The organism is Vibrio sp. qd031, assembly GCF_002100145.1.
In the GTDB taxonomy this organism is placed as follows: domain Bacteria; phylum Pseudomonadota; class Gammaproteobacteria; order Enterobacterales; family Vibrionaceae; genus Vibrio.
Genome location: NZ_JXQD01000024.1, coordinates 516602 through 574272 on the forward strand (window position 1 = coordinate 516602; position 57671 = coordinate 574272).

Genomic DNA, 57671 nt, shown 5'->3' on the forward strand with positions numbered 1-57671 from the left:
ACTTCACTACCGTTACATCCGCGCGGGGCGCAAATGGGACGGTAGTGAGCGGGCTATACCGTGCGATTTGAGCGCCAGCTTAAATCTCATGGTAGAGCTTGTGGGAAAAGCCCTTCTCCGTAGCTTCACTACCGTTACATCCGCGCGGGGCGCAAATGGGACGGTAGTGAGCGGGCTATACCGTGCGATTTGAGCGCCAGCTTAAATCTCACGGTAGAGCTTGTGGGAAAAGCCCTTCTCCGCGAGATTCACTACCGTTACATCCGCGCGGGGCGCGAATGGGACGGTAGTGAACGGGCTATACCGTGCGATTTGAGCGCTAGCTTAAATCTCATGGTAGAGCTTATGGGAAAAGCCCTTCTCCGTAACTTCACTACCGTTACATCCGCGCGGGGCGCAAATGGGACGGTAGTGAGGTCGCTATAGGGAAAGTTTCATCCAAAAACAACAAAGCCTCCACAAGGGAGGCTTTAACCGCTTTATTGAAAAAGGATTGTTATGCTGGTAGCTCAACACCTGCTAGGTCAGCGTCCTGAGGAATCTTCTTCATCTCGCCTGCAATGATTTCTGCAAGTGGGCCAAGAATGATTTGAACGTTGTTAGAGCCTAGCTTAACCACACCCATAGCGCCCAAGTCTTTTAGAACTTTTTCGCTAATCACGCTTGAATCTTTGAGCGTTAGGCGTAGTCGAGTGATACAAGCGTCGATGTTGGTTACGTTGTCGTGACCACCTATCGCTTTAAGGTACTGCTTAGCAAGTTCAGCAGAGTTGCTTGAGCCAGCAACTTCATTAGTAGACGCTTCTTCATCTTCACGACCTGGTGTTTTAAGACCAAACTTAATGATAGCTGTGCGGAAGATGACGTAGTAAAGACCGAAGAACACGAAGCCTTGAACAATCAGCATGTACCATTTGTTTGCAAGTGGGTTTTTCGCCGAAAGAGCCATATCCACCAGACCGGCAGAGAAACCAAAGCCTGCTGTCCAGTTCATCATGTCTGCAAAGAACAGTGAGAAACCAGTAAGTGCTGCGTGCAAAACAAATAGTAATGGTGCTAGGAACATGAATGAGAATTCTAGAGGCTCCGTTACACCGGTGAAGAATGACGCAAAGCCAGCCGCAATCATGATAGATGCTACTTTAGCTTTGTTTTCTGGTTTTGCGGTGTGGTACATAGCAAGAGCCGCACCAGGAAGACCAAACATCATTACAGGGAAGAAGCCTGCCATGTAACGGCCTGTTTCGCCTACAACGCCTACACCTGTTTCGATTGCATTTGGTGTCCACCAGTTGCCAAGGTCGTTAATGCCAGCCATGTCGAACCAGAACACAGAGTTTAGTGCGTGGTGAAGACCCACTGGGATCAGTAGACGGTTAAAGAAGCCATATAAACCAGAACCTACTTCACCTAAGCCTACAATGCTTTCGCCAAAGTGAATCAGACCAGAGAAGATCATTGGCCATAGGTACATAAGAACAAATGACAGCACGATACCTGCAAAAGAGGTTAGGATAGGAACAAGTCGCTTCCCTGAGAAGAACGCAAGTGCCGTTGGCAACTCTACTTGGTAGTAGCGGTTATAAAGCTCAGCCGCAACAATACCTGAAAGAATACCGATAAACTGGTTGTTCACTTTTGCAAATGCTAGCTTGCTTTCTGGGTCGTCAACCATAACAAGGCCGATTTGTTCCACAGCACCAGGGCTGAGTAGCGTAGTGATAACCGTGAAGCAGACAAAACCGGCAAGCGCGGCCGCACCGTCTTTATCTTTAGACATACCGTAAGCCACACCAATGGCAAACAGAAGTGACATGTTGTCTATAATGGCTGAACCTGCTTTGATTAGGAAGGCGGCTAATGCGCTATTGCCCCCCCAACCGGTTGGGTCAATCCAATAACCGATACCCATGAGTATCGCCGCTGCGGGTAGTGTGGCTACAGGCACCATTAGCGCCTTACCTACCTTTTGAAAGTATCCTAGAATGTTCACCGTGTGTTCCCCCCTATAGGAATTTATAATTCTTTCGTCGAGACTTAATTCGCCTCTACAATTTAGTCCTGTTCAGTGTAAGACTATAAATTCGCATCGCAAATTAAATCCCCCAAAATTGTGACAATTATCGCTCAAAACCGCTCTATGGGCGTAGAAATGTTAGCCAGATCATAAAACTTATTTTATAATGCAAATTAACGAGCAATTTGCTTTATGATGAACGCAATAGAGTAACGTTTATTGGACCAAGCATAGACGTTCAGAATTGATTCGTCACGGTTGCCTGTAGCCTTTATGGCCTCACAATAACGCGCTTTCTTTACTCACTAAATGAAGTGAGCAATTTATAGGCTAGAATCAATAATTCCAGGCAGTGACAACCTAATTACCGATGACACGCACTCCTTTTGAGTGTTAGATTGATTAAAATTTTTGGAGTGGCTCATGTACGCACTGACTAACTGCATTATCTATACTGGCCGAGACGTTCTTAGGCAACACGCTGTGCTAATCAACAATGAACGTATTGACGCTATCGTCTCAGTGGATGAACTGCCATCAACCGTCGAACAAATCGATCTTGGTGGTGCGAATCTCACTGCCGGTTTTATCGATTTGCAACTAAACGGTTGTGGCGGAGTCATGCTGAATGACGAAATCAGCGCCCACACGATGAAAGTCATGCATGACACCAACTTAAAATCGGGCTGTACTAGTTTTCTTCCAACACTGATCACCTCGTCGGATACCGATATGCAAACCGCCATTGAAGCGGCTAAGCAGTTTCATTCCAAGTATCGTAATCAGTCACTAGGATTGCACCTCGAAGGACCGTACTTGAATGTCGCCAAAAAAGGCATTCACCAAGAAGACCATATTCGACCTTCCGACAACGACATGATTGACCTAATCTGCCAAAACAGTGATGTTATTTCAAAAGTGACGATGGCTCCAGAGCACAACGATCCCGCGCATATCCAAAAACTGAAGCAAGCGGGTATTGTCGTTTCTATTGGGCACAGTAACGCCACCTATCAGCAGGCCGTCGAGAGCTTTGACAACGGCATTACATTTGCCACTCACCTTTTCAATGCAATGACCCCAATGACAGGGCGTGAACCTGGGATTGTAGGAGCGATATTCGACTCTCCAGAGGTTTATACAGGGATCATCGTTGACGGGTTCCATGTAGACTACGCCAATGTTCGCCTAGCACATAAACTGAAAGGAAATAAGCTGGTATTAGTGACCGACGCCACAGCTCCAGCAGGCGCAGAGATGGATCACTTTATTTTTGTAGGGAAGAAAGTATATTACCGTGATGGAAAATGTGTGGGTGAAGATGGTACATTAGGTGGTTCGGCACTTACCATGATTGAAGCTGTACAAAACAGCGTCGAACATGCGGGTATCGCCCTTGATGAAGCGCTACGAATGGCCTCTCTCTACCCAGCACAAGCAATCGGCATGGATCACTCGCTAGGGCGCATTCGCTCTGGCCATGTGGCAAACTTAGCCATCTTTGATGCGCAGTTCAACGTTACCGCAACTGTCGTCAATGGAGAATACCACAAAGGATAATTATGATTGGCGGTCAAATTGGCAACGTAGACTTAGTAAAACAGATAAATGGTGCCGCAGTTTATAGGCTCATTGATCAACAAGGTCCCATTTCGCGTATTCAAGTCGCCGAAGTCAGTCAACTCGCTCCAGCAAGCGTGACCAAAATTACTCGCCAACTGCTCGAAAAGGGGTTGATAAAAGAAGTAGCGCAGCAGGCGTCTACAGGAGGCCGACGTGCTATTTCTCTCACTACCGAAGTCAACCCATTCCATTGTATTTGCATCAGTGTCGGTCGAGATTCGATCCACACCAGTCTGATTAACCTGGGTGGTGAAGTCTTGGTGCAGAAAGACCAAAGCTTTAGTTACCGAGATCAAGAGCAGCTAAAATCGCAACTGATTAACCATATTCGACTGTTTATCGCTCAGCAACAATCCAAGATTGAGCAATTAGTGGCCATCGGCATTACTGTTCCTGGGCTGGTTGACCCTGAAAAAGGCGTGATTCACTACATGCCCAATACCGATATTGCTAACTATCCTATTGGCAGTTTAATCTCCGAAGAGTTTAATCTCCCTTGTTATATCGGTAACGAAGTGCGTGGCATGGCACTTGCTGAACATTACTTTGGCTCAACCAAAGACTGCTTAGACTCCATTTTCATTCGCGTACATAACGGGACTGGTTCAGGGATTATTGTCGGTGGACAAGTCTTTTTAGGCAGTAATCGAAATGTGGGTGAAATTGGCCATATCCAAGTCGATCCACTGGGCGAACAGTGCCAGTGTGGCAACTTTGGCTGCCTAGAAACTATCGCATCCAATCCATCAATTCTTAATAGGATCCAAGCTAGAATCTCACAAGGCTACGCATCCAGCCTGTCGACGTTATCTCCAATGACGATTGAGGATGTCTGCCAACACGCCTTGCAAGGTGATGAGTTGGCGCGTCAAAGCTTGGTTCAAGTGGGTGATCAGTTAGGCAAAGCGGTCGCTATCATGATCAACTTGTTTAACCCACAAAAAGTCGTGTTGGCCGGCGAAATTACCGAAGCCAAAGAACTACTCTTTCCTGCGATTGCACGCAATGTTCAAAGCCAATCTCTAAGCAGCTTTAATCAAGGGTTGCCTATCGAAGCGTCAACATTAAGCGATAAACACACCTACGCTGCGTTCGCTATTATTAAACGAGCAATGCTCAATGGCAGCTTGTTACAAAAAATCCTTGAAGATTAGCCTATTTCTCACTTACTGTAGCCCTCAAGGATAACTAGGGCTACTAAACGCAACGTCGTTTGCCTTCCACATAAGAAATACGGTCTAAAATGGAATTACTGTTTGTCACCTTCGCGTTTATCTCTGGACTGGTTGCTCAGAAATTAAAACTTCCACCTTTGGTGGGCTTTCTAGCTGCGGGCTTCATTCTTAGTATCAATGGCTTTGAAAGTAACGAATTGTTGGTGACGCTCGCAGACCTAGGGGTAACACTGCTGCTGTTTACCATTGGTCTAAAGCTCAATGTTCGCACCTTAACAAGAAAAGAGATCTGGCTAGGCTCAACCCTCCATAACCTTGCGGCCACGTTAGTGTTTGTTTTAGCACTCGGGGTTTTTAAGTTACTGGGCATCTCCTCGTTGGCTGATTTAGGCATTAATCAACTGATATTACTTGGTTTTGCACTCTCATTTTCCAGTACCGTGTTTGCGATTAAAGCGTTACAAGATAACGGTGAAATGAACGCCACATATGGCACCATGGCAATTGGTATCTTGATCATGCAAGATATTTTTGCGGTGGTTTTTCTCACTGCATCGACGGGCAAGTTCCCAGAGTGGTATGCCATTTTCCTATTCGCGCTGCCCTTTGTACGCCCAGTGTTATATCGCTTGCTCGACTCCGTAGGTCACGGCGAAATGCTGGTATTGTTTGGTATGGTGGCTGCACTGGTTTTCGGCGCTGCGCTGTTTGAACTGGTGGGCATGAAAGGCGATTTAGGCGCATTGGTAATGGGTATGCTGCTGGCGGGACACAGTAAAGCGTCCGAGCTATCCAAAACGTTGTTTAACCTTAAAGAATTGTTCCTCGTCTGCTTTTTCCTCAACATCGGTTTGTCAGAACAACCTACCACGACTGGGTTTATGCTGGCCATAGTATTCATGTTGCTATTGCCACTAAAGGGCATTTTATACTTCCTTATTATCAACGGATTTAAGTTCCGTGCTCGAACCTCTTTTTTAGCCTCACTGACGCTATTTAACTACTCTGAATTTGGGCTCATTGTCGGCGGTTTGGCCTACAAAATGGGTTGGATGTCTGGCGAGATTTTAGTGGGCTTGGCAATCGCCGTCGCGCTATCGTTTGTGGTCTCGGCACCGCTCAATCGATTTGGTCATGCCTTATATCGCCGCAGTTCCAAGTGGCTTCGAGAGCATGCTGAAGACAAGCTGCATCATCAAGATCGTCCCATTCGACCAGGCAGCGCTCAAGTGCTTATCTTAGGAATGGGTCGAGTGGGTACTGGTGCCTATGATGAACTGACTAGCCGTCATGGTCCTATCTGTATGGGCGTAGAAATGCGTGAAGAGACCGCAGACCATCATCAGCGCCACAACCGAAACGTGATCACTGGCGATGCGACCGACTCCGATTTTTGGGAACGCATCCTCGACACCGGTAAAGTGCAAATGGTGTTGCTTGCTATGCCGCATAACAAAGGTAACCAGATCGCACTCGATCAACTTCGCAGCCGCAACTACCAAGGTAAAATCGCTGCAATAGCCGAGTATCAAGATCAGGTCGACGGATTTATTGAGCAGGGTGTTGACGCGGCATTTGATATTTATCGCGAAGCTGGCAGCGGTTTTGCAAAACACGTCTGCGAGCAGCTTACCCCACACTTTGAGCCGCCACCGCGACCATAATAGCGACCAGAAACAGAGAAATATAAGGCATCATAGCATTACTGTTATTGGTGCCTTTTTATTATGTGATGCTTTTTTCGCCATCTTTTAACGAATCATCAGTATTTGGGTGTTTAATTAGAATATATCTAATCATGTACCGATTGATTGATGTTTTTTATTGATTAGGGTTGTTTTTTTTAATCAAAATGGCAAATTAGCCCTAACAGACAAGATAATAATTAATTTTTTAAACAAGGATGAAGTTGCCCTATGTGTTCAGTATTTGGGATTTTGGATATTAAGAGTGACGCAGCTGTATTGCGTCCCGTGGCACTAGAAATGTCGAAGACACTTCGACACCGTGGTCCTGACTGGTCAGGGATCTATTCATCAGAGCGTGCCATTTTAGCGCACGAGCGTTTAGCCATCGTAGGCTTGAACAGCGGTGCTCAACCTCTATACAGCCCAGATAAGAAGCTTATCCTTGCGGTGAACGGTGAAATCTACAACCATAAAGAAATCCGTGCGCGCTACGAAGACAAATACGATTTTCAAACCGACTCTGACTGTGAAGTCATTCTAGCGCTGTATCAAGATATGGGTGAAGCGCTGCTTGAAGAGCTCAACGGTATTTTTGCGTTTATTCTTTACGATGAAGAAAAAGACACATACTTAGTTGGTCGTGACCACATCGGGATTATTCCGCTGTATCAAGGCTACGACGAACACGGTAACTACTACGTCGCGTCAGAGATGAAGGCGCTGGTGCCGGTGGTTAAAACCGTCAGCGAATTCCCTCCTGGTAGCCACTATGGATCAGGCGATGCAGAGCCTGTTCGCTACTACATCCGCGACTGGAACGAGTATGCAGCTGTTCAAGGTAACACCACCAGCAAAGAAGAACTGACTCAAGCTCTAGAAGATGCGGTTAAACGTCAGCTAATGACCGATGTTCCTTACGGGGTTTTGCTATCCGGTGGACTTGACTCGTCTATCACATCAGCAGTGGCTAAAAAGTTTGCCGCAATGCGTATCGAAGACGATGAAAAGTCGGCGGCATGGTGGCCACAGCTTCACTCCTTTGCCATCGGCCTAGAAGGTGCACCAGATCTAAAAGCGGCCCGTGAAGTTGCCGAACAGATTGGCACTGTCCACCACGAAATGACCTACACCATTCAAGAAGGTCTAGACGCCATTCGTGATGTGATTTACCACATTGAAACCTACGATGTCACCACCATTCGCGCGTCTACACCCATGTTTCTATTGGGTCGTAAGATCAAAGCAATGGGCATCAAAATGGTATTGTCTGGTGAAGGTGCTGATGAAATATTTGGCGGCTACCTATACTTCCACAAAGCGCCAAACGCACAAGAGTTCCACGAGGAAACAGTACGCAAACTGCTGGCTCTAAACATGTTTGACTGTGCACGTGCTAACAAGTCTTTGGCAGCATGGGGCGTAGAAGGCCGCGTACCATTCCTAGACAAAGAGTTTATCGACGTCGCCATGCGTCTAAACCCTGAAGATAAGATGTGTGGCAACGGTAAGATGGAGAAGCACATTTTACGTGAATGTTTCGAACACTACTTACCAGAAGCGATCGCATGGCGCCAAAAAGAGCAGTTCTCGGACGGTGTAGGCTATAGCTGGATTGATACACTTAAAGAAGTGGCGGAGCAAAAAGTGACTGACCAACAAATGGAAACCGCGCAATTTAGATTCCCATATAACACGCCAGCCACCAAAGAAGGTTACGTGTACCGTGAAATCTTTGAAGAACTCTTCCCATTGGCGTCTGCCGCAGAATGTGTCCCTGGCGGCCCTTCTGTAGCCTGTTCATCGGCTAAAGCCGTTGAGTGGGATGAGACGTTCAAAAACATGGTTGACCCATCAGGTCGCGCTGTACAGTCAGTACACAACGACTCTTACTAATAGAAAAACGAAAAGGGCCAATTAAATTGGCCCTTTTTAATGCTTGTCGTTCTGATGTCTTTGTTAGCCTTGCGACAGAGTCAAAGCTCTATGTCGCTATTTGGAACAGACAACTTCACCGGTTGACTGATCAAATTCAGCATTAGGTAGGAACGTTTCTCGCCATCTGCTTCATGATAGATCGCTTCTAGACCGCCAAACTGCCCTGAGGCTATACGCACTTTATCCCCTTTTTGAGGCAGTTCACTTTCTACTTCATCGGCATGATTCTGCTCATAGACGCGCATATCATCAATGATCTCCCATGCGACTTCTTTAGGCGTACTGCCAAAGGAAACAAATTTCGACACGCCACGAGTGGACTGAACCGTCGTAAAGCTGGGGCCTTGCTCAAAATCGAAATGAACAAACAAGTACCCAGGAAACATCGGCTCATCGAGCCGCTGCATCTTACTTCTGACAATTTTTTCCACTTGCATCATGGGTTGATAACACCCCACACCTTGCCGCTCTAGGTGAGCCACCGCTCGCTTTATTTCTCCACGTTTGCAGTAGAGAAGATACCAACGTTTCATTGAATTTCCTCGACAGCCTCCTGCACCAGCTGGGCCATCATTTTTATATGTAATGTATTATCGTTAAGGCAAGGGATGTATCTAAACTCGACCCCCCCAGCCTCAACGAAAATATCTTTACACTCCTCGGATAATTCTTCAAGGGTTTCTAAGCAATCACTTGCAAAGGCTGGCGCCATTATATCGATGCGATTTTTCCCTTTTTGCGGTAATCCTTTTAAAGTTTCATCGGTATAGGGCATTAACCAAGGCTCTCGTCCAAATCGAGACTGGTAACTCATCCCCATTTGGCTGTCATCGAGACCAAGGTGCTGTAACAGTGCATTGGTCGTAGATTCACAGTGCGTTGGGTAAGGGTCTCCGTTATCGGCAAATCGTTGTGGAATACCATGATAAGAACACAACAAATAGTCCGATTGACCGTGTTGCTGCCAGTGCTGCGTTACCGAGTCCGCGAGAGCCTCAATGTAGGCAGTATGGTCATGGTAGTCTTGAATAACCTTCAAAGTTGGCAATGAACTTGAATCTAACCTTGCGATGGCATCTGTCACGGCCGAGGTGGTGGTGTGTGAAAACTGCGGATACAACGGTAATACAATAACCTGTTCACAGCCTTGCTGCTTAAGGGACTGAAGGCCGCTTTCTATACTCGGCGTGCCGTAAGTCATTCCTACCTCAACCGGCAAAGAGAGCTGTGATGAGAGCGCTTTTGCTTGACGTTGTGTGTGTACCAGAAGCGGCGAGCCCTGCTCCATCCACACCGATTGATACAGCTTCGCCACTTTGGGGCTGCGTACTGGCAAAATCACACCGTGTAAAATGGGGCACCACAACCAGCGCGTCATATCGACGACTCGTTTATCGTGAAGAAATTGACTGAGGTATTTCCTAACGGCCTTTGGGGTTGGCGCTTCCGGTGTGCCTAGATTAACGAGTAACACGCCGAGTTGCGTCGAGCTCTTGTCCATGTATTTGATTCCTGCAGAGACTGAATGACTGTTTGAGTTTGTACGCCAAGTACTTGAAAATAGATTAAAAAAAGGGCAGCGAAATTCGCTGCCCTTACTATATCAAATTTTCGCTGTCGGCTCGATTAGCCTAGTGCTTTTTCGATATCTGCACTCACGTCAGACACTTGCTTAGTACCGTCAAATTTCAAGTACTTAGTGTTGCCTGCTTCTGCTTCTTTACCGTAGTAAGAGATGAGAGGTGCCGTTTGATTGTGATATACGCCAAGGCGAGCACGTACGGTCTCTTCTTTATCGTCTTCACGGATCACTAGGTCTTCGCCTGTTACATCGTCTTTGCCTTCCACTTTAGGTGGGTTGTACACCAAGTGGTAAGTACGGCCAGACGCAATATGTGCACGACGACCCGCCATACGCTCTACAATCACATCGTCTGCAACGTCAAATTCGATCACGTAATCTACTTCTACACCGAGCTCTTTAAGGCCGTCGGCTTGAGGAATAGTGCGTGGGAATCCGTCTAGTAAAAACCCTTTTTCGCAGTCATCTTGAGCGATGCGCTCTTTGATCAGACCAAGAATGATCTCGTCAGAAACCAATTGGCCTGCATCAATAACAGCTTTGGCTTGCTTACCCATCTCGGTGCCGGCTTTGATTGCAGCACGAAGCATGTCACCAGTCGAGATTTGTGGGATGCCATACTTTTCCATAATGAATTGAGCTTGGGTACCTTTACCAGCACCAGGAGCACCTAAAAGAATGATGCGCATGATAATTCCTCTTGATTTTTAGTCATACCGAAGCTCTCTTCGCCCGAATGGCATGGAGAGATTCGGTATAAGTTTACAATGTTGTGGGAAACTACAAAGCCCAGAAGTCTATCATAAATTCTGGGCTTTGCGGGGCTATTAGACTAAAGATAGGTCTACTATCTACTATTTCACCAACAGTGAATTGATCGCAGTCACAAATGAGGTTGGATCTTCCATTGAACCGCGCTCAGCCAACATAGCTTGACCTAGCAGAACTTCAACCCAACGACCAAATGCTTCTTCGTCGGCTTCATCGGCCATGCGTTGAACCATGTCATGCTCTGGATTGATTTCAAGAATATAGTTAACCGCAGGCGCTTCTTGACCAGCCGCTTCTAGAAGCTTAGCCATCTGTGTGCCCATCTCGAAATCATCAGTAACAACAACCGCTGGAGTTGTCGCGAGCTTAAAGGTAGTACGTACTTCTTTGACGCGATCGCCAAGGTAGGTTTTGGTGCGCTCGACTACCGATTTAAACTCTTCTTCGGTCTCTTTTTGTTTTTCTTTCTCTGCTTCATCTTCGAATTGGCTCAGATCAAGACCCGATTTAGTGATCGACTGGAACTGCTTACCGTCAAACTCTGTCAGGTAGTTCATCAACCACTCATCAATGCGGTCATACATCAACACCACTTCAATACCTTTCGCTTTAAATTGCTCTAGGTGTGGGCTGTTCTTAGCCGCTGCGTAGCTGTCCGCGGTTAAGTAGTAAATTTTGTCTTGGCCTTCTTTCATACGCTCAACGTACTTCGCCAGCGACACGGTTTGATCCGCAGAGTCAACCTCAGTTGATGCAAAACGCATAAGACCTGCAATTTTCTCTTTATTTGCCATGTCTTCTGCTGGTCCCTCTTTCATGACCAAGCCAAACTCTTTCCAGAACGAGATGTACTTCTCTTCGTCATTTTTGGCCATGCGTTCAAGTAAGGTCAATACACGTTTTGTGCAGGCACTGCGAAGAGACTGAGTCACCTTATTGTCTTGCAGAATTTCACGAGAGACGTTTAGCGGCAAATCGTTAGAGTCAATTAAGCCTTTAACAAAACGCAGGTATGACGGCATAAACTGCTCAGCGTCATCCATAATAAACACGCGTTGAACGTACAATTTCAAACCACTCTTGTGATCACGATTCATCATGTCCCAAGGCGCTTTCGAAGGAATGTAAAGCAGACTGGTATAGTCATTTTTACCTTCTACACGGTTATGACTCCACACCAGCGGATCGGCAAAGTCGTGCGAAACATGCTTGTAGAATTCTTGGTATTCTTCTTCGCTGATGTCCGATTTATTGCGAGTCCAAAGGGCTTGAGCTTTGTTGATTTGCTGCCATTCAGTTTCGTCGGTTTCGTTCCCTTCCTCATCACGCTTCTTGGTTAGAATAGACACTGGAATGCCGATGTGATCAGAGTATTTGCTGATCACTTCACGCAAACGCCACTCTGCCAAAAACTCTTTGCCGTCTTCACGCATGTGCAGCACGATGTCAGTACCACGAGTTTCTTTTGAAATATTTTCTATGGTGTACTCGCCTTCACCGCTCGAGTGCCATTGAACCGCTTGGTCCGCATCAAGGCCGGCTGCACGAGTGCGAACGGTTACCGCGTCAGCAACAATAAATGCCGAATAAAAACCTACGCCAAACTGGCCAATCAGTTGTGAGTCTTTGCTCTCTTCGCTAGATAACTTTTGAAAGAAATCTGCGGTACCCGACTTAGCGATTGTCCCAAGGTGCTCAATCACATCCTCGCGGCTCATACCAATACCATTATCAGAAATGGTTAGCGTGTCATTGGTTTCGTCAAAAGTTAACTTAACGCCAAGATCAGCATCGCCTGCATACAGTTCAGGGTTAGACAGCGCTTTGAAACGTAGCTTATCCGACGCATCCGAAGCATTCGAAATCAACTCACGTAAAAAAATCTCTTTATTTGAATACAAAGAGTGGATCATAAGATGAAGAAGCTGTTTTACTTCTGACTGGAAACCACGTGTTTCCTTAGCTTGAGATACCGTGTCGCTCATATTGACTCCATTAGTGTTACTCATATGTCGTAAGAAAGAATCGCCCTTCTAACGGCAATTAAACTCATTCTGTTGACGATGAAATATGGGTTCCCAAAACAAATTCAAGGTAAGAGGCGACAAAAAAGATGTATTTTTGACAAAAATTTATTATATTTACGCAGCTTATCTAAGCTAAAAAAAGATAGCTCACGTTTTTAGAAGGATTAAAATGTGATTCCAAGGAGAGATTGACGCTAATAACGAAGACGAGATAATGAGCAATATTGGCACTAAGTTTATACTTGCACAAACCTACACCTTCGATCCAAACAGCAATTCTCTGACTCCACTCGATAATGAAAACGAAATCATTCGACTTGGTAGTAATGAAAGCCGCATTCTCCTAATGCTTTCTGAACGCCCTAATGAAGTGATCACTCGTGACGAGTTGCATGAGTTTGTCTGGCGCGATCAAGGTTTTCAAGTCGATGACTCCAGCTTGACCCAAGCTATTTCTACGTTAAGAAAACAATTAAACGACTCAACCAAATCCCCTCAGTTCGTTAAAACTGTGCCAAAGCGCGGTTATCAATTGATCTCAAGTGTTGAGGCTAAAAGTACTGAAGACATCGCTGAGCCGATTATTGCTGAATCTGCAGCAGCGACACAAAACGCTCCAGCAACAGAACCCCAAACCAATCAAAGCACTGCAAAAGCACCCTCTTTTTGGTCAAAAATGGACACCGCAACCAAAGTCATTTTGCTGGTTGCACTTCTGCTGCCGTTTGGCGGATTGTTCACTCCCAACTCGACACCTTCACAGTTTAGAGAAGTGGTAGTAGTCGATTCAGTTCCAGTTAAGACAACTATGGGCCATCCAAGTTTGGATACTTGGATCCCGAGCATCGAGCTTTGTGTTAGCGCTTACCTTGAGAGCTACACCGACAATGAACAAGACGCTATAGAAGTGTATGCAACCGCAGGTCAAAATGGACAGCTTTACCTTAGTTACATTCATCCACCAGAATTCACGTCAGAAAACAGCACGGTTCGTCTGATTGCTGAACAATCTGATTTGAAGAATATTTGTAACTAAAGGGCATACTCATGAATAAACGCGTAGCACTCATCATTCTATTTGCGTCGGCGATCATTAGTAGCTGGATCTACTGGGGAAGTGACGTAAAGGTGGAGCAAGTACTCACATCACGTGAATGGCAGACTCACCTAATTACCCATATCCATGCTGACCTCTCCGAGACCGAGCTTGGTCAATTGAGTAAAGTAAGCATCAACTCCAACGTCAAATACTTACCGACTGGGCAGTACTTGCGTGTATCGCGAATGGAGTTAATGAACGAGGAGTCTGAACAACCGACCATCATCGAAATTTCAGAGTCCGGGTTATGGCAACTGTCTGACAACTATTTATTGGTCGACCCGCAGGACTTTAAAGATTCGTCCAGTGTCGATAATCGCCAGTTTACCGATAAACAATTAACATTGATTAAACAGATCTTTGTTACTGACGCGGAGCAAAGCCGTCGAGTTGATATCATCAGCGACAACGCAATCTTGTTGACTAGCCTAGGTCACGGCTCCCAAGTTCTGGTATCAAACTAGACCTTTACTGTCCGACCAGTCAACCTCAAAACACTATACCCACTGCCACCATTTGGTTGCAGTGGGTATTTTTTTTATATTGATAGAGTCGCGATGATTTGTTGCGACTCGAGGGTTTTCACTTCAATAACACCGTCTTTCCATGTGGCGAAACTTGCTTCATGCCCACCTTTAGGTATGGTCACTGACCCCGGGTTGACGACGATAATATCCCCTTCCCACTGGGCTTGAGGCAAATGCGTGTGGCCGTGCACCATAATGTCGCCCTGTTTTAATACAGACGCTTTGTCCTTGTTGTATAAATGCCCGTGAGTGAGGAACACTCGCTGCCCAGAAGGCAGTGGCAACCAGTTAAAATCATTCATGATTGGAAACTCAAGCAGCATCTGATCCACTTCGCTGTCGCAGTTACCACGAACTGCGATGATGGAACCTTTATATTGGTTTAGCAGCTCGGCAACCTTTGTCGGGTTGTAAAAAGTAGGAACAGGGTTTCGTGGGCCATGGTTAATTAAATCACCCAGTAATATCAGGTGATTGGCATCACTTTGTTCAAATCGCTCTAAGGTTAGTTGGGTGGCTCGCTCGCAGCCGTGTATGTCGGAGGCAATAAATAGATTCATGGAAAGTCCCTTGTTACTTTGGGTTAATTCTATCATGTAAATGCTCAACGTAACCTTCACCGCTACAACCCGAGACACATTTTTGGGGGCGATAGTATGAGCCTATTGCCCTACGTTAGTATCTTTCTTTACGCCTTACAAAGCTAAACCGGCATTTCCATATTCTCGGCTTGTGCGCCGCATTCTCTGCATGAGCAGACAATCCAGGCCCATGCTGCCCCCCAGCTAAAACGCTGGTAGCTGCGACGACGCCGATAGGTCTAACTGCGTTCTAAAAGCAACGTCCTCTAGGCTGGAGGGTTTGATCTACGAGTGTACAAACTACCGAATATCGATCATGCCGTTGATCACGATATTGTTATAGCTCACCATCCCTATGATCTGGCCATTTTCGACCACCGGGGCGCGGCTGATCCCAAAACGCTCAAACAGTCTGGCACAGTATTTAACGTTCATTTCTGGATCGACACTCAAAGCGGGTTTGGTCATGATCTCGTAGATATTAGTCCGGTGCTGTGAACGATTCTGGGCCAGCACCTTTTTGGCAATATCATTCATCAAAACTAAGCCATATTCATCATCGGCATGGCGTTTATCCACCACCAGAGCTTTTACCACGTGCTCTCTGGCCAATCGAATACCCTCATCAACAGTGACCAACCCATCTACAACCACATAGGTATTGGCCATCACATCTCTGACTCGTACCAATTTATGTCCGGTCATAGTTCATCCTCCACTACTTTGGTTAACGTTTCTACTTGGTGCGCGACACCAACCGCATCTTCAATATCTATTTGAATAGCTATGCCTTGCCCAGATTGCTGGTCAAACTCACCCGCCTCACAGATCGTCTCCAATATGTGCCTGGCAAGGTGCTCTTCAACCATAAATAGGATCACATCTTTCTGAACTTCTAACGTAAGTCCAAAAAAGGTGGTTTTCTGGTTAAGTCCTTCGCCGCGAGCGTTATTGATGACAGTCGCGCCTGTTGCACCAGCTTCTCTGGCCGCGGTGAGAACTGCATCTGATTTTGCGTCTTCGACAAAAGCGACAATCAATTTAAATCTCATGATTTAGCATCCTTGTGCTGTTGATTACGGGCATTGAGCCATTGGGTAATTTGCGCGTAAGCCATCACCGAAATAATCGGGAACAAACTTGCAAACGCAATCAGTCCAAAGCCATCTATCATTGGGTTTCTACCGGGTACGGTCGTTGATAACCCTAGTCCCAGAGCCGTAACCAGTGGAACGGTTACTGTTGATGTAGTAACACCGCCTGAATCATAAGCAAGCGGTATAATAATTTTGGGGGCAAAGTAGGTTTGGATAACCACCAGCACATAACCAGCAATAATATAATAGTGAATCGGATCACCAACCACGATGCGATAGCACCCTAAGGTGATGCCAACCGCGACTCCAATTGCAACGGCAAAACGTAATCCATTGACGCTGATACTCCCACCAGAAACTTGATTCGCTTTAATGGCTACTGCAATCAGAGACGGCTCTGCGATGGTGGTACTTAAACCGATACAAAAGGCAAAGAGGTAGACCCAGTAATAGTCTTCCCAACCCAAATGAACCTCACCACCAAGCTTAAACTGTTGCAAAAAAGCCGGCTCTGTCAATTGCAGTGCCATGGTTTCGCCAAGTGGGAATAGCGCCATTTCTAACCCCATTAAGAACAGCGCCAAACCAACAATCACATAGACAAAACCCAAAACTACTTTTGATAAGTGAACGACAGGCTGCCTTAACACCGCCAACTGAAATCCAAAAAGAATGGTGACAATGGGGATAACATCCAAAATGGTCGAATACAACGTGGTCAAAAAGGTCTGAATCATCCGGCCACCCACATTCCATAAAGCATCACAAACATAATAGGCAGCAAAGAAGCAAACGCGATCAACCCAAATCCATCTATCATCGGGTTTCGCCCTTTGATCGATGACGCCAGTCCAACACCTAGTGCGGTGACCAAAGGCACAGTAATGGTCGATGTAGTCACCCCCCCAGAATCATAGGCAACCCCAATTATAGATTCTGGTGCAAAGGCCGTGAGCACCACAATAATTGCGTAACCACCAATAATAATGACATGTATTGGCCAGCCCTTAAGAATGCGTACCACCCCTAAAACTATGGCAACCCCTACCGATAGAGCAACAGAAAGCCTAAGACCCAGTGCATAGTCTTTCATACTGTCGAGACTATTAGTGATCATGCCCCCTTCCGCTGCAACTGCTGCGGCTTCGTAGGCAACGGCCGTCAGCGCAGGCTCTGCGATAGTGGTTCCAAACCCCAAACAAAAGGCAAATAAGACCAACCAAAAGACGCTCCCCTTGCGTGCAAAAGCTTGCGCCATCGATTCACCAATGGGGAATAAACCCATTTCCAGACCAAACACAAACAGTGTTAGTCCAAATACGACTAAAGCAAGGCCAATAAGAATGGAATGAAAATTGGGAAGCGGTTGGTCAAGCACTAAGAATTGAAATGCAGCAATCACTAGGATAATAGGCAGCAGGTCGCGCAAGCTCGCGAGCAAGGAGTGAAAAAGTGCTCGAAGTGGTTCCATCCAACCTCCTAAACTTTTATCAAAGGCAAACGTCGATCGCCCATAACCTTAATTTTAGTGTGCCTTAAACACACGCACAATGGGACTCACCTTTAGTCGAATAGAGTAAAAAGTGTGAGCTGAAAAGTATTACATTTCACACTCTTAACATTCAATTCTATTAAATTCGGTCGCTTTACGGTGTGCTTACGTAGCAATTACTATACTTAAATTAAACGGCTACACATTGAGGAGATTCAACATGGTACTGTTAGTCACTGGTGGAACCGGCTTTATCGGCCGTGAACTGCTAAAATCGATGCGTGCCAACAGTATTATATTGCTCACTCGCGATCCCGAGCAGGCAAAGCAAACCCTACAGCACGTCGACCATGGACAAATCGACTACATCACCAGTTTGGATACCTTGACCAACCTAAATCACGTCGATGCGGTGATCAATTTAGCTGGAGAGCCGATTGCTAACAAGCGATGGACTCGCGCTCAGAAGAAACTCATCTGCGATAGTCGTTGGACCGTCACTCAACATCTTGTAGATTTAATCGAGGCAAGCGAAGCGCCACCACACACATTTATTAGTGGCTCTGCCGTCGGATATTATGGTGATCAACAAACGCACTCTTTGGATGAATCCTTTAATCAAACCGACTCATTAAAAAATCAATTTTCTCACCAAGTGTGCCAGCGATGGGAAGATATTGCGATGCAAGCTCACAGCCAAAAAACCCGTGTATGTGTGGTCCGCACAGGCGTTGTCTTGGGCAAAGATGGCGGCGCACTGCCCAAAATGAGTCTGCCATTTAAGTTAGGTGTGGGCGGTAAGATTGGACATGGTCAGCAATTTTTGCCCTGGATCCATCTTCACGACATGGTTCAAGGGATACTATTTTTGCTCGACACGCCAAGTGCGCAAGGCGCTTTTAATTTTAACGCGCCTCACCCCGTAACCAATGCTGAATTCAGCCAGCACTTGGCACGTCGCTTACGCCGCCCAAATCTGTTTTTTGTCCCCGCTTGGGCAATGAAGGTTATTATGGGTGAGTCTTCAGCGCTAGTGTTAGACAGCTGCTGTTCACGCCCTAAAAAACTAACCGAACTTGGCTTTAACTTTACTTACTCTCGCTTAGAGCCAGCATTAAAACAGATCTATTCGCTTTAACGTCCCACTCATTTGCCTCTAATCACCCTGCGTCAAAAAAAGTGCACTTTATTGCAAAATGTAATATAGGCGTCACATAGGCAAGGCATAATTCCCGGACTATATGGTTATTTAGAGTTATCACATGAGTTTAAACCAACTAAATTGGTTGGGTGTCTGTGTAACGCTGATGGTGTTGATCTTGTTATAAAGCTTGAGCACCGTCTGTGTACTCAGCTCCCTTCCATTGCAGTACTTAAACAAGTTTTGAAGCCTTCTCGGCTAAATACTTCTGGTGTCGCTTTTTTTAAGTTAAAGACTTGAAAATCTGCTATCTGACAAGATATTAGTAGCATCTCATACGCTGTTTAGGATCCAACATGCAATCGCCTTATATTACTGCCATTGACACCACCAACATTCAACAAGTCATTGAGATGTCAATGCAAACTCCGGTACTGATCCATTTCTGGGCTTCTATGAGCCAAGAGAGCGTAGATCTGCTGACACCACTCAATCAGTTAGTGAATGAGTATCAAGGGGCATTCCATCTCGCCACCCTAGACTGTGAAAAAGAACAAGCGATCGCTGGGCAGTTTGGTGTGCAAGCACTGCCTACACTTGCGCTATTTGTGAATGGCCAGCCTGTCGATGGAATGGGGGGGCCCCAGCCTATTGAAGCCATCAAACAGATGTTAGCCAAACACCTACCAAGCAAAGATGAACTTGCGCTTAAAGAAGCACTCACGCTTATGACCTCGGGCGAACACGCTAAAGCGTTGACCGTCATGCAATCTTTGGATGCCGAACTGCAACAAAAAGGCGAAGTGAAAGTAGCAATGACAGAATGCTTGATAGAGACTCAACAAATCGAACAAGCAAAAGCGCTGCTAGAAACCGTCCCAATGCAGTTCCATGACAATCACTATAAAGGCTTACAAGCGAAGCTCGAACTGTTCGAACAAGCGGCGAACAGCCCAGAACTACAAGCACTTGAACAGCAGCAACAAGCAACGCCTGATGATCTTGCCTTGTGTATTGAGCTTGCCGCGCAATATCATCAAGTGAATAGAAGTGAAGACGCGCTTGAGCTACTTTGGCAAGTTTTGGTGAAAGATTTGGGTGCTCACGACGGCGAAATTAAAAAGTCGTTCATGGATATTATGTCAGCACTTGGGCAAGAGAGTAGTGTGGCGAAAGCGTATCGAAGAAAGCTATATTCCATCCTATACTAAAGCGTAACCTTGCTCGCAAATCTCACAACTATAGGCTGATTTTCAGCCTATTTTCGTTTTTAAGATCATAAAGTTAGCGAGCATTTGCTATAGTAAGATCAATTTAACTTAGCGAGGAAAAACCATGGGCTTGGATGCACTCATTGCCATTGGCGTATTTATATTTGTGGTCGTGGCATTTTTAGCGGCCGGCATTAAAACCGTACCACAAGGATACAATTGGACGGTGGAGCGTTTTGGACGTTATACCCAAACCTTGCACCCAGGCCTAAACTTGATCGTGCCTTTTATCGACAAGGTGGGGAATAAGATCAATATGATGGAACGTGTGCTAGACATTCCTGCACAAGAAGTCATCTCTAAAGATAACGCTAACGTCGTAATTGACGCAGTCTGTTTTGTGCAAGTGATCGATGCACCTAAAGCGGCGTACGAAGTAACGGAATTGGAACATGCAATCCGTAACCTAACGCTCACCAACTTCCGTACAGTGTTAGGCTCAATGGAACTGGATGAAATGCTCAGCCAGCGCGACTCAATCAATACTCGTCTGCTCTCTATTGTCGACGAAGCAACTAACCCTTGGGGCGTTAAAGTCACGCGTATTGAAATCAAAGATGTTCAGCCGCCGGCAGATCTGACTGCCGCGATGAACGCGCAAATGAAAGCCGAGCGTAATAAGCGTGCCGAAGTATTAGAAGCTGAAGGTGTTCGTCAGGCCGAAATTTTAAAAGCCGAAGGTCACAAGCAATCTGAAATTCTCCGCGCAGAGGGTGAAAAACAAGCGGCTATTTTGCAGGCCGAAGCGCGTGAGAGACAAGCTGAAGCAGAAGCGAAAGCGACGAAGATGGTCTCTGAAGCCATTGCCGCAGGTGATATGCAAGCGGTCAACTACTTCATCGCGCAAGGCTATACTGATGCACTGAAGAGCATTGGGCAGGCTGAGAACGGCAAAATCATCATGTTGCCGTTGGAAGCAACCGGCCTAATGGGCTCGATTGCTGGCATCTCTGAGATGTTTCAGCAAAGCAAAACGGATAAGTAACCCGAAAGAGTTGTAAGGAGAGCGCCTATGATTACGTTACTCGAACAGATGAACCATTGGCACTGGTTAGCCTTTGGCTTGCTGCTGCTTGCGGGAGAGTTACTAGGCACGGCAGGCTACTTTCTTTGGCTGGGATTGTCTGCGCTATTAGTGGCGGCCATTCTTTTGGTATTGCCCATTGGTTGGGAAATGCAATGGGTCTGCTTTGCGGTATTTTCACTGGTCACGACGTGGCAGTGGTGGCGTTACCAGCACAACAAAGACACTCAATCCGACGCAAGACGTAACCTTAACCAGAAAGAGAAACAACTGATTGGCAAAACTACGCGTCTTACCGAGAGCGTTCAGCGAGGTCATTTTCGTCTGAGGCTGGGCGATTCGACCTGGCGCGCTAGCTGTGACCAAGATTTGGAGCAAGGCACATTGGTCAAAGTGACTGATGTAGACGGTATTACGTTGTTTGTGACCAAAGCAGAGTAAATAGTACCTAAGAGTTATTTCCTACAACAAAGAAGTCATTATATGAGCCTCGGACGTTCACTCAACTCCGAGGCTCTTTTCATAATTGAACTCAATCTTTCCTTGGAAACGGTTCATCTCTTAGCGGCTGTAACAATTCATGACTAGGCAGTTTTTCCAACAAAAAGTCCCACAACGCTTTTATTTTTGCTGAGGTTCTCATCTCTTGATGAGTGAGTAGCCACAACTCGGCCCCCAGCTCTTCTGGAAGTTTGTAGATCTCTCTTAGCGACGTGTCCATTTTCGATGGAAGTAACGCAACGCCCATCCCTACCTCCGCAAAGCCACGACCATTCTCAAGCCCACTACAAACGACTGTTTTAGTCACGTCTTTAAAGGTCTCGGCATGCCATTTACCGGCCGGGTTATTAAAGTGAGAATAGCCAATCAGCGGAAGAGCCTTTACTTCTTCGATACTCATTAATCTTCCTTGATACAATTCATCGCTGACGTATAACGACCAACTGCTTTTCCCAATACAACGTCCTATAAGGTTGTCAGGGACTTTGTGAGTTCCTCGAATGGCAATGTCCGCTTCTCTTTTCTCGATGTCTAATTCAGCGTTATCCAGAAGCATTTCAAAGCGAATTTGAGGATAAAGTGCTTGAAACTCTTTTAGGACACTTGGCAAGAATGTGTTGGTCGCATGGACGGGTGCAGTTAGTCTGATCACACCTGCTAGATCGGTTTTGTCCCCAGAAACTATCCGCTCAATTGACTCCATATTATCTGCCACTGTTTGTGCATGATGGATGATCTTTTTGCCTACATCGGTTAATTGATGCCCTTGCCGGTCACCTATAAACAATTGAGCGCCAATGTTTTTTTCAAGCGCCTGCAAACGTCGCCAAACGGTCGTGTGATTCACTTTTAACGCCTCTGCAGCCTGCTGCAGGGTACCGTGCTCAGCGACCGCCAAAACAATACGAACATCACTCCAATTCACCCACTACCTCTCATAATTCGCTCCCCCGTTATATCGCACCTCGCACGCCGAAGTATTGGAAAACTGCAAAATTGCAAAGAATCTTTGCAATTTGGTCTATATATTTGCGATAAAGCAATCAATACAATCACCATAATTCAAATTGGTGGGGAATACCATGAACAAAACGGACTACTTAATCATTGGCGGTGGGTTTGCAGGCGCAACACTCGCGCAGCGTTTGGCTAAGCAAGGCATCGATACATTGCTTGTGGATCAAAAAGACTATTTTGAAGTTACTTACGCCACGCTACGCAACGCGGCGGCACCTGATTCAATGCCCACATCCCCACGAAAGCGATACAGTGACTTTTTAAACAGTACCTTTATCCAAGCATCTGTTGAGTCAATGGCTCAAAACCATGCAGTTTTGGATAATGGTCAAACCATCGCATTTGAACACGCCGTTATTGCAACAGGTAGCCGATACCCAAGCTTGCCACTGGCTAAAAGCAACGATGCGCGCTCTAAACAAGCTCGTGAAAAAGAGTTGCAAAACATTCATGGCGAGTTAACCGCAGCCAAAGACGTTCTCATTCTTGGTGGTGGTATTGTGGGCGTCGAGCTCGCAGGTGAACTTGCTCATGCACACCCGTGTGCAAAAATCACCCTGGCGCATAATAAAAGCTCCTTGCTCGATACTATGAAGCCAAAAGCACAACAACTCGCGCATCAGCAGTTGACCGCATTAGGCGTCACGATTAAAACCAACAGCACCTATATCGCAGAAGATCGGCACTACATAGACACGACCAGCGGTGATATTGCAAAGCCTGATTTAGTGCTATCGGCTACAGGGACGATCCCCAACAGTGAGTTTATGCGCACCAATCTGTCCGCTGCACTCGATGACAAAGGCTATGTAAAAGTGAATGAGCAGTTGCAAGTAGACGGTTTTGAGCACATTTATGCTCTGGGCGATGTTGCAAACACCGGCAGCTTCAAGCTTGGCTATATCGCTGGTATGCAGGCTGAGTTTGTCGCTAAAAACATTGCCGCCCAACTCAAGAATCGCCCGTTAAAGGCTTACAAGCCTATGACAAAATTAATGGCTCTGATTCCTACTGGCCCTAAAACTGGCTTAGTACAATTACCCTTTGCGGTCACCAAGGCAAAATGGTTGGTCAATATGAAACAGAAAGACCTATTTATTGCAAAAACCTTCAGTGGGCTAGAAACTAAACCAGACGCAATAGATGGTAATGAGTTGAGCGAAGCGGTGCCGACATAGTTACTTGCTATGTTCTAATAAGAAAAGCGCCTCCCATGGAGCGTGAAAAAAGGGCTGCAGAGAATACTCGCAGCCCTTTTATTATTTCTATTTAGCCTAAATTTAGCCCTTAACTGAACTATGCATTAAATTGAGCCATCAAATCGACAAGTGCTTGCTCGTCTCGAACTTCGACGTCTAAGTCTTGAGCCTTGGCAAGCTTAGAGCCCGCGTTGGCCCCGGCAAATAAGATGTCGGTTTTCTTGGATACCGAGCCCGTTACCTTCGCCCCAAGCGCTTGTAACGCTTCTTTCGCTTCACTGCGAGTAAGCTGAGATAGGCTTCCGGTTAAGACCACCACTTTCCCGTCAAGTGGCAATTCTCCGGTTGCACCGCGCTCTTCTATCGCTGGCCAATGAATACCAGCCGCAATCAACTCTTCAATCACTTGCTGGTTTAAGGGCTGAGCAAAGAAATGAACAATGTGTTTTGCCACAATATCACCCACATCCTGCACTTCGATAAGTTGCTCGACAGAGGCGCTTTGAATCGCCTCCAAAGTGTAAAAGTGCTGAGCCAAATTGGCTGCGGTGGCTTCGCCCACTTCTCGGATCCCCAACGAATATAAAAATCGCGCTAAGGTGGTTTGCTTTGACGCGTTAAGTGCATTTACGACGTTTTGTGCCGATTTGGGTCCCATTCGATCCAGCATCGTTAATAACCCAGCCGACAAGCCAAACAGTTGCGCGGGATTTTCGATGAGCTCCCTATCCACCAACTGCTCAACAACCTTGTCACCAAGTCCATCCACATCCAGCGCTTTTCGCGACACAAAGTGCTTAATTGCTTGTTTGCGCTGCGCTTGACATACCAAGCCACCAGTGCAACGAGTGACCGCTTCACCGTCCAATCGCTCTGCTTCAGAGCCACATACAGGGCAATGAGTAGGGTACTTTATTGCTTTGGCACTGTCTGGACGTCTATCGACTACCACATTGGTGATCTGCGGAATGACATCTCCGGCACGGCGGATTATAACGGTATCACCAATCATCACACCGAGGCGCTCAATTTCATCGGCGTTATGCAGTGTGGCATTACTCACGGTAACGCCACCAACAAATACCGGCTCGAGTTTGGCTACTGGCGTGATGGCTCCCGTGCGGCCAACTTGAAACTCGACATCATTGAGTACCGTAATTTCTTCTTGTGCAGGAAATTTGAAGGCGATGGCCCAACGAGGCGCGCGTGCCACAAAGCCAAGTTGCAGCTGCAAGTCGATGTCGTCGACTTTAATCACCACACCGTCAATTTCGTAATCGAGGTTGTCGCGCTGCTCAAGAATCTGACGATGGTACGCTAATACTGCCTTCATCGAGTCGACGCGCTGAGTCAATGGGCATACTGGCATGCCCCATTTTTTGATCTGCATAAAGCGCTCGTAATGGCTGTCTGGCAGAGTCATCCCCTGCACAATGCCTACTGCATACGCATAGAAACTGAGCGGTCTAGACGCGGTGATCTTAGAATCCAATTGTCTAAGGCTGCCTGCCGCTGCGTTACGAGGATTGGCAAAGGCTTTCTCCCCTCTCGCAAGCGCCCGCTGATTCATCGCATCAAATCCCGCTTTAGGCATAAACACCTCACCACGAATTTCAATACGCTCGGGAAAGTCATCACCTTGTAACTTGAGGGGGATTGCTGCGATGGTTCGAACATTTTGGGTAATATTTTCGCCTGTTGCACCATCTCCGCGAGTCGCCGCTTGGACTAAAACGCCATTTTCATACAGCAAACTTACTGCAAGACCGTCGAGTTTTGGCTCGCAGCAAAATGCACCGACTTTAGACACTGAGGCTCTATCGAGAATGCGTTTTTCAAAACTGACTAGGTCGTCATCGCTAAAGGCATTGTCCAATGACAGCATTGGCTGCTCATGTTGAACTTGAGTAAACTTGTCGAGCGCCGCTCCCCCCACTCGTTGACTCGGCGAGTCAATGGTCACCAATTGAGGGTTTTCGGCTTCTAGCGCCAGCAATTGCTGCATTAAACGGTCATATTCCGCATCAGGGATCTCTGGTGTGTCATCCACATAATACTTTTGCGCGTGGTAATGAAGCTGCTGAGACAGCGTTTGGTGGGCGTTTTTTATTGATTCGCTCATGGTGTTCACTTTTATTCGCAGTTAAAAAAATGGCCCCAACTGGGACCACTTTAAAAGGGGATTGATTAGCTGGCTGTGCTTTGCTGTGCATCAAATTCTTGCACTTGTTTTCGATAGCGCTTAAGTCTGTCCGGTGTGGTCATATTTCGCTGCTCATCCAACACGTTACCACCCAAATCATTAGCAATTTTTTGGGCTGTCGTTAGCATTATCTTGAAGGTTTGTTCCGCTTCACCATAACATGGTAGCGTCATAAAGAACGAAATACCCTTAGTCGTAAAGGTTGCAGGATCATCGTGCGCTAATGTTCCTGGCTGCATCATGTTCGCGACACTAAACAGGACAGGCCCAGTACCTGACATATCGACATGGCGGTGGAAGATATCCATTTCGCCATAGCGCAATCCATTGTTTTCCATACTGGTGAATAGCTCAGTACCCACAAATCGCTCATCACCAAGTGCATGAACATGTAACACGATAACCTGCATTTCTGGCTCTTCAGCGACTACCGGCTCTGATGCGTTATCCAATTCGTCGCTTGGGCTGTCGTCTCGGGTAAAGTTTGTTGACGTTGAAGACACACTCCGAGGTGTACTGATTTCAAAATCATCATCAAATGCGTCTTTATCAATGGTGATCGATGGCAGTGGTTCGTCATCATCATGATGAATGATTTCATCGAATGTTTTTTCAATCGAATCGTCAATAATAACCGCCGAGTCATGCTCATCGTTGAGTAAAGGATCGGAAATTTTATGTTGGTCTAAACCAAATGATGGTTCTTTTTTACTTGGCTTAGTGACCAGCTTGACATCTTCGTCATCTGGTAAAGGCACTTCGGGCTTTTTAGGCGTTTTGAGTTTGCCAAGTGGCTTATCAGAAAACTTCGCCTTGCCTTCCTTCTTACTGGTCCAAATTCCATGTAAAAGCAATGCACCTATAGCAAGTACACCGACAATGATTAATACAAATCGCAATTCCTGCATTCTGAACTCTCAACTGGTTTAGCGGTAAACACGGTTACCTTATCCAAAACTACTTTAGCAAACATTGTAACCTGTTTTGAATCATAATCTTCGGTAACAGCCTTAAGTGGTGTGATTTTCTGCACGCTTTTCTTTGATGCTAAACCGTTTACAATAACATTTTTACTCAGAAACAAGGATTTACTATGTCACGTTCGGGTTTTGGCTATTTTCTATATGGCATGGAGCTCACGACCAAACCGGGTATTAGGCACTTTGTACTGCTGCCCTTATTGGCCAATATCGTGATAGTGGGTATGGCGCTTTATCTGCTGTTTTCTAATCTAGGGACATGGATAGATAGCTGGTTAGCGTACTTACCACAGTGGCTCATATGGCTTGAATATGTGCTTTGGCCATTATTAGTGATCACTATCGTTGGGCTGTTTTCCTATTTCTTTAGCACACTGGCTAACTTCATCGCCGCGCCGCTCAATGGCTTACTCGCCGAAAAAGTAGAAAATTACCTTACCGGGCGACAAGATAACTCTACAGTGCTTGATGTCATTAAAGACCTGCCGCGGGTATTTAAACGCGAATGGCAAAAGTTGTGGTATACCACCCCTAAAGCCATCGGCTTGTTTTTGCTCATGCTGATCCCTGCGCTTGGTCAAACAGTGGCTCCCGTTCTATGGTTCTTGTTCACAGCTTGGATGCTGGCGGTGCAATATTGTGACTATCCGTTCGACAATCACAAAGTACCTTTTGCGACAATGAGACAAGAGCTTAAGCAAAATCAAGGCAGCGCATACAGTTTTGGGGGGTTGGTGAGTTTATTTACGACTATCCCATTACTGAATCTTGTGGTTATGCCAATAGCAGTGTGCGGTGCGACAGCTATGTGGGTCGATAAGTATCAACACACCTCGGCGCTGCCACGATAATCATACGCTAACCTCATATCATATAACCTTTTATTACTTTGCCTTTTCGCTATTGAACGATATTCTGGCTCCATAGTGAATGGAGCCAATTCCTTCACCTCATAATGCGATTTCCAGATAAAGGACTATACGATGAGCAAGATTTTTGAAGACAACACCCTAACTATTGGTAACTCACCTCTCGTTCGCCTAAACCGTGTTTCAAAAGGCAATGTACTGGCCAAAGTAGAAGCACGTAACCCTAGCTTCAGCGTTAAAGACCGTATCGGTGCCAACATGATCTGGGAAGCAGAAAAAGCAGGCACACTCAAAGAAGGCATTGAAATTGTTGAGCCGACCAGTGGTAACACCGGTATCGCTCTTGCGTTTGTTGCTGCTGCACGAGGATACAAACTGACTCTAACCATGCCTGAGTCAATGAGTCTTGAACGTCGTAAGCTACTTAAGGCACTGGGCGCAAACCTTGAGCTAACTGAAGCCGCTAAAGGTATGAAAGGCGCTATCGCTAAAGCTGAAGAAATTGTTGCCTCTAACCCAAGCAAATACTTGCTGCTACAGCAATTCAGCAACCCTGCTAACCCAGACATTCACGAAAAAACCACAGGGCCAGAAATTTGGGATGCGACCGACGGTGACGTTGATGTTATTGTTGCAGGTGTTGGTACAGGTGGTACAATCACTGGAACAACTCGTTACATCAAAGGCACACAAGGCAAAGCAATCACCTCTGTGGCTGTTGAACCAGCAGAGTCTCCAGTGATTGCACAAGTGCTTGCTGGCGAAGAAGTAAAACCTGCACCACACAAAATTCAAGGCATTGGTGCGGGCTTTATTCCCGAAAACTTGGATCTTGAGCTTCTAGACCGTGTTGAGTCTGTAACATCTGATGAAGCGATCGAAATGGCGCGTCGCCTCATGGAAGAAGAAGGTATTCTAGCCGGTATCTCATCGGGTGCGGCAGTTGTTGCAGCAAACCGAATTGCTGAACTACCTGAATTTGCTGGAAAAACTATTGTAACCGTACTACCTAGCTCGGGTGAGCGTTACCTAAGCACTGCACTATTTGCGGGTATTTTTAGCGATAAAGAGAACCAACAGTAAGCACCCCTAAGTACGATTTAAATCAATTTTTCGGTCGAAAAAGCCCCTTTTGGGGCTTTTTTTTATTGACCCAATAACCCTGTTTGTTAATATCAGCTTGTTTTATTTTTTGCTTCAAAATAAAAACCGAAGCAAACAATCTCGCAAAAGGAGACACATAAGCTCCTGCGAAAAAACCACGATACAGGTTTGCATGAACATTCTACGGTTCAATTAAGGCGAAAAACTGGCAACGAACCAGATCCCTTATTAAGCTAACTTAAATCGAATACAACAAAACAAATCAAATGGGGTAAATCACATGTACGAGAAGCAAGTTGAAATCACAGCAGAAAACGGCCTACACACTCGCCCAGCTGCACAATTTGTAAAAGAAGCAAAATCTTTCGATGCAGACATCACTGTGACTTCTAACGGCAAAAGCGCAAGTGCTAAAAGCTTGTTCAAGCTACAGACTCTAGGTCTAGTAAAAGGCACTATGGTGACTATCTCTGCTGAAGGTGCTCAAGCTCAAGCAGCTGTAGACCACCTAGTTGCTCTAATGGATGAGCTACACTAATCCGTTACCATAACTAAACATCTAAAAGCCACTTGGGTAAAAACCGAGTGGCTTTGTTGAAATAGGGCCCTGATTAAACTAAACCTTAGTAATTAATTGGGTGAGCAACACTGTTTCATTCTGCACAACTTCTGTAACTTACCGCTTAATTAGGTAAGTCTCCGATAAAGGTAAGATTATGATCTCAGGCATTCTAGCATCTCCAGGCATCGCGTTTGGTAAAGCACTGCTTCTTCAAGAAGACGACATTGTTCTAAACACACAGAAAATTACTGCTGACCAAGTCGACTCCGAAGTCCAACGTTTTTTCGATGCGCGTGATAAATCTGCAGCACAACTAGAAATTGTAAAACAAAAAGCACTTGAAACTTTCGGTGAAGAGAAAGAGGCCATTTTTGAAGGCCACATCATGTTGCTGGAAGATGAAGAGTTAGAAGAGGAAATCCTCACTCTCATCAAAGACGAACACATGCATGCAGATAATGCAATTCACTCTGTCATTGAAGAACAAGCGATTGCTCTAGAATCGTTAGACGACGAGTATCTTAAAGAGCGCGCCACAGATATCCGAGATATCGGTACACGTTTTGTTAAGAATACACTAGGCATCAACATCGTATCACTGGCTGATATCGATGAAGAAGTGATCCTAGTGGCTTACGATCTTACCCCTTCTGAGACTGCTCAAATCAACCTAGACTACGTTCTTGGTTTTGCCTGTGATATCGGTGGACGCACATCGCACACCTCTATCATGGCGCGTTCACTTGAACTACCGGCGATCGTTGGCACTAACGACATCACCAAAAAAGTGAACAATGGCGATACGCTGATCTTGGACGCAATGAACAACAAGATCATTATCAACCCATCAGATGCTGAGCTAGCTGAAGCGAAAAAAGTTCGTGACGACTTTATCGCAGAAAAAGAAGAACTGGCTAAGCTAAAAGATCTTCCAGCGATTACCCTAGATGGTCATCACGTTGAGATTGGCGGTAACATCGGTACGGTTAAAGACTGCGAAGGCATCAACCGCAACGGTGGCGAATGTGTTGGTTTGTACCGCACAGAGTTCCTATTTATGGACCGTGACGCACTACCAACTGAAGACGAGCAATATCAAGCTTACAAAGAAGTTGCCGAAGCAATGGGTGATAAGTCTATTATCATTCGTACTATGGACATTGGTGGCGACAAAGATCTGCCATACATGGATCTTCCACAAGAAATGAACCCATTTTTGGGTTGGCGTGCCGTTCGCATCAGCCTAGACCGTCGTGAAATCCTTAAAGATCAATTGCGCGGTATTCTGCGTGCGTCTGCACACGGCAAGCTTCGCATCATGTTCCCAATGATCATTTCTGTTGAAGAGATCCGTGAACTTAAGAGCGCGATTGAAGAATACAAAGCAGAGCTACGTGAAGAAGGTATCGCCTTCGATGAAAGCATCGAAATTGGCGTAATGGTTGAAACTCCAGCCGCCGCAGCAATTGCTCACCACCTAGCGAAAGAAGTCGCATTCTTCTCAATCGGTACTAACGATTTAACCCAATACACATTGGCTGTTGATCGTGGTAACGAATTGATTTCTCACCTATATAACCCACTCTCTCCAGCTGTTCTTACTGTGATTAAGCAAGTTATCGACGCTTCTCACAAAGAAGGTAAATGGACGGGTATGTGTGGCGAATTGGCGGGCGACGAACGCGCGACATTGCTCCTGCTTGGCATGGGTCTAGATGAGTTCTCAATGAGCGGTATCTCTATCCCTAAAGTGAAAAAAATCATTCGCAACGCAAACTTTGCGGAAGTGAAGGTTATGGCCGAAGAAGCCCTTCAGATGGCTACTGCGGCAGAAATCGAAGCTCACGTAGACCAATTCATCGCGAAGCATTCATAAAATTAGGCAATTCAACGTAATAGACGGCAAAAAATGTCGTCTATTTTCGTGAGTTGTTGTACTATTATTCGGACAGAATAAATAAATACTTAGGAGCACGACACGATGGGTCTGTTTGACAAGCTAAAAAAACTGGTATCTGACGACAACGTTGATGCTGGCGCTATTGACATTATTTCTCCACTGTCTGGCGAAATCGTAAACATTGAAGATGTGCCAGATGTAGTATTCGCAGAAAAAATCGTTGGTGACGGTATTGCTATCAAGCCTACAGGCAACAAAATGGTTGCACCTGTAAACGGCACCATTGGTAAAATCTTCGAGACTAACCACGCATTCTCTATCGAATCAAACGACGGCATTGAGCTATTCGTTCACTTCGGTATCGATACTGTAGAACTTAAAGGCGAAGGTTTCACACGTATCGCTGAAGAAGGTCAAGAAGTTAAAGCGGGCGACACTGTTATCGAATTTGATTTGGCTTTCCTAGAAGAAAAAGCAAAATCAACGCTAACACCTGTTGTTATCTCTAACATGGACGAAATCAAAGAGCTGAACAAGCTTTCTGGTGAAGTTGTTGTTGGTGAGACGCCTGTTCTACGCGTTACAAAGTAAGCGTTTACCGTTTATAAAAAAAACCACCTTCGGGTGGTTTTTTTGTACCTGAATAAATAGGTACAAGCGGCCATACCGAAACACTTATACCAATAGACGTCATTAACTGGTCAAAAAATCACGACGGAAAAATCGCGGAGAACAAGGAAAAGATTGCCTTAGGTGGTTGTTCTACCTACAAAATATTTAACGCCGTTATCAGTGATTTTAACCAGCAAGAATGATCAGTTATTGCTTTGGTTGGCATTACTGCAGTTCATGACGCTTGATAGCCTCACTTCATCAATTAACACTATTGCTTACCACTGTCACTTGGTAAACCCACTCAGTTACAAGCTTCACCGGATAGCAGATAAACTGACGGTACTATCAAGTCATCGCAATGGCAGAACCACAACCTGTTTTACCATTAGTATCACTCTACGAATGATATCCCAGACACAAAAAATCCAGCCGAAGCTGGATTTTTTTTCATCCGATTAGACTCAAGGCTTAGCCAAGTAGGCTTAGTGCTGAGTTAGGCGCTTGCTTAGCTTGCGCTAGGATAGAGGTTGACGCCTGGCCTAGGATTTGAGACTTAGTCATAGAGGTAGTCTCTTTAGCAAAGTCAGTGTCTTTGATACGGCTTTGAGACGCATTAACATTTTCGTTGATGTTATCTAAGTTGTTGATTGCATGTGAAAAGCGGTTCTGGAATGCACCCAGTTCTGCACGATGACTGTCAACAGACTTAAGCGCTGTGTCGATGATAGAAACCGCTTCTTGAGCACCAGCAACAGAGGTTACATCGATATCGTGTACCGACTTATCAACACCCGCTCCCATTGCGAGGTCAGAGCCCAAAGTACCCGCGAAGGTCACTGCTGTTGCATTATCAACGTTGTTGTTGCCAGAGAACACTTGTAGCGTGCCATCTTCGCCTACAGACGCTTGTAGGTCGTCAGTTTGACCGTTGATGTAAGTAGCAAGTTGCTCGATATCATCGCCAACTTTAGCTGTGATGTTCAGTGTTTGCGCCGCGCCATCTTTATCGGTGTATGAGATGTCTAGTTGCTCTGTACCCGCTTGTACAGTCCAGTCAGGTGTTTTTGGACTGCCTGAAACAAATGACTTACCACCCATATCAGCGGTATCAGAGCGCATGTTGTTTAGTGTTAGCTGAACGGCTTCACCGCTATTCGAGCCAATTTGGAAAGATTTAGTACCGTGCGTGCCGTTAAGAAGACGATTACCACCAAATGCTGTAGTCTCAGCAATACGGTTTAGTTCGTTATCAAGTGCACCGATTTCTTCTTGAATCGCTACACGCTCTGCTTTTGAGTTAGAGCCGTTAGCAGATTGCAAAGACAAATCACGCATACGTTGCAGGATGTTAGTGCTTTCATTCATTGCACCTTCTGCTGTTTGCGCAATAGAAATACCATCGTTAGCGTTGCGTACTGCAACTTCTAGACCGCGGCTTTGTGCGTTTAAGCGGTTAGAAATTTGTAGGCCAGCTGCGTCGTCTTTTGCACTGTTAATGCGAAACCCTGATGATAGACGCTCCATAGAACCTTGTTGTGCTGATGATGCGTTGTTTAGGTGACGTTGAGCGGTCATTGCTGCTACGTTAGTGTTTACTGAAATTGCCATAATAGTAAGTCTCCAATTGATTTTCCGGTTAGTGCGGTTTTCGACGTCTCGAAAAACCAAGTTGTTCTCTCAAAGTTACTTTTATTAACGACACGGATTGGAAAAGCTTTAACGAAAAAAGAGGTTTTTTGGCCTAAATAACGAAAATAAAAAAAAGTCTTTCGAATCGCTAAAGTTTGGCTGAAACACGTCGATACAAGGTAGAAAAACCATTCTTTTGCTTGTTAGCAATTCCTTTATATTTAAAGTGTTAACTCATACACAAGCCTGAACATTTCACCAAGTTTGATCATTCCCTTCGATACAATGCTTTCATTTTAAACGGCACAAGTTTATGCACCAACAGCTGAGCTTTTCGTGTCTAATTAATACCCTCTTGATCATCCGTAGTAGCCCTATGCACCGTGCTTAATTACTCACAGCAAAATGGGGAATGATATGAGGGTAATATAGTAGTAGAAGCTTTATCCCGTAGATTGATGCTCATGCCAAAATGAGTGCCTAGCGGGCGAGTGAAATTACGACAGCAACGTGAGAGCTAAATTAGGCGCTTGTTTTGCTTGCGCTAGTATAGTGGTAGAAACTTGCTGTAAAATTTGCTGCTTTAACATTGCCGTGGTTTCTTTCGCGTAGTCCGTATCTAGAATTCGACTATTCGATGCCGACAAGTTTTCTTGAGTATTCGACAGGTTGTTCAAGGCATGCTCAATACGATTTTGGTTGGCACCCAAATAGGCCCTTTGAGAATCGACATACTCGAGCGCACTGTCGATCATCGATACCGCTGACTGAGCGCCACCAACACTGCTAATGTCCACTTGCTTAATAGAGGACACTTGTGTTGATAAACCACCGATTTGCGTCGCAAACGAGCCGCTAATAGTAAGCGCACCGGCCCCTTTTGCTGTGGCACGAACCAGTTGCAGCTGACCTTGTTCATCCACCGAGGCACTGACTTCGTCGGTTTGCCCATTGATATAGGTTGCGACCTGTTCTAAATCGTCACCTTCTTTGAGTGCAAGCGATAACGATTGATTTTGTCCCAGGTTGTCTTGCCAGTTCAGAGTTAAGTCTTGATTGCTGGCGTCAACACGCCAGTCAGAGCCTACTGGAAGGTTTGCAGTATGAACGGCGCTGCTCATTCCAAAAGCATCACTGCGCATATCCATAAGGGTTACAGCAACGGCCTCGCCCGCACTGGCACCGATTTGGAAGCTTGACGTGCCAAAGCTACCATTTAGCAGACGTTGACCGCCAAAGCTTGTGGTTTCTGCAATACGATTAAGTTCATCGTCTAAGGCAGCAACTTCTTGCTGAAGCGCATCTCTGTCTGCGGCGCTGTTTGAACCATTTGAGGATTGCAGCGACAAATCTCGCATACGCTGCAAGATATTGGTCGACTCCTGCATCGCGCCTTCAGCGGTCTGCATAATAGAAAGAGAGTCGTTGCCATTGCGCATCGCAACGTCAATACCTCTAATTTGAGAGGTAAGTCGATTGGATATCTGTAAACCTGCCGCATCGTCTTTAGCACTATTAATACGGTGCCCAGACGCTAGCCGCTCAAGCGATTGATTGAGCAGTTGTGTTGACTGATTTAATGACCGCTGCGCCTTAATAGCTGGCACGTTGGTCGCGATGGTGATCGACATGGCCGCGACATTTTACCTAAATTTAGGGTTCTCAATGATAGCGGCCATAGGAATAGGAACTTTAGCAATTACGCTTAATTTCTATGCGAATGCCTACGCTAGAGCCGCCAATTGCTGTTGTGAAGGTACGAAGTAGTAAGCGCTGTTTACCGCTTTAGTAAAGCGTAAAAGCTGATCAAAGGTACCATCTGTTACGCCATACATGCTGTCTAACATGGTTTGAATGTTGTGCATACGATGACAGTAGCTCAAAAACAATAGCCCATGCTCACCCGACACAGAACCATACGGCAAGCTGTGACGAACAATTTTTAGCCCTTTTCCTTCTTCTTTAATGTCTACACGGCCAACGTGAGAGTCTGCGGGTACATCGTCCAACTCGATAGAGTCCGGCTTAGTACGGCCAATTTTGGCTTCTTGCTGCGCGACAGACAACGCATTCCACGCAGGCATTTTATGTTCAAATCGCTGTGCCAATACGAAACTGCCACCGGCAAACTCACCACCGTCAATGATGGCGACTTCTTGTCTGTCTGCTTCTGTTACAGGGTTTTCAGTCCCATCGACAAAGCCAGTCATATCACGAGCGTCTAGATAACGGAACCCGTAGGTTTCATCGACGACGTTTAGGTTTTCTGCCATCCCTTCCAGCAACTTGCTCAGCATATAGAAATGCAAATCATGACGCGTAGAATGCAGATGAACTAACATATCTGCTTGAGTGGCTTGTGCAGACAATTCCCCTTTACCTAAGGTCGAAAACGGTACTAAATCGCTTGGGTACGCTGCACCAATGCGCTCAAGAAATGGCGCAGAAAACGCAAACGCGACGGTCAGTCGCGCATTAGGGTCTTGTTGATTTAGCTCGTCAACCAACGCAGGAATGGTCTGAATATGCGCAAGTACTTGTTTAGCGTTATCAACAATATTTAATTGGGCATAAAGGGCAAATGGACCCGCTTGCGGCACAATCGCCGACTGAGGTGTACTCATAATTTTTTCTCCACCAAAAACTTAAATCGTTACATTATTAAAACTTGCCCGAGCTCGCTTACTGGTTTTCAGGTAAAGCAAACTCCAGAATAAAATAAGCAGGGTTATCCCGTAGCTCCAAGAAAAATGCCCCGCATGTTGCAGAATGACATTCGCAGTGATCATCGCTTGAATGACCAGACATACTGCGGTGATCATTTGCCCATATTGCAGCCAACGGTTCAATCGTAAGCGCTCACGATTGCGCAAGCCTATCATCCACATCATCGCAACGATGGGAAGCGAACTGATCATCAAGCCATACAGCTCATTCATATTGGGCAGCAAAATGGGCAATACGTCGTCATTTTGTGAACGACTGGCCGCTGACAAGACAAAAATGATCCACCCTCGGCATAAAAAAAACCATATCAACCACTGATAGGTAGTCGGTTTTAGAAATCCTTCATTGTTGTACTCGTCAAGCGCGTATATCACTGAACTACTCTTAGCCTTGTGCCATCTAGCATTCTACAAGTTACGCAGATGCTGGGCAGATAACAAAAGTATATAATGCGGTTCTTACTTCCCATTATCCAGTGCTTACATGAAAAAAAACACCGTAAAAGCGTCTGTTGAAACTCAAACTGAGGCAATGAAGATCGCTAATGCCACTCAAACGCCAGGTCAAACTAAAGCGCAAACGAAACTCATAGCTCAAGGTATCGAAAAAGGCATCGCGCTGTATAAAAAGCAGCAAAAAGAAAAAGCCCGCCAAGCAAGCAGAGACAAAAAGAAACAAGCCAAACACAAGCAGCAACAAACAGCAGTTACCCCAAACGCCACTGTCGAAACGGACACCTCTCCCAATGCCGCGTCATCGACGTCACGTTTGCCATGGATCCTTTTAGCCATCAGCTGGATTGGCTTTATCGCGTTGCAGTTTTGGGGATAATACCAATCGAAGTAATTAACTGGTCAGAATATTGCGACGGAAAAATCGCTGAGAACAAGGCAAAGATTGCCGTCGGTAGTTGTTCTACCAACAAAATCTTTAACGCCGTTAGCAGTGATTTTAACGAGCAAGAATGATCAGGTAATTGCTTTGGTTGGTATAACAACGAGAAACGGGTAAGACTGAACAAATCATGTCTTACCCGTTGTGATTAACTATCTGATACTAATGCACTTTGAGAGTCGTGCGAATGTCATTCTCATGAGAGTAGACCCAGTCCTTTTCTACAGGGCCCCAATCAGAAAGCTGATAATAACCGTCATTGTGGCGTCGACCATCTTGAACAAATGCCACTTTAATGCCAATTCCAGGTAGCGCTTTCAAAACATCCTGAATCGTTCGCCTTGGCCAGCCGGTTAACTCAATCAATTTTGGCACGTTGGGTTTTTCTATGGTTTCTACCAACATCGCCAAATACAGCCGCCTTGCGAATACCGGACTTAACTCCATGTCACCTCCTAACTATAATGTCCATTCATTATTCGGGGTTTTTGCGCATGGCATGTTGCGTTTGATCAATAAAAAAAGGTCAAATAATCAATAATTGTTCGCTTTTCAAGGTGTATCACCGATGAGTCTTTGTTAGGATTTAGTCCACTTTACTTAGGATTAAGCGAAAAGGAGAGACAATGGCCGTCATTATGTATGGTATTCCAAACTGCGATACCATTAAGAAAGCCAAGCGTTGGCTCGATGAGCAAAACATCGACTACACATTTTATGATTACAAAAAGCAACCTGTGACAGCCGAACTGGTCGATGGCTTTTTTAAACAGCTCGATTGGGCGCAAGTAGTTAATAAGCGTGGTACAACCTACCGACAGCTTGATGATGCGACTAAGCAAAACTTAGCGCCAGACAATGCAGCTGCATTACTCACCAACCACCCTTCGATGATAAAGCGTCCCATTCTTTCGATAAATGGCGAGCTGTCTCTCGGTTTTAAACCAGACCAATATGCTCAGCTTTTTCAACGCTAATTTGACTACTACTATTTGAGACTCCTATGACCACACCTACCCTTTCTTTAGCTTGCGATCTTATTAATCGCCAGTCTGTGACCCCTGTGGATGCGGGATGTCAAGAAATGATGATTGAACGACTCAAAGCCCTTGGGTTTTCTATTGAAGTAATGGTATTTGAAGATACCACCAACTTTTGGGCTCGCCGTGGCACTGAAGCGCCTTTGTTTGCCTTTGCCGGTCATACTGACGTTGTGCCATCAGGCCCTATTGACCAGTGGCATACCCCTCCGTTTGAAGCCACCATAATTGATGATCACCTTCATGGTCGCGGCGCAGCCGACATGAAAGGCTCATTAGCATCAATGATTGTTGCGGTTGAAGAGTTTATTGCGCTGCACCCAGATCACCAAGGCTCAATTGCTTTTTTAATCACCTCAGACGAAGAAGGTCCATTTATCAATGGTACCACTCGAGTCGTCGATACATTAATGGAACGTGGCGAACTCATCGATATGTGTATCGTTGGCGAACCCTCTAGCACCACTGAAGTCGGCGACGTCGTGAAAAATGGCCGCCGCGGCTCAATTACTGGTGACATCACGTTTAAAGGGATTCAGGGACACGTTGCTTACCCGCACATCGCCAAAAACCCAGTGCACGGCGCTCTGCCGGCATTAGGTGAGCTTGCCTCAACTCAATGGGATGAAGGCAATGAGTTCTTCCCACCGACCAGTTTTCAGATCCCTAATCTACACGCTGGAACGGGGGCGTCAAATGTGATCCCTGGAGAGTTTAACGTGCAGTTTAATATGCGCTTTAGTACCGAGCTAGATAACCAGCGAATCCAACAGAGAGTCCACTCGATACTCGATGCACACGGTCTAGACTATCAACTAGACTGGACATTCAATGGCGACCCATTCTTAACCGATAAAGGCGCTCTACTCGATGCCGTCGTGGATGCCGTGACAAAAGTCAATCATAAAGCACCGCAACTACTTACCACCGGTGGCACCTCCGATGGACGATTTATTGCAAAAATGGGCACCCAAGTCATCGAGCTTGGACCGGTGAATGCTACAATTCATAAGGTCAACGAGTGTGTAAGCATTACAGACTTAGAAAAATTGACCGAGATGTACAAGCAAACACTCATTCATTTGTTTGCTCAATCGTAGGAGAGAGTCATGGAGTGGCTGCTAAACCCTTGGGTAATTAGTATTGTTTTGCTGGCCGTTGTTGTAGGTAACTTAATGGTGCTTAAAAACACCGCCAACGTTAAAGCACCCAAACAGAGTAAAACCACCTCCGATATCGATCGCTTGACGGAGATAGAGAAGCAGAATCGACAGAAGATCCATCGTAAAGAACCCACCGATCCAGACAACTCTGGTGAGGATGCATCTTCGGATGAGTAGCGGCACGTTATCATCGTCGCCACTAGCACCAGTGTAAGCATTAAAAAGGGAGCCCGATAGGCTCCCTTTTTATACTTCTCGATTCATTAAGAGCTTATCAAGGCTCTTGATCCATCACGTGCACAATGACCGGTACCATCTCTTCGAGCCAGCTTGCAGTGATAGGTTTGCCTTCTGCGTCAGTGACGTTAATTGACGTACGGTTACCTAAATCACCCAGCAAAAACGTATAATTCGCGTTGTTAAGAGACAGTGGTGTCACACCAACTTCTTGCCAAAACTGATCGTCTGGTGAGACATACTTAGCCTTCACTTGACCCTGAGACTGATTACGCTCTTCGATGGTAAAGCCCATAGACGGCAATAACGTTGGAACGCGTTGCCAGAATAAATTATAAGGTGTACGCGCAATTATGACCGGTAAGCCGCTCTTATCTGACCCCATACTAATTGGGATATTCTTAACCAATTGCTCCGCTTCTAAGGCCGCTGCATCGCGTATGTTTTGATCGTATTTTGACGTTACACGGTTGGTCATGAAGGTGTTGTAACGCTCGCGGTTGGTTGTAGATGCAAGCATAACGGTATTGCCTTCTTTCCACTCAATCAATTTGACCGAAAAGCCGAACCGCCCATTTGCTTCGAGCTTACTAAACTCGTGACGCGAATATAGCGCTTGCTCTTCATCAGGGGCAAGCCACTCAACCCAACCAGTTTCTATCAATTGGTTGGTTTCAGATTCTATTGGTATCTGCTGCTCGTCGATGAGCTGAAGCAATGTATCCCAAACGCGATTGCGCTCATCGGCATTCAATAGCCATACTGTTGTGTCACCATAGGTTTGCTCATAGCGAGCGCCTGGAATCAACTCTAATATTTGCTGTGGTGGACGTATGTCCACTTCGCGGCCCACTCCACCAACATAGTCCCCTTCAGGAATGGCGTAGTTTGGGTACTGTTCGTACTCTGCACCTTCTGGAAGAACGAGAGGTGACAGAGGATCGGTGTCCAAATAACTAAAATCATCTTTAGCTTGGCGACGTTCAGCGGGGTTACTTGAACAACCCGCTAAAATAATAACAGCCAGTGCACATGGCACTAGCTGATGACGAAATTTCATTGATGCTCCCAATTAGTTTTGGACTTTCTGTAAACCAGCTTGTTGCATAGCTTTGACGACGATAGGCTCACAAAGTTCACTCATTGGAGTTAATGGCAAACGCAGTACGTTGTTATCAATCAAGCCAATCTGCTGTGCTACCCACTTAACAGGGATTGGGCTGGACTCAACAAAGAGATCTTTGTGCAGTCCCATTAGGCGTTGGTTGATGATTTCAGCTTCTTCGAATTCACCTTTTGCTGCCAACTTGAACATGGTCGCCATATCGCCCGCTGCCACATTGTTGGTCACAGAGATTACGCCATTGCCACCAAGCTTCACAAAATCGAGGCCTGTCATATCGTCGCCACTGAGCAAAATAAATTCTTCACCGCATAATTCACGGTGCTTAGCAACACGGCCAAGATCGCCTGTTGCATCTTTTAACGCCACAATGTTGTCGATTTTTGCCAATCGAGCGACGGTCTCAGGTTGAAGATCAACACCAGTACGTCCTGGAACGTTGTACAAAATAATCGGCACTTCGCTCACTTCTGCGATCGCTTTAAAGTGCTGATATAGACCTTCTTGAGTGGGTTTGTTGTAGTACGGAGTCACGCTTAGGCAGCCAGAGATACCAGAATGGTTCAGCAATTTACTGAATGTCACCGCTTCATGAGTCGCATTTGCGCCAGTTCCAGCTACCACAGGAATTCGCCCTTCGGCATATTCGACAACCTTAGTCACAACCTTGACGTGTTCTTCTACTGTTAAGGTTGCTGATTCACCGGTTGTACCAACTGCAGCAATGGCATCGGTGCCTTGCTCTATGTGGTGCTCAACCAGACGCTTTAAGTTGTCAAAATCGACCTCGCCATCGGACTTGAAGGGAGTGATCAACGCAACGATACTTCCTGAAAACATGGTGCTCTCCATAATCTTTATTCTTCTTGCATACTACTGTAATGCGCCTAGCCAATACAAGGATCAAATCGACCTTTGTCGAGGTCAATCCGCCTGATATACATTATGCCCACGCTTAGGTGCGGCAAACTGTGAGCTTGTGTTAGAATTGCTAAATACGACACGCTCAAACGGTGGAAAAGTGAACTATTTAGTCATCAATGCTATTGGTAGAGACCGACCTGGTATCAGCCATCAATTATTTAGGCTTATTTCCCATATAGGCTGTAATATCATAGACAGTAAAATCTCGTTGTTTGGCGAGGAATTTACCTTAATGATGTTCATTTCAGGCAGCACGGTTCAAGTGACACAAGCTGAGTCGCAACTGTCACGTTTTTGTGCTGAAAATCAGTTGCTCTCAACCATGAAACGAACGGATCTTCTCACTAAAACAAAGCCAACCTATCGGCTAGAAGCCAACATCGAGTGTAGCGACCGCCGAGGTATAGTTGAAACCTTTACCGAATTTTACGCCTCGAAAAATATTGATATCGATTCACTGACGGCAAAAACCATCAACATAGATACGCCAGATAACCCGTCTGAAAAGCGTTTTCAGATCAGTGGTGTCGCTCATGTTGACGACACGGTAAATCTGATGCAACTTCAAGAAGACTTTGACCACATGTGTGCTGAGCACAGCATTCATGGCACTTTAGACTTCATCAATACCATCTCCTGATTTGGCTTCACTCGCTCAGCCACTTCCCTCAATACAGAGACTATCGGCCATACCCATTGCACATGTGGAGAAAACGACTAGACAGAGCAGCGGCTTATCGACAAGAATGCACTCTCTAAACGATAATTATTTATCAATGGATTGTGGCTGACGTGGCCACACATGGACCCAGTGCCAACTGTTAAAACGTAAGGAAAAGACTATGGCAATCGAAGCAGGACAGTGCGCTCCAGATTTCACTTTAAATGACCAAGATAACAACCCAGTGACCCTTTCTGACTTAAAAGGAAAGAAAGTGCTGCTCTACTTCTACCCTCGAGCGTCAACGCCTGGTTGTACTGTCCAGGCTCAGGGCCTACGCGATACCAAAGCTGAACTCGATGCACACAACGTAGTGGTTCTTGGCATCAGCCCAGACACGCCTAAAAAACTGACCAACTTTATCACCAAGCAAGAATTAAACTTCACGCTACTGGCGGACGAAGACCATGCCGTGTGTGAGAAATACGGTGTTTGGCAACTCAAAAAATTCATGGGTCGCGAGAACATGGGTGTAGTAAGAACCAGCTTCCTCATCGACGAGTCGGGCAACCTAGATCACGTATTCAATAAATTCAAAACCAAAGATCACCACGAAGTGGTCTTAGATTACCTAAACAGTCAGTAATCCGACAACCTCAAGCCGGTGCTTGACGGCAAAAAAAAGTGGATTTCAACCGCTGAGTTCGCTCGCGTTATTAGTCGTTGGAATCCCCGTTTTATGTCAGCGATATCATTGGATAGCCACGGACAATTCGCAAAATGCCAGCCAAAAAGAAAAAGCCTAGCTCTGTGAGCTTAGGCTTTTTCTTTTTACGCAACTTTTATGTTGTCGTCTTGCTGCACCGTTTCGGGTAGCGCATTAACCACGGCTTTGACCAGTGTGGCTAATGGAATCGCAAAGAATACTCCCCAAAAGCCCCACAAACCGCCAAACACCAGCACCGAGACGATGATTGCCACTGGGTGCAGATTTACCGCCTCAGAAAACAGAATTGGCACTAGCACGTTTCCGTCAAGCGCTTGGATCACAGCGTATGCTGCTAGTAGCCAGTAAAACTCTGATGAGAGCCCCCACTGGAATAGCCCAACTATCGCAATCGGTATAGTGACGACAGCAGCACCGATGTAAGGAATAAGTACTGAAAAACCAACCGCTAGCGCGAGCAGCGCCGAATAGCGCAGCCCTAACAATGCAAAGGTTACGTAACTGACGGTCCCAACAATCAAGATTTCGAGTGCTTTACCACGAATGTAGTTAGAGATCTGTTGATTCATCTCGGTCCACACTTTGTTCGCCAATCGACGGTTTTGTGGAAGAAAATGGCTGAAGCTTTGTATCAGCTCGGTTTTATCCTTGAGCAAGAAGAAGATCAACAATGGAACTAAAATCGCATACACGCCAACCGTCGCTAAACTCACTAATGAGGCCAGTGAACCTTTTACAACAGACTCACCCAATTTCATCATGTTGTTCTTCGCGTCGACAAGCAAGCTTTCAACCGAAGCGATGGTTGCAAACTCTGGGTAACGATCAGGTATGGTGCGGATGTATTCTTGCAGCTCAAGATACATGGTTGGGATGTCGTTGATGAGGTTAACGACTTGCTGCCATATGGTTGGGATCAAACCAAAAAAGGCAATTAAGGTGAAACCACAAAATAGCAGCAGTACGATAACGACCGACAATACTCTGGGCACACCAAACTTAGTCAATCGAGCGACTGGCCACTCCAACAAATAAGACAATACAATGGCCACCAACAACGGGGCTATCAAATGTCCGAAGAAATAAATTGTGACAAATCCAATCAGCAGAATAGCCACTAAGCTCACTGCGTGGGGGTCAGAAAAACGCCGCTTATACCAGCGGTTAACCATTTCTAGCATTCAGACTCTCTCTATAGACGGTGATTTCGTAGTACGTGTGTTGGAGCACGTTCACAGTGTACCCTACTCCTTCGAAATAACGAACCATATCCGCCACAGATGCCCCGTCCTGTGAAAAGATTTTTAACACTTTCCCATCCTGGGTATTCGCACGAGCACGTTTAGCAAGCAATAATGCCATAGGACATCGTTCTGTACGTAAATCTAGAATTATGGGTTTCATTGATGGCGCTAAGTACCTATTATAGAACGACTCATTGTAGTGACATTACGCTGCGGTAGCACCATTATTTCTGTGAGAATGAAGCACAGTGCGAACCAAATGCCACTATTACAGTCTAAGCATTAGACACACGTATTGGGAGAATGATAAACATTGATGTTCAAGCGCACGCAATCTGCTCTCTGCCTCGCCTTAAGCTGTTTGATAGCCACCCCATCCACGTCATTTGCGTCTAATGAACTGCCTGACATTGGTACGGCCGCTGGCGGTACGCTGAGTATTAATCAGGAAAACGTGTATGGCGATGCCTATATGCGTATCATCCGCGCCAGCCAGCCCGTGATTGGCGACCCCGTTCTGAACGAGTACGTAGAAAGCTTAGGATTTAAACTGGTCGCAAACGCTGACGATGTTAAAACGCCTTTCAATTTCTTTCTAATTCGCGATCGCAACATCAATGCGTTCGCGTTTTTTGGTGGGTATGTGGCGCTCCACTCTGGACTATTTTTGCATTCTCAGTCTGAAAGTGAGTTGGCGTCGGTAGTGGCGCACGAAATCGCGCACGTTACCCAGCGACATCTTGCGCGTAGCATGGAAGATCAGGCAAGACGCACCCCATTGACCATTGCCGCATTAGCAGGCTCATTGCTGCTGGCCATAGCAGCGCCAGAGGCGGGAATTGCTGCACTAACCGCTACCCAAGCCGGATCGATGCAAGCGCAAATCAATTACACCCGAAGTAACGAAAAAGAAGCTGACCGATTTGGCATGTCTACATTAGTGAAAGCAGGGTTTGATCCCGCCGCCATGCCACGCTTTTTTAGTCGCTTAGCCGATCAGTATCGTTACGCCAGTACGCCCCCTGCATTTTTATTGACTCATCCACTTCCAGAAGATCGTATCAGCGACAGTCGTGCCCGCGCAGAAAAACTGTCACCGGTTAAACTACCCGCATCGACCAACTTTCACTTTGCTAAGGCGCGCATTATTGCGAGATACGTGGGCTTAGACCAAAATGCGGCACTGGATTGGGTAGAACGCACCACTAAAAAGACCACCAACAAAGAAGTATTGGCAAGCCTAGACTACGCCAAAGCCTTAGTCTATTTGGATAATAAGCAGGTTGATGAAGCAGACACGATGTTAAAGCAGCTTTTTGACATCTACCCAAACAACAATTTTATCCTCGATGCGCTGTCTGATTTGCACATTGCTAAAGAGCAATTCGCTCAAGCAGAAAAGCTACTCAAAGATTCGTTAGTGCTCAAACCGAACAACCCTGTGCTACTCATTAACCTCGCCAACGTGCATGTTGAAGCTCAGCAATACGACGTTGCACAACGAATGCTGCAACGATTTACCCATGAGTGGCCAAACGACAGCAACGGTTGGAGTTTATTAAGTAAAACAGAAGCCGCGCTCGGGAATACCAGTGGCGAGTTGTCCGCGCGAGGGGAAATTTATGCATTACGCGCCAACTGGAACAAAGCGATTCAGGTCTACACGCAAGCGTCGCAAATCGCCGAGTTAGGCAGCCTAGAGCAAGCGCGTTATGATGCACGAATCGATCAATTACTGGTTCAAAGAGACCGGTTTATGGCACTACAATAATACACGGAGAAGTATATCCAATGTCTGTTACCATTTATCATAATCCACGCTGTTCAAAAAGCCGTCAAACACTGGCACTGCTCGAAGAGCGCGATGTCGACATCCAAATTGTCAAATACCTAGACGCAGAACTCACAGTACAAAACATTGCCGATCTGTATAAAGCGCTCAATTACGACAATGTACGTCAAATGATGCGCACCAATGAAGCCGAGTATATTGACCAAAAATTAGCGAATGAATCGCTGACGGACCAAGCGCTGTTTGAAGCCATTGTTGCAACGCCAAAATTGTTAGAGCGCCCAATAGTCGTGGTAGGAAACAACGCCAAGATGGGCCGCCCACCAGAACAAGTGCTTGAGCTGCTGTAATGACCTCTAAACCTTTTTTGCGTTTAGCGCAGGTCAGTTATTTCGCGTTGCTGGTCTGGGTCGTGTTGTGGCATAGCTACCTTTCTCCTCATGTAGAAGTTGGAGCGTTTGGGGTTGCACTATTTTGGACTGTTCCGCTATTGCTGCCCGTACCAGGAATACTTAAGCAAAAAGCCTATACCTTTGCTTGGGCCAATTTCATCTTATTGCTCTACTTTCTTCATTCGCTCACCATGGTGTATGTCGATGAAGGAGAGAGGGGGTTAGCCGTGGTTGAACTTGCTTTGACCACACTGGCCTTCACGTTTTGCACGCTCTATTCTAGGCTTCGTGGTAAAGAGCTGGGATTGAAAATCAAGAAGCTATCCGAACTCAAACAAGAAGAAGACGCCTATTTTGCCAATCAACGCCAACCAAAATAGCACACGCTAAAGTCTTTAGGATATTACCTAAATTGAATGACTGGACATAAAAATAGGGCTGTATACATACAGCCCTATTTTTGTTGTTAAGGTTTAGTCTATTCGGAATAAACAGCATTCAGCTGGCGATCCCTCCAAACTAGTCAACCCATATAAATCGATACAGCTCAACTAACGGCTGCTCTTCAACAATGACTGTATTGTCTTGCTCTAAGTCTCGGTCCACCTGCTGTTGGCTTGTGGTTTCATTGGAATCAGTTACCGAAACAGTAGGCTCTTGAAGATCGATTGTCGGTGCTTGCTCAACGCCCTCATCGACTTCTGGAAGTTGAACCGGCTGAACATCATCGCCAGCTCCTGTAAGGTCACCACTGTCAGTGATTGACGATTCAACGTCCTCTTCGACAAAAATATGTTCCAACGCTTGGATTTGAGAAATGCGACTAATTTCTCTTTCAAAATCAAGGGGATCACCAATCAAATTAAGGGTAAATGACACGTGATCCGCATTGATGCGCTGAACATTTACCGAAGTAACAGACGGCAATGTCAGCAAGGCTTTCTCAACAGCAAAGAATGCGTTCGCACCGGCCAGCTGTTCAAATTGAACATTGACGCTGCCCGTTGATTCACCAGTATGACGCTGAGCTCGCTTGTTGGCATAGAAACGAGATACCTCTTCGACCATGTCTTCAAGCGCGCCATTGATTCTACCGCTACTTTCTCCCGTCACCGCATTAAGGCGCTTATCGGTTATGTATTGAGGATTGTCATCGTACAGCGTCCAGCGAACACGTTTATTGTTGTTTCCCTGGATTTTCACCACCAGCACCGAATCCGCAGAGTAGCGTAAGCTGGCACTGGCGATATCTTCTCTAAAGTCGCCCCATAGCGAAGTCGATTCAATACCATTGATGTCTTGAATATCACCAACAGGCACAATAAACGGTAAGCCACGTTCTTCTGCAAGCGTCTTAATGGTCTCCATGGTCGGTTTAGCCATTTGATCCCAAGCGATGTTGCGGCGATATCCCTCTTCTTCTACCACCCAAATCAGCACCGATTCACGCTCTTCGGGCCAAAACGGAATATTGGCTTGCGCCAATAGGGCTTGGATTTGGGTAGAGTTAAACACCACACGCAGTGTTTCTTGCTCGTCAACGGTACTAACACTCATTTGAGAGACAAAGCGGCTGCTGCGCTGTACACCTTTTTTAATCACATCGTTATTGATCGCGGCATTGTCACCTGTCGCTCTAAAGATGACTTGTTGCATGGCTGTGCGTCTGGCAAGTTCTTCAGCATCAATGTTGCTATCTTCGGCCTGCTCCTCGATGACTTGCTCTACCTCAAATAGATTTACCTTCGTCATCGCCATGGTTGGCAGCGCCAAAAATACCAAACTTAAACATGCCCAAATTCGCATAGATTCAATCCTAGATGTACTTATTAGCAAGAATAATAAGCAAACCCGTTATCTGGAGCAAGAACTCCTTTTTTTCTCTATGAGTTAAACCCTGATAATCACTAAATAATTTGATCTGCAAACGATTGCTTTTTGTCAATAACTGATAGAATCTCTCAAATTTTTTATAGGGAAATAGAATATGCTTACAATTCTTCAAGGGGCGCAAATGCTATTTGTCGCCTTTGGCGCTTTGGTATTAGTACCACTACTTACTGGTCTGGACCCCAATGTGGCACTGTTTGGTGCGGGTGTCGGAACCTTGTTATTTCAAGTGATCACCAAACGAAGCGTGCCAATCTTCTTGGCGTCATCGTTCGCGTTTATTGCGCCAATCATGTACGGCGTACAAACTTGGGGTATTCCGGCTACCATGGGCGGCTTGATGGCAGCAGGTGTCGTGTACGTTGTACTAGGCGCACTTATCAAAGTGAAAGGCTCCGAATTTATCCATAAGATCCTCCCTCCGGTTGTTGTGGGGCCAGTGATCATGGTGATCGGTTTAGGCCTAGCACCTGTCGCCGTAAACATGGCACTGGGTAAAACGGGTGATGGCGCAGTGCAACTGGTGGATGGCGACATAGCTATTTGGATTGGGCTGGCGTCATTATTGACCACGATTTTGGTGAGCGTTTTTGCTAAAGGCATGTTCAGCTTGATCCCAATAGTGTGCGGCATTGCGGTAGGCTATGCATTAAGTCTGGTTGTAGGCATCGTCGATTTCACGCCAGTTGCCCAAGCAGCGTGGTTGGGACTGCCCAATTTCACGTTCCCAGAATTTAACATTAACGCTGTGTTATTCATGATCCCAGTCGCGATAGCTCCAGCCGTCGAACACGTTGGTGACATGCTGGCAATTTCTAATGTGACTGGCAAAAACTACATCAAAAAACCTGGTTTGCACCGCACAATGGCTGGTGACGGCGTTGCGACTATCGCTGCAAGCATGGTCGGCGCGCCACCTAACACGACCTACAGCGAAGTAACGGGCGCGGTCATGCTGACGAAAGCATTCAACCCTGTGATCATGACATGGGCCGCGGTAACAGCTATTGTATTATCTCTGGTCGGCAAACTTGGTGCACTGCTGCAAACTATTCCCGTACCGGTTATGGGTGGAATTATGATCCTGCTGTTTGGCTCTATCGCTGCGGTTGGATTGAACACCCTCATTAAGAATCAGGTTGACCTGCACAAAGCAAGAAACCTGGTGATTGTCGGTGTAACGCTGGTGTTTGGGATCGGTGGTATGGCATTTGGTGTTGGCGAATTTAGCCTACAAGGCATCAGCCTTTGTGGAATAGTGGCGATTATTCTTAACCTAGTACTGCCAAAAGATCTTGGCGACAGCCACGTAGTGGACACTGCGCAGATGGAAGATTAATTCCCAATACATAGAAAAAAACCAGTCGCTCATGCGACTGGTTTTTTAATCTAAATCGAACTTAATTAGCGGTAAGTTTATTTAGTACCAAAAATCTTATCACCCGCGTCACCAAGACCAGGAACAATGTAACCCTTGTCGTTCAGCTTCTCATCAATCGCCGCGGTGTATAGCTCTACATCTGGGTGAGCTTTATTGAGCGCTTCAATCCCTTCTGGCGCAGCAACCAAAACCAGCGCTTTAATTTGCTGACAGCCATTTTCTTTAAGAAGATCTATCGTTGCAATTAATGAACCACCTGTTGCCAACATTGGATCGACCACAAGCGCGATACGCTCGTCGATGTTTGATGCCAACTTGTTGAAATAAGGTACAGGCTCCAGAGTTTCTTCATCGCGGTAAATACCGACTACCGAGATTTTCGCACTTGGCATGTGCTCTAACACGCCGTCCATCATACCAAGACCTGCTCGAAGGATTGGGACAACCGTAACCTTCTTACCTTTAATCTGATCAATCTCAACCGGGCCATTCCAACCTTCGATTGTTACTTTTTCAGTTTCAAAGTCAGCAGTTGCTTCGTAAGTTAGTAGGCTACCGACTTCTGTTGCAAGCTCACGAAAACGCTTGGTGCTAATGTCGCCTTCACGCATTAGGCCCAGTTTATGCTTGACCAGTGGGTGCTTCACTTCAACAACGTTCATTTCTACTCCAGGAAATTTAACTAAAACTCACGAATTATAGCCTGATTAACACAACATTTCAGTGCAATTTTATAGGAAAAAAAGTTTGCGCAAACGTTTTCGTTTTGCATTTTGCCTGTTAGAATAGCGCCAAATTTTTTAGCTTGATCCAAATCCGATTCTGAATCACTCAAAATGGTGCACAAACACTACATTTACGTTGGCTTCTCGCCTTTGATAAATGAGTTTGGCGTTACGCTTTGAGTATTCATACTTTGAATTTGGTATTACCTTTCGTCTATTTAAGAGGTTCCCTGTGAGCACAAATAACACTTCTCTAAGCTACAAAGACGCTGGCGTTGATATCGACGCTGGTAATGCCCTAGTAGACCGTATCAAAGGTGCGGTAAAACGCACTCGCCGCCCTGAAGTTATGGGTGGTATTGGAGGGTTTGGTGCGCTGTGCGAACTGCCAACCAACTACAAGCAGCCAGTGTTAGTGTCGGGCACAGATGGAGTTGGTACTAAATTGCGCCTAGCTTTAGACATGAACAAGCACGATACCATTGGCATCGATCTTGTGGCTATGTGTGTGAACGACCTAATTGTTCAAGGTGCAGAGCCACTGTTCTTTTTGGACTACTACGCGACCGGCAAATTGGACGTTGATACTGCAGCGGATGTAGTGACAGGTATTGCGGAAGGATGTGTACAATCAGGATGTTCTCTTATCGGTGGTGAAACCGCTGAAATGCCCGGTATGTATGAAGGCGAAGACTACGACGTCGCAGGTTTTTGTGTCGGTGTAGTTGAAAAAGAAGAGATCATTGACGGAACCAAAGTCAGTGCCGGTGATGCATTAATTGCTGTGGGTTCAAGTGGTCCCCACTCTAACGGTTACTCATTAATCCGCAAAGTGCTTGAAGTCTCTAATGCCGATCTCAACGAAGATCTTAACGGCCGTACCATTGGCGAACATTTGATTGAGCCAACGAAAATCTACATTAAATCTGCCCTTAAGATGATTGCAGAGCACGACATTCATGCAATCTCACACATCACAGGTGGCGGTTTTTGGGAAAACATCCCTCGCGTTCTACCAGAAGGGACTAAAGCGGTTATTGACGGCAATAGCTGGGAATGGCCAGCCATTTTTAACTGGCTACAGCAAAAAGGTAACGTTGAAACGTTCGAAATGTACCGCACCTTTAACTGTGGTGTTGGCCTAGTGGTGGCACTTCCAAAAGCACAAGCAGACGCTGCTGTTGCCCTGTTAAACGCGGAAGGTGAGAACGCATGGGTCATTGGTGAAATCGCCACTGCCGAATCAGGCGAAGAGCAAGTCGTCATTAAATAACTTTGGGACCTGATCAGATGAAAAGGATTGTTGTCCTGATTTCAGGTAATGGCTCAAACTTGCAATCGATCGTTGACCGATTTAGCAACAGTGAGTATGCCCAAGTTGTTGCGGTTTTTTCTAACAAGCGAGAGGCGTATGGGTTAACACGCGCCTCTAATGCTGGCATCGATGGGCATTGTGTCGACGCCAGTCAGTTTGAAGATAGAGCCGCGTTTGATAAGCAACTGATGGTTGAGATAGACCAATATCAACCCGACCTAATTGTGTTGGCGGGTTATATGCGGATTTTGAGTGATGACTTTGTTGAGCATTATCTAGGAAAGATGCTTAACATCCATCCATCGCTGCTACCCAAATACCCAGGTTTACATACCCATCAGCGAGCCATTGACGCCGGTGAGAGTGAGCACGGTACTAGCGTACACTTTGTGACGCCAGAACTCGACGGCGGCCCAGTGATACTCCAAGCAAAGGTGCCTATTTTTGACACCGATAGTGCAGAGTCACTAGCCGATAAAGTGCAAAGCCAAGAGCACCGCATTTATCCATTGGTGGTGGATTGGTTTGTTCGCGAGCGACTTAACATGGTCAATGGTGACGCGGTACTAGATGGTGTAAAACTGCCAGCAATGGGTTACGCCAGCGAATAGTCCCTGCGCTAACAAAACTAAAAAGGGGGAAAGCATCACTGCTTTCCCCCTTTTGCTTTCTTAATCGTGGTTTACCATACCGCTACATGGCGCTGGGTGCTTGATTTCCCGGTTTGGCTTCGGCATAGGCCACATCGAGCAGTTGCTCGCTGTTACCCAACACTTTCTCACCGTGGTAAAACAGCGCATACTCTCCAGGCTTTAAACGCGTCCATTGCTCATTGAGCGTTAAGGGCTGCGTGGCAACCACCGTAACTACATCGTGCGGAGTGGTCTCTTCTTGAAAGTTAATGGTCACATCTTCATCAATCAGAGATGCTTTGCCAAAGGGGGCTCTACGCGTGATCCAATACAGGTGATTGGTGCAATAACTAAACACATAATCGCCGTCTGACAGCAGCAGGTTAAACACCCCTAACTTACGCAATTGATCACAACACTGTGTTAATGCTTCAACCACATCATCAAGCGAATCAGGCTTGGTAGGAAAGCGCTGTTCAAGTTGATTGAGTATCCAGCAGAATGCTTTTTCACTGTCGGTCTGACCAACAGGTATGTGTCTGCCTGAGTCTAGATCTTCATAGCCTGTGAGCTGCCCATTGTGCGCGTAAGTCCAATACCGTCCCCACAATTCACGATTGAATGGGTGGGTATTTTCCAAGTTCACCTCGCCGCGATTAGCTTGGCGAATATGACTGACCACCGAACAACTTTTGATTGGGTAGTTCTGAACGAGCTCAGCAATTTTAGAGTCACAACTCGGGTTGGGATCTTTAAAGGTGCGAAACCCTTTACCCTCATAAAAGGTGATCCCCCAACCATCACGATGAGGACCCGTACGTCCACCGCGCTGCATGAGTCCGGTAAAACTGAAGCAGATATCGGTTGGCACATTAGCACTCATTCCCAACAACTCACACATCGACGTTCGCGCTCCCTATTCCATCTCTTTTTCAATCAATTGGATCACGATATGAATAATCTTAATGTGTACTTCTTGAATACGGTCTGCGTAACCAAAGTGCGGTACACGAATTTCAATATCCGCAAGTCCTGCCATTTTGCCGCCGTCTTTGCCGGTTAATGCGATGGTTGTCATTCCTTTGGCTTTAGCCGCTTCGATGGCTTTGATAATGTTGACAGAGTTACCCGAAGTCGATAGACCAAACAGCACATCGCCCTGGCTTCCCACCGCTTCAACGTAACGTGAAAACACAAAATCGTAACCAAAATCGTTACTGACACAAGACAAATGGCTTGGATCTGAAATCGCAATGCCAGGATACCCTGGACGATTCTCACGGTAACGACCCGTGAGCTCTTCGGCAAAGTGCATCGCATCACAGTGTGAGCCACCATTGCCACAAGACAACACTTTTCCTTGCTGTTTAAAAGAATCAGCAATGGCTTTAGCCGCTTTTTCTATTTGCGCCAAATTATGATCATCAGACAAAAAGTCGTTCAATACAGTAGCAGCTTCAGATAGCTCGCCTCGAATTAGGTCTTGGTACATGTGCTTACCCTTTTTGTTAGTTATCCTGAGATTAGCGAGATCACGCCTCACTGTCGAGTTTTCCCCTTGTGAAATGCCATACCAAAACAACTTGGTTTTTTTTCGTTTAAAAATCGAACCGCGTTCAAACTTCCACAAACCGAGCATTAACTTTAATTTTACATTCCTGTTACTTTTGATTTATAGTTAACTGGTTAGACCTCTTACCAAGAATTATAATCAAGGACGTGAAAATGGAACTCATAGTTATTTATTTACTGGTGCTTGCTGCGATAGGAATCCATCTCTATCGACGTGATTCACTGCTAAAAGGAGTGGGGAGCACAGCCATAATCCTATTTGTTGGAACCATTGCGTCCGACGTTGGTGTGATCAGTTGGTTGGTGTTTGCTGCGCTGTCTGCAGTGTTAATTTTACCAAACCTACGACAGTCTTTGGTCTCAGCTAAGGCACTACACGTGTTCCGTAAGATATTGCCTGAAATGTCATCAACGGAAAAAGAAGCCTTGGAAGCCGGTACAGTATGGTGGGAAGCCGAATTATTCGGCGGCAAGCCTAACTGGGACAATTTAAGTGATATAGAGCTGTCTAAGTTGAGCGAAGAAGAAAAAGCCTTCCTTGATGGCCCGGTTGAAGAAGTGTGTGCGATGGTCAATGACTTTCAAGTCACTCACGAACTGGCCGACCTTCCACCAGAGATTTGGCAGTACCTAAAAGATCATAAGTTCTTTGCAATGATCATCAAAAAAGAATTTGGTGGACTGGAGTTTTCCGCTTACGCTCAATCCCTTGTTTTACAAAAATTAACCTCTGTGTCTGCGGTACTCTCTTCAACCGTAGGTGTGCCTAACTCTCTCGGCCCAGGTGAGCTATTGCAGCACTATGGAACCGCTGAACAAAAAAATCACTACCTACCTCGCCTCGCCGAAGGTAAAGAGATCCCTTGTTTTGCATTGACCAGCCCTGAAGCCGGGTCGGATGCAGGCTCTATTCCTGATTTCGGTATCGTGTGTGAAGGTGAGTGGCAAGGCGAAACGGTATTAGGCATGCGCCTTACGTGGAACAAACGCTATATCACGCTTGCACCCGTGGCGACTGTGCTTGGCCTTGCGTTTAAATTGCGCGATCCTAACCACTTACTCGGTGAGACCGAAGAGCTAGGAATAACCTGTGCGCTTATTCCGACCGATCTTGACGGTGTCGAAGTCGGCAATCGTCACTTCCCATTAAATGTCCCTTTCCAAAATGGCCCTACTCGAGCCAACGACCTGTTTGTGCCACTCGATTTCATTATTGGTGGTCCGAAGATGGCCGGACAAGGCTGGCGTATGCTGGTTGAATGTCTCTCTGTTGGGCGTGGCATTACGCTGCCGTCAAACTCAACGGGTGGACTGAAAACCGCTGCCATGGCGACGGGTGCCTATGCACGTATTCGCCGTCAGTTTAAGCAGCCTATTGGCCGTATGGAAGGGATTGAAGAGCCATTAGCTAGAATCGCCGGCAACGCGTACATGATAGATGCAGCCAGTCACCTTACCGTTACTGGTATCGATTTGGGTGAAAAACCATCCGTCATTTCTGCCATTGTTAAATACCACTGTACCCACAGAAGCCAGCGCGGTGCGATTGATGCGATGGATATTCTTGGTGGTAAAGGTATTTGCCTTGGCCCATCAAACTTCATTGCTCGTGGATATCAGGGCTCGCCAGTGGCCATTACCGTAGAAGGCGCCAACATACTGACTCGCTCCATGATCATTTATGGCCAAGGTGCGATTCGTTGTCACCCTTACGTGCTTAAGGAAATGAACGCTGCTCACTCAAACGCTAGCGATGCGCTCGATCAGTTTGATGATGCGCTGTTTGGTCACATCGGCTTCGCGATGAGTAACTTTGTGCGCAGTCTATGGCTAGGTATTACTGATGGGCGCAGTTCAACGGCGCCATTGCATAGTGCAACTAAGCGCTATTATCAGCAGCTTAACCGCTATAGCGCCAACTTAGCATTACTGTCGGATGTGTCTATGGCAGTGTTAGGCGGCTCGCTAAAGCGTCGTGAACGTTTATCTGCACGCCTTGGCGATATCCTAAGCCAGATGTACTTGAGTTCGGCAACGCTCAAACGATTTGCCGTTGATGGGGCGCACAAGGAAGACCAGCCTCTTATGGATTGGGCACTGCAAGAGAGCTTGCATCAGACTGAAGTCGCCATTGATGAGTTTTTGCGTAACTTCCCAAGCCCAGTATTGGGTAGACTTTTGCGAGTAGTGATCATGCCATTTGGCCGCGTTCGTAAGCTACCTAGTGACAAGTTGGATCATACGTTGGCGCAAATACTGCAAACACCAAGTGCTACACGCTCTCGTTTAGGCCGCCATCAATACCTTACTCCGTCAGAGCACAACCCGGCGGGTAAGATTGAATTGGCATTAAACGTTGTATTACAAGCAGAACCTGTATTTGAGCGAATTTGTAAAGCGCAGCAGCGTCGTCGTCCGTTCACCAATTTGGACCGCCTTGCAGAGGAAGCGTTAGCAGCAGAGCTGATCAACCAAGAAGAAGCTGAACTGCTGATTGAAGCAGAGCAGCACCGACTTGCGACCATCAATGTCGATGAGTTTGATCCACAAGCACTTAAAGCCGCTTCGGTACAAAAAGACGTTGAAGTCGTCATGTAAATTTCGTCTGCGTCTAAAAACACAAAGGGATGAGCTACGCTCATCCCTTGCTCGTTATGTGAAGCCTGTTAAATAGGGGGTGCACTCAGTTGAAGTTCTGGCTCTGCGGCCGATTTTTTACGGCGCTTGTATACGATGAAGGCGATAATCAGCCCAAAAAACAGCACCGCAATATTGCCGACAATGATGATCATGAGTGACCGTTTTCGATCTTCTGCACGTTTGCGCTCGATTTGACGCAGCATTTCTTCTTTCTGCTGTTTCTCTTGAGCAATCCGTTGCTGCTGTCTCGCCTTTTCGACATCAACGGACTCCACCGTACCAAAGTTTATTGGTGCGGTTTCTAATACCAAGTCACGGTTGTTGGCGAGATCTGTCGCATACACAATAGTGCTAATACTGTGATTGCCAATAAGTTTGTCTGACGCGACCTCAACCTTCAATCTCGAACTGTCTTTCGGTACTTGTGTGGTGTAGTGGTGTTGGTTGTCTTCTGGGTCCGTTACGCTTATGTGAGCACTGATTGAGCCCGGAGCAATGGTTGCTCGTTCTCCTACAATAGTAATACTGTGAGGATCCAATGTACGTGATTGGGAGAAATCAACAGTGATAGGTGATGGGTATACCAACACTTCTTGCTCTACCGCTCGCAAAAATACGCCGTTGCCAGAGGTCACTCGTACACGGTATTTACCGGGTTCAACATTGATGGGCAGATCGACGGTGAATTTACCATCCCCTGCAACTTCATCATACTCTAAGCCATCATCGGAAAACTCGCCAACGACAATTGGAATTGGACGCGCTTCTTTGGTTATCTGTGATTCATTTTCGACGTAGGGCGTGAATGTTACTCGTAGGTTGACCCTATCCAAAAAATCCCTAAGGACAATCGGGGAGCCGTGAGTGGTTAGATTAGCTTGAAGCTTTATACGCTCATTTTGATACAACCGGTTCGACAGAAAGTCGACATCGAGTATTAAATCAGACAGGATTTTAATGTTG

The 57671-nt window shown here is 46.1% G+C and carries 56 protein-coding genes (1 of these 56 cut by a window edge); 29 read left to right on the forward strand and 27 right to left on the reverse strand.

The window, feature by feature from the left end; genetic code table 11:
• Positions 1-496: 496 nt before the first annotated feature.
• Positions 497-1993: an N-acetylglucosamine-specific PTS transporter subunit IIBC gene (gene nagE / locus ST37_RS11140; protein WP_084886236.1), complete on the reverse strand. Its 1497-nt coding sequence runs from the start codon at positions 1991-1993 to the stop codon at positions 497-499.
• 447 nt (positions 1994-2440) lie between these two features.
• Between nagE and nagA the strand changes: the two genes are divergently transcribed.
• The 4 genes from nagA to asnB all read left to right on the forward strand — a co-directional run bounded on the left by nagA (position 2441) and on the right by asnB (position 8396).
• Positions 2441-3577 (forward strand): N-acetylglucosamine-6-phosphate deacetylase, encoded by a 1137-nt coding sequence (nagA, locus tag ST37_RS11145; RefSeq protein WP_084886238.1) that lies wholly within the window; start codon positions 2441-2443, stop codon positions 3575-3577.
• Positions 3578-3579: 2 nt separating this feature from the next.
• Positions 3580-4794, forward strand: a complete 1215-nt coding sequence (locus tag ST37_RS11150) for an ROK family protein (RefSeq protein ID WP_084886240.1) — start codon at positions 3580-3582, stop codon at positions 4792-4794.
• Positions 4795-4883: 89 nt separating this feature from the next.
• The gene (locus ST37_RS11155; protein ID WP_084886242.1) at positions 4884-6479 is read left to right on the forward strand and encodes a cation:proton antiporter family protein; all 1596 of its coding nucleotides are present in this window, start codon (positions 4884-4886) and stop codon (positions 6477-6479) included.
• 252 nt (positions 6480-6731) lie between these two features.
• Entirely contained in the window at positions 6732-8396 is a 1665-nt protein-coding gene (asnB, locus tag ST37_RS11160) for an asparagine synthase B (RefSeq protein ID WP_084886244.1), read from the forward strand.
• Positions 8397-8476: 80 nt separating this feature from the next.
• Here the strand turns inward: asnB and rfaH are convergent, their stop codons facing one another.
• From rfaH to htpG, 4 genes are all read right to left on the reverse strand, one after another.
• A complete protein-coding gene (rfaH, locus tag ST37_RS11165; RefSeq protein ID WP_084886245.1) occupies positions 8477-8971 on the reverse strand; it encodes a transcription/translation regulatory transformer protein RfaH in 495 nt (164 codons plus the stop codon).
• Positions 8968-9939 (reverse strand): ferrochelatase, encoded by a 972-nt coding sequence (gene hemH, locus ST37_RS11170; RefSeq protein WP_084886247.1) that lies wholly within the window; start codon positions 9937-9939, stop codon positions 8968-8970. Before hemH ends, rfaH begins: the two co-directional genes overlap by 4 nt.
• Positions 9940-10064: 125 nt before the next feature.
• Positions 10065-10709 (reverse strand): adenylate kinase, encoded by a 645-nt coding sequence (adk, locus tag ST37_RS11175; protein WP_084886248.1) that lies wholly within the window; start codon positions 10707-10709, stop codon positions 10065-10067.
• 165 nt (positions 10710-10874) lie between these two features.
• A complete protein-coding gene (gene htpG, locus ST37_RS11180) occupies positions 10875-12776 on the reverse strand; it encodes a molecular chaperone HtpG (RefSeq protein WP_084886250.1) in 1902 nt (633 codons plus the stop codon).
• A gap of 256 nt (positions 12777-13032) precedes the next feature.
• Between htpG and ST37_RS11185 the strand changes: the two genes are divergently transcribed.
• Positions 13033-13854 carry a transcriptional regulator gene (locus tag ST37_RS11185; RefSeq protein ID WP_084886251.1) on the forward strand — a complete coding sequence of 274 codons (822 nt, stop codon included), beginning with the start codon at positions 13033-13035 and terminating at the stop codon, positions 13852-13854.
• Between the two features lie 11 nt (positions 13855-13865).
• Positions 13866-14381 (forward strand): regulatory protein ToxS, encoded by a 516-nt coding sequence (locus tag ST37_RS11190; protein ID WP_084886253.1) that lies wholly within the window; start codon positions 13866-13868, stop codon positions 14379-14381.
• A 74-nt stretch (positions 14382-14455) separates the two neighbouring features.
• Here the strand turns inward: ST37_RS11190 and yfcE are convergent, their stop codons facing one another.
• From yfcE to ST37_RS11215, 5 genes are all read right to left on the reverse strand, one after another.
• On the reverse strand, positions 14456-15004 hold the full coding sequence (gene yfcE, locus ST37_RS11195) for a phosphodiesterase (protein ID WP_084886255.1): 549 nt from the start codon (positions 15002-15004) through the stop codon (positions 14456-14458).
• 321 nt (positions 15005-15325) lie between these two features.
• Complete coding sequence (locus ST37_RS11200) at positions 15326-15730, reverse strand: CBS domain-containing protein (protein ID WP_084886257.1); 405 nt, start codon at positions 15728-15730, stop codon at positions 15326-15328.
• Positions 15727-16077, reverse strand: coding sequence for a P-II family nitrogen regulator (locus ST37_RS11205; RefSeq protein WP_084886259.1), 351 nt, complete (start codon positions 16075-16077; stop codon positions 15727-15729). Before ST37_RS11205 ends, ST37_RS11200 begins: the two co-directional genes overlap by 4 nt.
• Positions 16074-16859 (reverse strand): DUF1538 domain-containing protein, encoded by a 786-nt coding sequence (locus tag ST37_RS11210; RefSeq protein WP_084886260.1) that lies wholly within the window; start codon positions 16857-16859, stop codon positions 16074-16076. The genes ST37_RS11205 and ST37_RS11210 overlap by 4 nt, the downstream gene beginning before the upstream one ends.
• Entirely contained in the window at positions 16856-17593 is a 738-nt protein-coding gene (locus ST37_RS11215) for a DUF1538 domain-containing protein (protein WP_084886262.1), read from the reverse strand. The genes ST37_RS11210 and ST37_RS11215 overlap by 4 nt, the downstream gene beginning before the upstream one ends.
• 241 nt (positions 17594-17834) lie before the next feature.
• Here ST37_RS11215 and ST37_RS11220 point away from each other — a divergent pair, with 241 nt between their 5' ends.
• The 4 genes from ST37_RS11220 (at position 17835) to ST37_RS11235 (ending at position 21491) form a co-directional block, all read left to right on the forward strand.
• Positions 17835-18752 carry a TIGR01777 family oxidoreductase gene (locus tag ST37_RS11220; RefSeq protein ID WP_084886263.1) on the forward strand — a complete coding sequence of 306 codons (918 nt, stop codon included), beginning with the start codon at positions 17835-17837 and terminating at the stop codon, positions 18750-18752.
• Between the two features lie 359 nt (positions 18753-19111).
• Positions 19112-19966 carry a co-chaperone YbbN gene (locus ST37_RS11225; protein ID WP_084886265.1) on the forward strand — a complete coding sequence of 285 codons (855 nt, stop codon included), beginning with the start codon at positions 19112-19114 and terminating at the stop codon, positions 19964-19966.
• 124 nt (positions 19967-20090) lie between these two features.
• The gene (locus ST37_RS11230; RefSeq protein ID WP_084886267.1) at positions 20091-21011 is read left to right on the forward strand and encodes an SPFH domain-containing protein; all 921 of its coding nucleotides are present in this window, start codon (positions 20091-20093) and stop codon (positions 21009-21011) included.
• Between the two features lie 27 nt (positions 21012-21038).
• Positions 21039-21491 carry an NfeD family protein gene (locus tag ST37_RS11235; protein ID WP_084886269.1) on the forward strand — a complete coding sequence of 151 codons (453 nt, stop codon included), beginning with the start codon at positions 21039-21041 and terminating at the stop codon, positions 21489-21491.
• A gap of 91 nt (positions 21492-21582) precedes the next feature.
• Here ST37_RS11235 and ST37_RS11240 read toward each other — a convergent pair whose 3' ends face one another.
• Positions 21583-22476 (reverse strand): LysR family transcriptional regulator, encoded by an 894-nt coding sequence (locus tag ST37_RS11240; protein ID WP_084886270.1) that lies wholly within the window; start codon positions 22474-22476, stop codon positions 21583-21585.
• A gap of 157 nt (positions 22477-22633) precedes the next feature.
• Here ST37_RS11240 and ST37_RS11245 point away from each other — a divergent pair, with 157 nt between their 5' ends.
• Entirely contained in the window at positions 22634-23746 is a 1113-nt protein-coding gene (locus tag ST37_RS11245) for an FAD-dependent oxidoreductase (RefSeq protein ID WP_084886272.1), read from the forward strand.
• A gap of 118 nt (positions 23747-23864) precedes the next feature.
• On the opposite strand, the gene ligA is transcribed toward ST37_RS11245, so the two are convergent.
• Together ligA and zipA are read right to left on the reverse strand one after the other, a co-directional pair.
• Positions 23865-25889, reverse strand: a complete 2025-nt coding sequence (gene ligA, locus ST37_RS11250) for an NAD-dependent DNA ligase LigA (protein WP_084886273.1) — start codon at positions 25887-25889, stop codon at positions 23865-23867.
• 65 nt (positions 25890-25954) lie between these two features.
• The gene (gene zipA / locus ST37_RS11255) at positions 25955-26878 is read right to left on the reverse strand and encodes a cell division protein ZipA (protein WP_084886275.1); all 924 of its coding nucleotides are present in this window, start codon (positions 26876-26878) and stop codon (positions 25955-25957) included.
• A 185-nt stretch (positions 26879-27063) separates the two neighbouring features.
• Here zipA and cysZ point away from each other — a divergent pair, with 185 nt between their 5' ends.
• The 5 genes from cysZ to crr all read left to right on the forward strand — a co-directional run bounded on the left by cysZ (position 27064) and on the right by crr (position 31976).
• Positions 27064-27801: a sulfate transporter CysZ gene (gene cysZ / locus ST37_RS11260; RefSeq protein WP_084886277.1), complete on the forward strand. Its 738-nt coding sequence runs from the start codon at positions 27064-27066 to the stop codon at positions 27799-27801.
• Between the two features lie 132 nt (positions 27802-27933).
• Positions 27934-28902 (forward strand): cysteine synthase A, encoded by a 969-nt coding sequence (gene cysK / locus ST37_RS11265; protein WP_084886278.1) that lies wholly within the window; start codon positions 27934-27936, stop codon positions 28900-28902.
• A 301-nt stretch (positions 28903-29203) separates the two neighbouring features.
• Positions 29204-29461, forward strand: coding sequence for an HPr family phosphocarrier protein (locus ST37_RS11270; RefSeq protein ID WP_084886280.1), 258 nt, complete (start codon positions 29204-29206; stop codon positions 29459-29461).
• Between the two features lie 178 nt (positions 29462-29639).
• A complete protein-coding gene (gene ptsI, locus ST37_RS11275) occupies positions 29640-31361 on the forward strand; it encodes a phosphoenolpyruvate-protein phosphotransferase PtsI (RefSeq protein WP_084886282.1) in 1722 nt (573 codons plus the stop codon).
• 105 nt (positions 31362-31466) lie between these two features.
• A complete protein-coding gene (crr, locus tag ST37_RS11280) occupies positions 31467-31976 on the forward strand; it encodes a PTS glucose transporter subunit IIA (protein WP_084886284.1) in 510 nt (169 codons plus the stop codon).
• A gap of 492 nt (positions 31977-32468) precedes the next feature.
• On the opposite strand, the gene ST37_RS11285 is transcribed toward crr, so the two are convergent.
• The 4 genes from ST37_RS11285 to ST37_RS11300 all read right to left on the reverse strand — a co-directional run bounded on the left by ST37_RS11285 (position 32469) and on the right by ST37_RS11300 (position 36730).
• Positions 32469-33608, reverse strand: a complete 1140-nt coding sequence (locus ST37_RS11285) for a flagellin (protein WP_084886286.1) — start codon at positions 33606-33608, stop codon at positions 32469-32471.
• A gap of 518 nt (positions 33609-34126) precedes the next feature.
• Positions 34127-35260 (reverse strand): flagellin, encoded by a 1134-nt coding sequence (locus tag ST37_RS11290; RefSeq protein WP_084886288.1) that lies wholly within the window; start codon positions 35258-35260, stop codon positions 34127-34129.
• Positions 35261-35353: 93 nt separating this feature from the next.
• On the reverse strand, positions 35354-36253 hold the full coding sequence (locus tag ST37_RS11295) for a Dyp-type peroxidase (protein ID WP_084886290.1): 900 nt from the start codon (positions 36251-36253) through the stop codon (positions 35354-35356).
• A gap of 21 nt (positions 36254-36274) precedes the next feature.
• Positions 36275-36730, reverse strand: a complete 456-nt coding sequence (locus tag ST37_RS11300) for a DUF2919 family protein (protein WP_084886292.1) — start codon at positions 36728-36730, stop codon at positions 36275-36277.
• 109 nt (positions 36731-36839) lie between these two features.
• Here ST37_RS11300 and ST37_RS11305 point away from each other — a divergent pair, with 109 nt between their 5' ends.
• Positions 36840-37187, forward strand: a complete 348-nt coding sequence (locus ST37_RS11305) for a DUF2956 domain-containing protein (protein ID WP_084886294.1) — start codon at positions 36840-36842, stop codon at positions 37185-37187.
• A 225-nt stretch (positions 37188-37412) separates the two neighbouring features.
• Here ST37_RS11305 and ST37_RS11310 read toward each other — a convergent pair whose 3' ends face one another.
• Complete coding sequence (locus ST37_RS11310) at positions 37413-37697, reverse strand: helix-turn-helix domain-containing protein (protein ID WP_084886296.1); 285 nt, start codon at positions 37695-37697, stop codon at positions 37413-37415.
• A 179-nt stretch (positions 37698-37876) separates the two neighbouring features.
• On the opposite strand from ST37_RS11310, the gene ST37_RS11315 reads away from it, so the two are divergent.
• From ST37_RS11315 to ST37_RS11325, 3 genes are read left to right on the forward strand one after another with little or no spacing between them, the layout of a single operon-like run.
• Entirely contained in the window at positions 37877-38227 is a 351-nt protein-coding gene (locus ST37_RS11315) for an ArsC family reductase (protein ID WP_084886298.1), read from the forward strand.
• A 26-nt stretch (positions 38228-38253) separates the two neighbouring features.
• On the forward strand, positions 38254-39390 hold the full coding sequence (gene dapE, locus ST37_RS11320; protein ID WP_084886300.1) for a succinyl-diaminopimelate desuccinylase: 1137 nt from the start codon (positions 38254-38256) through the stop codon (positions 39388-39390).
• A 9-nt stretch (positions 39391-39399) separates the two neighbouring features.
• The gene (locus tag ST37_RS11325; RefSeq protein ID WP_084886302.1) at positions 39400-39630 is read left to right on the forward strand and encodes a DUF2897 family protein; all 231 of its coding nucleotides are present in this window, start codon (positions 39400-39402) and stop codon (positions 39628-39630) included.
• A gap of 97 nt (positions 39631-39727) precedes the next feature.
• Here the strand turns inward: ST37_RS11325 and bamC are convergent, their stop codons facing one another.
• Positions 39728-40750 (reverse strand): outer membrane protein assembly factor BamC, encoded by a 1023-nt coding sequence (gene bamC / locus ST37_RS11330; protein WP_084886304.1) that lies wholly within the window; start codon positions 40748-40750, stop codon positions 39728-39730.
• A gap of 12 nt (positions 40751-40762) precedes the next feature.
• Positions 40763-41653, reverse strand: coding sequence for a 4-hydroxy-tetrahydrodipicolinate synthase (gene dapA, locus ST37_RS11335; RefSeq protein WP_084886307.1), 891 nt, complete (start codon positions 41651-41653; stop codon positions 40763-40765).
• A 181-nt stretch (positions 41654-41834) separates the two neighbouring features.
• Between dapA and ST37_RS11340 the strand changes: the two genes are divergently transcribed.
• A complete protein-coding gene (locus tag ST37_RS11340) occupies positions 41835-42377 on the forward strand; it encodes an ACT domain-containing protein (protein WP_172400989.1) in 543 nt (180 codons plus the stop codon).
• A gap of 202 nt (positions 42378-42579) precedes the next feature.
• A complete protein-coding gene (gene bcp, locus ST37_RS11345; protein ID WP_084886313.1) occupies positions 42580-43044 on the forward strand; it encodes a thioredoxin-dependent thiol peroxidase in 465 nt (154 codons plus the stop codon).
• Between the two features lie 185 nt (positions 43045-43229).
• Here bcp and ST37_RS11350 read toward each other — a convergent pair whose 3' ends face one another.
• Positions 43230-44306, reverse strand: coding sequence for an AI-2E family transporter (locus ST37_RS11350; RefSeq protein WP_084886316.1), 1077 nt, complete (start codon positions 44304-44306; stop codon positions 43230-43232).
• A complete protein-coding gene (locus ST37_RS11355) occupies positions 44290-44529 on the reverse strand; it encodes a sulfurtransferase TusA family protein (protein WP_084886319.1) in 240 nt (79 codons plus the stop codon). The genes ST37_RS11350 and ST37_RS11355 overlap by 17 nt, the downstream gene beginning before the upstream one ends.
• Before the next feature lie 156 nt (positions 44530-44685).
• On the opposite strand from ST37_RS11355, the gene ST37_RS11360 reads away from it, so the two are divergent.
• Genes ST37_RS11360 through ST37_RS11370 form a run of 3 tightly spaced genes read left to right on the forward strand, consistent with a single transcriptional unit; the run spans position 44686 to position 46933 of the window.
• Positions 44686-46140 (forward strand): M48 family metallopeptidase, encoded by a 1455-nt coding sequence (locus ST37_RS11360; protein WP_084886323.1) that lies wholly within the window; start codon positions 44686-44688, stop codon positions 46138-46140.
• 20 nt (positions 46141-46160) lie between these two features.
• Positions 46161-46511, forward strand: coding sequence for an arsenate reductase (glutaredoxin) (gene arsC / locus ST37_RS11365; protein WP_084886324.1), 351 nt, complete (start codon positions 46161-46163; stop codon positions 46509-46511).
• Positions 46511-46933, forward strand: coding sequence for a DUF2069 domain-containing protein (locus ST37_RS11370; RefSeq protein WP_084886327.1), 423 nt, complete (start codon positions 46511-46513; stop codon positions 46931-46933). The genes arsC and ST37_RS11370 overlap by 1 nt, the downstream gene beginning before the upstream one ends.
• A gap of 139 nt (positions 46934-47072) precedes the next feature.
• Here the strand turns inward: ST37_RS11370 and ST37_RS11375 are convergent, their stop codons facing one another.
• Positions 47073-48359, reverse strand: a complete 1287-nt coding sequence (locus tag ST37_RS11375; RefSeq protein WP_084886330.1) for a DUF2066 domain-containing protein — start codon at positions 48357-48359, stop codon at positions 47073-47075.
• Positions 48360-48540: 181 nt separating this feature from the next.
• Between ST37_RS11375 and ST37_RS11380 the strand changes: the two genes are divergently transcribed.
• Positions 48541-49782 (forward strand): uracil-xanthine permease family protein, encoded by a 1242-nt coding sequence (locus tag ST37_RS11380; RefSeq protein ID WP_084886332.1) that lies wholly within the window; start codon positions 48541-48543, stop codon positions 49780-49782.
• Positions 49783-49859: 77 nt separating this feature from the next.
• Here ST37_RS11380 and upp read toward each other — a convergent pair whose 3' ends face one another.
• A complete protein-coding gene (gene upp / locus ST37_RS11385) occupies positions 49860-50486 on the reverse strand; it encodes a uracil phosphoribosyltransferase (RefSeq protein ID WP_084886335.1) in 627 nt (208 codons plus the stop codon).
• A gap of 295 nt (positions 50487-50781) precedes the next feature.
• Between upp and purM the strand changes: the two genes are divergently transcribed.
• Positions 50782-51822, forward strand: coding sequence for a phosphoribosylformylglycinamidine cyclo-ligase (gene purM / locus ST37_RS11390; protein ID WP_084886337.1), 1041 nt, complete (start codon positions 50782-50784; stop codon positions 51820-51822).
• A gap of 17 nt (positions 51823-51839) precedes the next feature.
• Complete coding sequence (gene purN / locus ST37_RS11395; protein WP_084886340.1) at positions 51840-52475, forward strand: phosphoribosylglycinamide formyltransferase; 636 nt, start codon at positions 51840-51842, stop codon at positions 52473-52475.
• Positions 52476-52557: 82 nt separating this feature from the next.
• Here the strand turns inward: purN and ST37_RS11400 are convergent, their stop codons facing one another.
• Both ST37_RS11400 and lpcA read right to left on the reverse strand, forming a co-directional pair.
• On the reverse strand, positions 52558-53397 hold the full coding sequence (locus ST37_RS11400; protein ID WP_084886342.1) for a class II glutamine amidotransferase: 840 nt from the start codon (positions 53395-53397) through the stop codon (positions 52558-52560).
• Between the two features lie 15 nt (positions 53398-53412).
• Positions 53413-53988, reverse strand: coding sequence for a D-sedoheptulose 7-phosphate isomerase (gene lpcA / locus ST37_RS11405; protein ID WP_084886671.1), 576 nt, complete (start codon positions 53986-53988; stop codon positions 53413-53415).
• A 233-nt stretch (positions 53989-54221) separates the two neighbouring features.
• Here lpcA and fadE point away from each other — a divergent pair, with 233 nt between their 5' ends.
• Positions 54222-56666 (forward strand): acyl-CoA dehydrogenase FadE, encoded by a 2445-nt coding sequence (gene fadE, locus ST37_RS11410; protein ID WP_084886345.1) that lies wholly within the window; start codon positions 54222-54224, stop codon positions 56664-56666.
• A 68-nt stretch (positions 56667-56734) separates the two neighbouring features.
• On the opposite strand, the gene ST37_RS11415 is transcribed toward fadE, so the two are convergent.
• Positions 56735-57671, reverse strand: the 3' portion of a protein-coding gene (locus ST37_RS11415; RefSeq protein ID WP_084886347.1) for a TIGR03503 family protein. The gene runs 320 nt beyond the window's last position; only the last 937 of its 1257 coding nucleotides appear in the window; its start codon lies beyond the right edge, outside the window — the gene reads right to left on this strand; the stop codon is at positions 56735-56737.

Coding starts and splice junctions, on each gene's coding strand:
- ST37_RS11225 (WP_084886265.1), top strand. CDS start 19,112: ATGCAATCGCCTTATATTACTGCCATTGACACCACCAACATTCAACAA.
- ST37_RS11305 (WP_084886294.1), top strand. CDS start 36,840: ATGAAAAAAAACACCGTAAAAGCGTCTGTTGAAACTCAAACTGAGGCA.
- ST37_RS11370 (WP_084886327.1), top strand. CDS start 46,511: ATGACCTCTAAACCTTTTTTGCGTTTAGCGCAGGTCAGTTATTTCGCG.
- dapE (WP_084886300.1), top strand. CDS start 38,254: ATGACCACACCTACCCTTTCTTTAGCTTGCGATCTTATTAATCGCCAG.
- ptsI (WP_084886282.1), top strand. CDS start 29,640: ATGATCTCAGGCATTCTAGCATCTCCAGGCATCGCGTTTGGTAAAGCA.
- ST37_RS11220 (WP_084886263.1), top strand. CDS start 17,835: ATGGTACTGTTAGTCACTGGTGGAACCGGCTTTATCGGCCGTGAACTG.
- nagA (WP_084886238.1), top strand. CDS start 2,441: ATGTACGCACTGACTAACTGCATTATCTATACTGGCCGAGACGTTCTT.
- ST37_RS11205 (WP_084886259.1), bottom strand. CDS start 16,077: ATGAGATTTAAATTGATTGTCGCTTTTGTCGAAGACGCAAAATCAGAT.
- ST37_RS11150 (WP_084886240.1), top strand. CDS start 3,580: ATGATTGGCGGTCAAATTGGCAACGTAGACTTAGTAAAACAGATAAAT.
- ligA (WP_084886273.1), bottom strand. CDS start 25,889: ATGAGCGAATCAATAAAAAACGCCCACCAAACGCTGTCTCAGCAGCTT.
- purN (WP_084886340.1), top strand. CDS start 51,840: ATGAAAAGGATTGTTGTCCTGATTTCAGGTAATGGCTCAAACTTGCAA.
- crr (WP_084886284.1), top strand. CDS start 31,467: ATGGGTCTGTTTGACAAGCTAAAAAAACTGGTATCTGACGACAACGTT.
- ST37_RS11350 (WP_084886316.1), bottom strand. CDS start 44,306: ATGCTAGAAATGGTTAACCGCTGGTATAAGCGGCGTTTTTCTGACCCC.
- ST37_RS11360 (WP_084886323.1), top strand. CDS start 44,686: ATGTTCAAGCGCACGCAATCTGCTCTCTGCCTCGCCTTAAGCTGTTTG.
- yfcE (WP_084886255.1), bottom strand. CDS start 15,004: ATGAATCTATTTATTGCCTCCGACATACACGGCTGCGAGCGAGCCACC.
- rfaH (WP_084886245.1), bottom strand. CDS start 8,971: ATGAAACGTTGGTATCTTCTCTACTGCAAACGTGGAGAAATAAAGCGA.
- ST37_RS11200 (WP_084886257.1), bottom strand. CDS start 15,730: ATGACCGGACATAAATTGGTACGAGTCAGAGATGTGATGGCCAATACC.
- hemH (WP_084886247.1), bottom strand. CDS start 9,939: ATGGACAAGAGCTCGACGCAACTCGGCGTGTTACTCGTTAATCTAGGC.
- ST37_RS11325 (WP_084886302.1), top strand. CDS start 39,400: ATGGAGTGGCTGCTAAACCCTTGGGTAATTAGTATTGTTTTGCTGGCC.
- ST37_RS11400 (WP_084886342.1), bottom strand. CDS start 53,397: ATGTGTGAGTTGTTGGGAATGAGTGCTAATGTGCCAACCGATATCTGC.
- ST37_RS11185 (WP_084886251.1), top strand. CDS start 13,033: ATGAGCAATATTGGCACTAAGTTTATACTTGCACAAACCTACACCTTC.
- ST37_RS11215 (WP_084886262.1), bottom strand. CDS start 17,593: ATGGAACCACTTCGAGCACTTTTTCACTCCTTGCTCGCGAGCTTGCGC.
- lpcA (WP_084886671.1), bottom strand. CDS start 53,988: ATGTACCAAGACCTAATTCGAGGCGAGCTATCTGAAGCTGCTACTGTA.
- ST37_RS11230 (WP_084886267.1), top strand. CDS start 20,091: ATGGGCTTGGATGCACTCATTGCCATTGGCGTATTTATATTTGTGGTC.
- ST37_RS11295 (WP_084886290.1), bottom strand. CDS start 36,253: ATGAGTACACCTCAGTCGGCGATTGTGCCGCAAGCGGGTCCATTTGCC.
- ST37_RS11210 (WP_084886260.1), bottom strand. CDS start 16,859: ATGATTCAGACCTTTTTGACCACGTTGTATTCGACCATTTTGGATGTT.
- ST37_RS11235 (WP_084886269.1), top strand. CDS start 21,039: ATGATTACGTTACTCGAACAGATGAACCATTGGCACTGGTTAGCCTTT.
- adk (WP_084886248.1), bottom strand. CDS start 10,709: ATGCGCATCATTCTTTTAGGTGCTCCTGGTGCTGGTAAAGGTACCCAA.
- cysK (WP_084886278.1), top strand. CDS start 27,934: ATGAGCAAGATTTTTGAAGACAACACCCTAACTATTGGTAACTCACCT.
- ST37_RS11270 (WP_084886280.1), top strand. CDS start 29,204: ATGTACGAGAAGCAAGTTGAAATCACAGCAGAAAACGGCCTACACACT.
- arsC (WP_084886324.1), top strand. CDS start 46,161: ATGTCTGTTACCATTTATCATAATCCACGCTGTTCAAAAAGCCGTCAA.
- ST37_RS11285 (WP_084886286.1), bottom strand. CDS start 33,608: ATGGCAATTTCAGTAAACACTAACGTAGCAGCAATGACCGCTCAACGT.
- bcp (WP_084886313.1), top strand. CDS start 42,580: ATGGCAATCGAAGCAGGACAGTGCGCTCCAGATTTCACTTTAAATGAC.
- zipA (WP_084886275.1), bottom strand. CDS start 26,878: ATGCAGGAATTGCGATTTGTATTAATCATTGTCGGTGTACTTGCTATA.
- fadE (WP_084886345.1), top strand. CDS start 54,222: ATGGAACTCATAGTTATTTATTTACTGGTGCTTGCTGCGATAGGAATC.
- ST37_RS11245 (WP_084886272.1), top strand. CDS start 22,634: ATGAACAAAACGGACTACTTAATCATTGGCGGTGGGTTTGCAGGCGCA.
- ST37_RS11355 (WP_084886319.1), bottom strand. CDS start 44,529: ATGAAACCCATAATTCTAGATTTACGTACAGAACGATGTCCTATGGCA.
- cysZ (WP_084886277.1), top strand. CDS start 27,064: ATGTCACGTTCGGGTTTTGGCTATTTTCTATATGGCATGGAGCTCACG.
- htpG (WP_084886250.1), bottom strand. CDS start 12,776: ATGAGCGACACGGTATCTCAAGCTAAGGAAACACGTGGTTTCCAGTCA.
- ST37_RS11315 (WP_084886298.1), top strand. CDS start 37,877: ATGGCCGTCATTATGTATGGTATTCCAAACTGCGATACCATTAAGAAA.
- upp (WP_084886335.1), bottom strand. CDS start 50,486: ATGAACGTTGTTGAAGTGAAGCACCCACTGGTCAAGCATAAACTGGGC.
- ST37_RS11190 (WP_084886253.1), top strand. CDS start 13,866: ATGAATAAACGCGTAGCACTCATCATTCTATTTGCGTCGGCGATCATT.
- dapA (WP_084886307.1), bottom strand. CDS start 41,653: ATGTTTTCAGGAAGTATCGTTGCGTTGATCACTCCCTTCAAGTCCGAT.
- asnB (WP_084886244.1), top strand. CDS start 6,732: ATGTGTTCAGTATTTGGGATTTTGGATATTAAGAGTGACGCAGCTGTA.
- ST37_RS11380 (WP_084886332.1), top strand. CDS start 48,541: ATGCTTACAATTCTTCAAGGGGCGCAAATGCTATTTGTCGCCTTTGGC.
- ST37_RS11375 (WP_084886330.1), bottom strand. CDS start 48,359: ATGCGAATTTGGGCATGTTTAAGTTTGGTATTTTTGGCGCTGCCAACC.
- bamC (WP_084886304.1), bottom strand. CDS start 40,750: ATGAAATTTCGTCATCAGCTAGTGCCATGTGCACTGGCTGTTATTATT.
- ST37_RS11290 (WP_084886288.1), bottom strand. CDS start 35,260: ATGTCGATCACCATCGCGACCAACGTGCCAGCTATTAAGGCGCAGCGG.
- ST37_RS11155 (WP_084886242.1), top strand. CDS start 4,884: ATGGAATTACTGTTTGTCACCTTCGCGTTTATCTCTGGACTGGTTGCT.
- ST37_RS11310 (WP_084886296.1), bottom strand. CDS start 37,697: ATGGAGTTAAGTCCGGTATTCGCAAGGCGGCTGTATTTGGCGATGTTG.